The following is a 56,674-nucleotide window of genomic DNA, read 5'->3' as shown; positions in this document are numbered from 1 at the left end:
TGCTCGGCCGGCGGTTGCACAGGGGCAGCCGGGGATCAATGGCATGCAAACGTTTATTGCGCACTCCGCCTTCCGGCGTGCTGTGGCGTTGTTTGCAGGGATGCGGATGGGGAAGGTCGTACGGGATACGCGGCCAGAAGGCGTGGCTATCTGCGACGAGTTAGTGTCTTGGTATCCCGGGGCGCGATCGCGCCGTGAGGATGAGTTGGCGCGAAGTCGCCAGATTGAATCCGGCTGAATCATGCTGCGATGAAATACGGTGCGCTGCTTGCCCGCGACTCGATGATGGGTCGACTGGCTGGCGTGATCCGGTAGGCGGCCTCCTGTCTGGGGGCTGTGGCATGCCGTCGCAGTATTCCTGCATGTACTGTTGGTGCCGAACGGGGGTTCGATCGTGCTCGCATGCTTGACGTCCGACATGCAGGACGGCCCTGGCACGGCCCGCAGGGCGTGGGTGATCCCGTTCCGGTAAACTTCGGTGGGTTCGCACATGAGGCATGTTGCGAGCCCCTTTTCACGGGGACGGCGGCAGTACACCCGGAAGCAACGGCGCGAAGTCGTGTTTCGCGGGTCGCTGCCGCTACACCGACGCTGGTGGTGCGCGATGGCTCTGGCCTGCGCCATCAGATGCCACACGCAGGTAGACAAGCTCATGAACAAGCGGATCGTTTCACTGATTGGTGTGCCGACCGACATCGGCGCCGGACATCGCGGTGCCGCGATGGGGCCGGAAGCACTGCGGGTAGCCAACCTGGCGGCCAGGCTGGAACGCCGTGGGCTACAGGTGATCGACCGCGGCAACCTGCAGGGGCCGCTCAATCCATGGCAGCCGCCCACGCACGGTTACCGTCATCTGGACGAGGTGGTGGCCTGGAATACGGCCGTCTATACGGCTGTACACCAGGAGCTTCAGGCAGCTCGCCTGCCGATCATGCTGGGCGGGGATCATTGCCTGGCGATTGGTTCGATTTCGGCCGTGGCGCGCCATTGCCACGACGAAGGCAAGCAACTGCGCGTGCTGTGGCTGGATGCGCATACCGATTTCAATACCGCGCAGGCCACGCCGTCGGGCAACATCCATGGCATGCCGGTGGCCTGCCTGTGCGGCACCGGGCCGGCCGAGCTCACCGGTCTCACTGGCAATACGCCGGCAACCACGCCTGACGTTTTCCGCTATATCGGCATCCGCTCGGTCGACGAAGGCGAAAAGCAACTGGTGCGCGAGGCGCGCATGAGTGTGTTCGACATGCGCCGCATCGACGAGATTGGCATGAAGGGCGTCATGGAAGAGGCGTTGGCCGGCGTCGATGGAAATACCCATCTGCACGTGAGCTTCGACGTGGATTTCCTCGATCCCAGCATTGCACCTGGCGTCGGCACCACCGTGCGTGGTGGTCCGGATTACCGCGAGGCGCAGCTGTGCATGGAGATGATCGCCGACACCGGTTGCATGGCATCGCTGGACATCGTCGAGCTGAACCCGGCGTACGACAAGCGCAACCAGACCGCCAAGCTGGCGGTGGACCTGGTCGAATCGCTGTTTGGCAAATCCACGCTGCTGCGCTGATTGCGCTGCTCGAAGACATCACAAGCGAACCCTAATGCAGACTCGAGTCCTCACCGGCATCACCACCACCGGTACCCCGCACCTGGGCAATTACGTGGGTGCGATCCGCCCGGCCGTCGAAGCCAGCCGGCGCGCTGACGTCGATGCGTTCTACTTCATGGCCGACTATCACGCGCTGATCAAGAGTGACGATGCAGCGCGGATCGAGCGCTCGCGCCTGGAGATCGCCGCGACCTGGCTCGCCGCCGGCCTCGATCCGCAGCGGGTCACGTTCTATCGCCAGTCGGACATCCCAGAAATTCCCGAGTTGACCTGGTTCCTCACCTGCGTCGCTGCCAAAGGCATGCTGAACCGTGCGCACGCCTACAAGGCGGCGGTGGATCGGAATACGGAGACGGGCGAGGACGCCGATGCGGGCATCACCGCCGGCCTGTACATGTATCCGGTGCTGATGGCGGCCGATATCCTTGCCTTCGACGCGCACAAGGTGCCGGTGGGGCGCGACCAGATCCAGCATATCGAGATGGCACGTGACCTCGGTCAGCGTTTCAACCATATCCATGGTCGAGAGTTTTTCGTGTTGCCTGAAGCGCTGATCGAGGAGCAGGTGGCTACCCTGCCGGGCCTGGACGGCCGCAAGATGTCCAAGAGCTACGACAACACGATTCCATTGTTCGCTGGTGGCAAGAAGCAACTGCGCGAGGCGATCATGCGCATCGTCACCGATTCGCGCCTGCCTGGTGAGCCGAAGGACCCGGACAGCTCTGCGCTGTTCACCATCTTCCGTGCGTTTGCCAGTGAGGCCGAGACGGCGGCATTCCATCAGGCCCTGCTGGATGGCCTCGGCTGGGGCGATGCGAAACAGGTGCTGTACGAACGCATCGAGACCGATGTGGCGCCGATGCGTGAGCGCTACGAGGTGTTCATGGCTGATCCGGCAGCGATCGAGACGATCCTGCAGCAGGGTGCGCAGAAGGCGCGTGCGATCGCCACGCCCAAGATCGCCGCCTTGCGCGATGCGCTGGGGCTGCGTTCGGCCAGTACGTCGGCGGCCATCACGGCCTCGCCGAAGACGGTCACGAAGCAGGACAAAATGCCGCGCTTCGCCAGTTTCCGCGATGCCGATGGTAACTTCCGTTTTCGCCTGTTCTCCGCGGAAGGCGAGGAGTTGCTGTTGTCGATCTCGTTCGCCGATCCGAAGGCGGCCGGCGCGCTGCAGAAGCGCCTCAAGACGCTGGGTGCGGCCGGTACCGTGCTGCAGATCCAGCCGCAGGGCATGACCTTGGAGCTGGATGGCGAGCAGGTCGCCAGCACACCCGACTACCGCGATGAGCAGTCACGTGACGAAGCCCTGCTGAGGCTGCGCGAAGCGCTGGATCGGCTCGCTGCGCAGGATTGATGCGCGGCGGTTCAAACCGACGGAGTGATTGATCGATGCGTTACCTGGCCATCCTGTTGCTTGCGCCGTGGTTGCTGATCCTGTGCTGGGCCTACTGGGCCTATCCCAGAAATCTGCCGCGAACCTCGGGCCGGCGCATTTTTGATTTCGTGGCGTTGCTGCTGGCGCTGATCGCCGCGGTGCAGGGTACGTTGTTCGGTTTCGAAACGGCCCTGCTGCCAACGGTTGATCAGTTCGGTGGGCGTACGAGCGGATTGATCTGGCAACAAGTACTGCCCGCGCTTTACGGCTATGGTGCGTTTGCCGTCATGCTTGGGGTCGCACTGTTGACACGCCACGGTATTTTTCATCGATTTCGCCACCGTCGACTCTCTGTTGACAGACGAATCCCTTCACGAGCCATAGCTGGGAATCATCCGCCCACGGTGACGACCGACGAAGCCGATCCCGCTATCTTGCATACCCGAGCATCGACGAAGCCGCGCAGCGGCTGATCACTTTAGTTCCCCCACGAAGGCCGGCCGCATGCCGAACGAGGGAGCCAATGCGCCATCAGATTGGCGCGCTCAATGCGCGCAGGGTCGGAATCGCCAGCGCGGGCAATGCTTCGCGATCCGGTATCACGCCAAGATCACGCCGGCGACACATAAGGGACACACCAAGGACACGTCGAGGGTGACAGCATTACTCAACTGTTTTGGTTTCGGCGTCCCCGATTTCACTGGACGCGGTCCATGTCAGCGCATGTAGTTGAGATGCTTTGAGTTGCAGCCCCGATCAGTCACAAGCCAGTTCATGATCTTGATTAAGCGGTATGGGCACCGTCGACGGAGTTGGGACGTCATGGAGAGGCCTCGGATCAATGGACGTTTGGCAAGACATCAATTTGCGTTCATGCAACCTGGTTTCCCTCAGCGGGATCCTGCAAGTCTGCATGATGGATGTCGTACTGCTGGATGCCCGCAGCGCATGGGCTACTGTCGACTCCAAAGTACTGAATGGGGCGATCTTCTGCGGCGGTGAAACCAACTTTTCGTTCCGCGGGCGCTTTGTGTTGCCGGTGAACTGGTGTCTGATCGGCCACATCCACTACACGCCTGAGGCTAGTTGGTGTCATGGCACGTCTCTTCGATCTGGCATGGCGTTCACCGTTCTTCCCGAAACCGTAAGCGATTTTATGCTGTGCGCCGGCAGCCAAATCAGTATGTTGCTGGTGCCGCTTGAACGGCTGCAACGGAAGTTAGCCGAACTTGTGCCGCACCAAGCCGAGATTCCGGCGCAGCTGCTGTCGCTGTTCAACCTGTCGAGCGAGCGACCACTGGCACAGGAGTTGCGGGCGCAGTTCGAGCGGATCCGCCAATGTCTGAGCTGTGATCACTCCCATGCGCGCGCACAGATTCCGCAGGGTGACGATATCGAGGTGTTGCTGGGCAGCCACCTGCTGGCCGGTCTGTCCGTGCGTGCGGAGGATCGTCCGCAGTGTTCGCACGGGCGTCGCACTCGTTATCTCATCGTGCAGCGCGCGGAGCAATTCATGTGCGCCAACATGCGTCATGACATCTATAGCAACGAGGTTTGTACCGCGATCGGGGTGAGTGAACGCGCGCTGCGTTATGCATTCGACGATCTGCTTGGCATTTCGCCGATTCAATATCTGACGATGCTGCGACTCTGCACAGCCTGCAAGAACCTTTCCCTTTCCGACATAAGCCGACATTCGGTGAAATCGGTGGCGCTGAGTTGCGGACTGTGGGATCTGTCTCGTTTCGCTGGTCACTACCGCGACTTGTTTGGAGAGTTACCGCGGGACACCCTGATGCGAGCACCATCGTAGATTGCGTCCATGTCCGCGGCCTGAAGTTGCGACGCGTCCGCTTTGGCAAACCCGTTTTCCATCACCCCTCTTGTGGCACGTATCAACAAATGCGTGCCAGCAGGTTTGTGTGCCGTGCGGCCGTCCATAACTGGAGTACATCGGCGCAACAGTTGTTGAGAGTGATGACCTCCGCGCGAACGATTGCCGCATTTGTGCACGCGCTTGCCGCATTCGCCCTACGCATTGCCAAATACGCGTAGTGCCATGCCGATTTAGTCCATAGGCAGTATGCGCAGTGCTCTCTAATGAATACGGGGCGCCTCAGTAGATTGTGGCGCGTGTTCAATCTCACCGCGTGTTGACTAGGTTGTGCTGGTCCTATCGGGATCTGCCAACAGTCAGGGGGCAACAATGAATCACATCTATCGTCTCGTTTGGTGTACATCCCGCAACGCACTGGTCGTTGCTTCCGAATTGTCGTCATCGAAGCACGGGTCGTGCACGTCTGCTTCTGTTGGAGCCAGCGGGGTCGCGAGGCTCCTTGGCATGCTTTTGCTGAGCGCGAGTTGCTGCGTCTACGTGGCTACCGCACAGGCTCAATCCGGCAATGACACAAAGTCGGGACAGCCATTGCCGGTTGCGACGGCCGCCGCCACAGCGGCCCCTGCGGTTCAAGCTGCCGGATCCAAGGCTACTGCTGCGGCTCAGCTAAAGCTTCAGAAGGCTCTTGTCACAACAACTCTAGTTACACCCACGCTGGCATCGCCACTCGATGACGTTCCGAGCGGTGACTATCAGACACAGAATTGGTCGCCGAGCGCGATCCCCATGTCAAGCTCGATGTCCAGTCCGACGGTTTTGCCCATGTTTTCTATGCCGTCGGCTGCGGTACCCCTGGCCACCCCGCTCGATCTGCCGGTGGGTTATGTTCCGGCGCCGGTACCGGGCGCGGATCCCAGCGGTCAAATCGTCGGCAATGGCCTCATTCCGTATTCCGGTTCGACGCAAGGATTTCTAGTCACGGGCTCCGTATTGGGCATACTCAATCCCACGCCTGGCTATGTGTCCAATGGTGGTCTGCATGTGTCCACTGCCAACTTTGAACAAGGCTATTCCACGCTCAGTGCGCTTGGATTGCCTTTGCTCAACCTGACCGCGGCCGGACTGCCGCTTGTTTCAACCGGCGGCAACTTTGTCGGCCAAACTGGCATCAACTCGAATCTCACCCTGGTCGGCGCCTCGACGTCCAACAGTTATATCTACAACATCAACAATGGTGCGCCCAACGGGCTGCTCGGGCTCATACTTCCTGGTGCTGCTCCAGCTTGGGCAGCCCAATGCCTGAACGTCGCGGGCCTCGTCACAGAATCCTGCTGGGGCGTGAACGCCGCGCAGAACAATCAAGTGCTAGTGGGTGATGGCGCGACGGCGAACGGCTCGGAGGAAGTAGTGATCGGCACCAACGCCAGTCACACGTTGCCGCTCGTGAATGCCAATACGGCGTTTCCCGGCGACGGCACCCTGACCAGCCCGACCGATCCTGAGGGCGTGCCGGATGCTGACTACGCGGCGCGTCTCGGGCATTCGGTCGTGATTGGCGACAGCGCCTCGGGCACGGCCAATGCACAGACCATTCTTGGCGCAAATGCTACTTCGGATCAGATCAACAGCGTGGCACTGGGCTTTGCGTCCATTGCCGACCGCGGCCCGGTGACGGGTTACCTTGCCCCCGGTCTCGGCGGCGTGCTGCAGAACTCGGCCGGCGAGGTATCGATCGGCTCACCCGGTCTGGAGCGTCAGATCACCAACGTGGCTCCGGGTAGTGCGCTTACCGACGCGGTCAACGTGGCGCAGTTGGAAGGCGTGGGAGCGCTGGCGGCCAACTCGGTGCAGTACGACGATCCCAGCGACACGATCGTGACCCTGGCTGGTCCGACCAGCACGGATGGCGGCGTGACCGGAGGCACCACGATCACCAACCTGCACCAGGGCGCGCTCAGCGCCACCAGTACGGACGCGGTGAACGGTGCGCAGCTGTTTGCGACCGACAACAGCATCACCAATATCAATAACACTGGCACGAAGTATTTCCAGGCCAACTCGATCCTGGCTGGCGCGGATGCCAGCGGCGCCAACAGCGTAGCGGCCGGTCCATTGGCCAACGCCGGAGGTGTCAGCAGCGTGGCCATGGGCAATGGCGCCACCGCTGCCGGCGACAACGGGCTTGCGCTCGGTGCGGGAGCCGACGCCAGCATGGCCAACAGCATTGCGTTGGGCAACGGTTCGACCACGCTGGTCGGCGCACTCACCAACTACACGGCCTACGGCCTGACGGCGCTGCAGAGCTCGGCCGGTGAGGTCAATATTGGCAATCGTCAGATCACCGGTGTGGCGGCCGGTTCAGCGGCCGACGACGCGGTCAACGTGGCGCAGTTGGAGGGCGTGGGGACCCAGGTTCAAGCGGTGAACAACCTGGCAGTGAAGTACGACGCCGATGCCTTGGGTAATCCAACCAACACGGTCACGCTGACAGGTGACAATAGTGGTGCGCCGGTCGGTATTACCAACTTGGCGGTTGGCGCCGAGACTGCTACCAGCACGGACGCGGTGAACGGTTCCCAGCTGTGGCACTGGACCCAGGACCCCACCAACATCTACAGCAATTACAGCCTGTACAACGATTTCATCAATGCTGCTCCGGGCACTAACGGAGGTGTGAAGTACTTCAACGTCAACTCGACCTTGGCTAACTCGAGCGCAAGCGGTGCCAACAGCATAGCCATCGGACCGGTGGCCGCGGCAAGTGGCACCAACAGCGTTGCTGTGGGCAATGCGGCCACGGCTACGGCGAACAATTCGGTGGCGATCGGTGCGGGATCGGTGGCCGATCGCGATAACACCGTGTCGGTGGGTGCCGCCGGGAACGACCGGCAGATCACCAACGTGGCTGCTGGTACCGAGACCACCGATGCAGTGAATGTGGGGCAGCTCACGTCGTCGGTGGCTGCATCCACTGCCGGTAACGTACGTTATGACACCAACTCGGATGGTAGCGTCGATTATAGCAATGTGAGCTTGGGCAATGGCACGGGGAACACGATGATTCACAACGTGGCTCCCGGAACCGCAGATACCGACGCAGTCAACGTGAGTCAATTGAATGGGGGCGTCCAGCAGGCTGAAAACTGGGCCGCTGCGTATACCAACGGACAGGTCCAGCAGGCGAGCCATCAAGCCAATGCCGGCATCGCGGCTGCCATGGCCATGGCGGGGCTTCCGCAGGCGTACGAGCCAGGAAAGAGCATGGCGTCGGTTGCAGCCGGCACGTTCCGTGGCGAATCCAGTCTTGCGGTCGGCATTTCAACCATTTCCGAGAATGGTCGCTGGGTCTACAAGTTGACCGGATCCACCGACAGTCGCGGCGATACGGGTGTGGCGATCGGTGCTGGCACGCAGTGGTGAATGGTGAGGCTTCGCGCGCGATTTCCTTGGGCCAAGATTGAAGAAGGGGCATAAGTCATGCAATTACTTACAGGGTGTAGAGGGGCAGTGTTGCCGGCGGTATTGGCGGGACTGATGCTGACGGCAGGCTGCGGCACGATGCATGGGCAAGCGCCGTCTGCCGGTGCCGATGATGGCGGGAGTATTGCGTTTCCCGATCCGGCACATGCGAGCAGGCCTGAGGGGACGTTCGTCAATCTGGAAAACCTGCGGAATGTAGCCCCCGGCATGACCAAGGATCAGTTGTATGCGTTGCTGGGTGCGCCACATTTCAGCGAAGGTGTGTTTGGCGTGCGGAAGTGGAACTACATCTTTGACTTCCGAAAACCCGAGGGCGGTGACGGTTTCTTCCGCTGCCAATACCAGGTGGCATTCGACAAGGATCACCTTGCCAGTGGGTTCTACTGGAAACCGGAGGCATGCAAGTCCGTGCTTGAAAGGCTGGTGCCAACTGTCGTCGCGGCGCCGCTGCCGCTGCCGCAGCAAGAGTCCATGCATCTTGCCCCCATGCGCCTGGCATCCGATGCGTTGTTCGATTTCAATCGCGCAGAATTGAAAGCACAAGGGCGCGAGCAGCTTGACGATTTGCTGCAGAAAATACGTTCGGCCAGCCAGGTCGAGGACATCCTTGTCATCGGCTATACCGACCGTATCGGCAGCGACAGCTACAACCTCGCGTTGTCACAGCGTCGGGCCGATGCCGTGCGCAACTACCTTGTCGCTGGAGGTGTGCCGACCACGGCCATACGTGTGGACGGTCGCGGCAAGGCGGATCCGGTCGTGCAGTGCTCGAACGCCGTGCGCCCCGAGCTGATTGCGTGCCTGGCACCCAATCGTCGAGTCGAGCTGAATGGGGTGGCTCGACTGCAATCCTGATACGGCGAGTCTGCCGTGATCGGCACCGTGGGCGACACACTGGTAATTCGTGTCGATACGCAACGTACTCTAATCCCCCTGTAGCGCGAAGCCACCACGGTGCCGATCACGGCAGACTTGCCAAGCAGCAGTCGCAACCGTTTCAGTCGCAAGCGGCGTTCATAACTCCGGCAGCACAAGCGATTCCTCATGTGACATGAACCGATGGCCGTTGGGCGCCTCCATCAACCACCAGCGGTCGCGTACCAACCCGGCACGACGGGCGCCCAGGCCCTCCAGTCGGGCCGCCTTGGCTTGCAGATCATCGGCTTCGATGTTCAGGTGAATGCGACTGACGTGATCCACCTTCTGCAGAAGTAATGATGTGTTCATCCGCGGCGGTCTGCAGCTCGGCGTATTTTCCGTCACAACCCTGATCGGCTTGGGCGATCGATTTGCCCGGGGCGTGGCTCCAGAACTTCGTCGCTGCAACGAGATCGTCGGTGTAGCAGTCGATGACGATGGTACTGAGCCTGCCGTGATGCATGGGGCGCCTCCCGGGTGAGAGTTGGGAGCACTCGTCTGCACCTTAACGCGCAACGTGATGGAGTGCGAGAATACTCCCCATGTTTCCGCTCAAATATCTCCAAGCCTACCCCGCTGCGTTACAGGACAAGGTGCGGCAGCTGATCGCGCAGCAGCGCCTGGGCGAGCATCTGGCGAAGCAGTATCCGGATCGCCATGCGGTGCAGAGCGACAAGGCGCTCTACACCTATACGATGGATCTGAAGCAGCAATACCTTAAAAACGCACCGGTCATCGACAAGGTGCTCTACGACAGCAAGCTCGACGTGGTGCAGCGCGCGCTGGGTCTGCATACCGCGATCTCGCGCGTGCAGGGCAGCAAGCTCAAGGCGAAGAAGGAAATCCGTGTGGCCGCACTTTTCAAGGCCGCCGCACCGGAATTCCTGCAGATGATCGTGGTGCACGAACTGGCGCATCTGAAAGAACAGGATCACAACAAGGCGTTCTACCAGCTATGCACGTACATGTTGCCGGATTACCACCAGCGAGAATTCGACCTGCGCATGTACCTGACCTGGCGTGAGCTTCCAGCAACGGTCAACGCAGACAACCGGAGTGACAATGGATAGTGCAGCGCTGCAGAAATACCTGTTGCGATTGTTCGAGCGGCACGATGTCGAGCTCGAAGCAGACGAGGATGGCTGGCTGGTCACCGATGACGATTTCCCCGCGATTCGTGCCGAATGGCATGAGGGCAGTGCGGGTGAGCCGGGTCGCCTCGATGTCGACGTGGTGCTGAGCGAGGAGCGCCGCATTGAGGAGAGTTTCGCCGGTATCGGCAACGGTGATGCCGGTTGTCGCGATGCCTTGCATACGTTCGAGCAGAATGCCTTCCATCTGCTGCTGGCCGCCTGCTGGTACGTCACCGACGACCGCAAGATGCGGATCGCCGCATGGGAGATCGGCGTACGCACGTGGGACGTATTCATCGGCCCGTTCACGTTGCGTGGTGCCGACGAAAGCATCGCGGCCATTTCATCGGAGGCGCTGGAAGCCATCGAGGCTGCATTGAAGCGTGAAGTGCTGGCACCGGAGCTGCATTGGCTACGGCTGGTGCACCAGCACGGGACGGACGGCAATGCGCGTTGCGAAGCGCTGCTGGACAACGAACCCTGGACCGCGGGAACGCTTGCGCTCGATTCCGTCGCGTGGCCGCTGAGCGTGCGCGACTACAGCGCCCGTTGTTTCATGCTGCTGGACGTGCGCGACTACTGAGCTGCGACTGAAAACAAACAGGGCGCCCGAAGGCGCCCTGTTTGTTGATGCATGACAACTCGGTTCAGTTCGGCCGCGCCAGATCGTCGAGCATCGCCTTGAGGAAGCGCGCAGCTTCACCGCCGGTTGCGGCGCGGTGGTCGAAGGTCAGCGACAGCGGCATGCGGCGATGTACTTCGATGCCGCCGATCACGGCGACCACGTCGTGGCTGAGCTTGCCGGCGCCGACGATGGCGACGGTCGGCGGCACCACGACTGGGGTCGCGTACCTACCGGCGAACATGCCGAAGTTGGACAGGCTGATGGTGTAGCCGGACAGCTCCGACGCCGGGATCGAACGATCCTCGACCTGCGTACGCAGGCGCTTGATCGCGGCGCGGATGCCGGCGCCGTCGAGCACGTCGGCGTTGCGCAGCGCCGGCACGAACAGGCCGTCGTCGGTATCCACCGCGATGCCGATGTCGACATGCGGATGCAGGGTGCGAGTGAGGTTCTTGCCGTCGAACCAGGCGTTCAAGCCCGGCACTGTCTTGCAGGCAAACACGATCGCGCGGATCAGGCGGGCGGTGATGTCCTGCTTGCCGATCCAGGCGTGCAGGTCGGCGTCGTCGACCAGGGTGGTCGGCACGACCTGGGCGTGGGCGTCGGCCATCACGCGGGCCATGTTGCGACGTACACCTTTCAACTGTTCCGGTTGGCCACTGGCCTGCTGCGATGGCGGCGCAGTACGCACCGGCTTGCCAGCGAGCGAAGTGGTGGTGCGCGCCTGCTCTTGTGGAGCATGGCCAGGCTGCGGCAGCTCGGGCGCCAGATGACGGCCGGCGGAGGCGGGCACGCCACGCGCCGGAGCGGCCCCGAGCGCGGCCGAACCGTTGGCGGCGGCGTCCTTGACGTCCTTCATGGTCACCACGCCATCGGCGCCACTCGGATGCACGCGGGTCAGGTCGACCTTGAGCTTCTTCGCCAGCGCGCGTACGGCAGGCACGGCCTTCACGCCGCCGATGCTGGCGGCCTGTTCGACGTGCACATGACTGCCGCTGACCATCGCGCCGACCACGGTGCCTTCGTCCTCGCGCGCCGCGACAGTCTCTTCGACTTCGCCACCTTCATCCGAAGCGACCACCTTGTGACTGTCGTCCGCGGCCGGGCTGCCGACACTTTTCTTCGGGCCATGCTGGTGGCCTGTATCCTGCGATTCGGCGCGCTGCTTGGCATTCGCATCCGGTTCGAACTCGGCCAGCGCGGAGCCGGTCTCGATGATGTCGCCAGTGGCGCCGTGCAACTTGGTCACTTTACCGGTGTACGGCGAGGGCACGTCGACGACCGCCTTGGCGGTCTCCATCGAGCACAGCGGCGCGTCGAGCTTGATGCTGTCGCCCACCTTCACGTGCCACTCGACGATGGTGGCGTCGGGCAGGCCTTCGCCAAGGTCGGGCAGGTAGAACGTCTTGATATCAGCCATGGGATCGGGTCCGTTGAAGGTTAGCTGGCGGCCAGGGTGCGCTTGGCGGCGTCGACGACGCGCTCCACGCTCGGCATGTATTTCATTTCCAGGCGGAACAGCGGGATGTGCGTGTCGAAACCGGTGACGCGCTCGACCGGCGCGAGCAGGTCGTACATGCACTCCTCGGCCAGGCGAGCGGCGATCTCGGCGCCGAAGCCAGCCGTCTTCGGTGCTTCATGCACGATCACGCAGCGGCCTGTTTTCTGTACGGATTCAGCAATCGTGTCGAAGTCCAGCGGGGTCAACGTGGCGACGTCGATCACTTCGGCGCTGATGCCTTGCGCAGCGAGTTCATCGGCAGCTTCCAGCGCTTCCTTCACCTGCGCGCCCCAGGTCACCAGGGTCACGTCGGTGCCATCGCGCAGCACGAAGCACACGTCCAGCGGCAATGCCTCGCCATCGTCCGGCACCTCTTCCTTGTACTGGCGGTAGATGCGCTTCGGTTCGAAGAACATCACCGGATCCGGATCGCGGATCGCGGCCAGCAGTAACCCGTAGGCGCGCGCTGGCGAGGACGGCATCACCACGCGCAGGCCGGGGATATTGGTGAACAAGTGCTCGTTCGCTTCGGAGTGATGCTCCGGTGCGCGGATGCCGCCACCCCACGGCGCGCGGAACACCGCCGGCACGGTGAGGCGGCCGCGGGTACGGTTGCGCATGCGTGCAGCATGGCAGGCGATCTGCTCCATCATCGGATAGATGAAGCCTTCGAACTGCGCCTCTGCAACCGGCTTCATGCCCTGCACGGCGAGACCCACCGTCACACCGGCAATCGTGGTTTCGTCCAGCGGCGTGTCCAGCACGCGCAGCTCGCCGAATTTTTCCTGCAGGCCCTGGGTGGCGCGAAATACACCGCCGTTGAGGCCGACATCCTCGCCCAGCACCATGACGCTGTCGTCGTGGGCCATTTCATAAGCGAGCGCCTGGGTGACGGCTTCGATAAGAGTGATTTGTGCCATGAGTCAGTGGCCCTTGTTTTCAAGCGAGAGGACGTAATCGCGCTGCTTGGCGAGATCGGCGGGGACTTCGGCGAAGATGTAGTCGAACATCGCCGAGACCGGCTGGGTCTTGGTCTCGAGGTAGGCGTTCACCTCGTTGTCCATCCACTCGTCGCACTCGGCCTTCCAGGCCTCTTCCTTCGCGTCGTCCCACACGCCCTTGGCCACCAGCCAGTTGCGCAGGCGCTTCATCGGCTCCTTTTCCCAACCGTCCTTCACTTCCTGCTCGCCGCGGTAGCGGCGGGCATCGTCGGCGGTGGTGTGATCGCCGAGGCGATAGGTCACCGCCTCGATCACGCTGCCGCCCTTGCCGCTGCGCGCACGCTCCAGCGCATCTTCCATCGCCTTGCGCACCGCGATGATGTCGTTGCCGTCCACCTGGATCGAGAACAGGCCCGCAGCGATACCCTTCTGCGCCAGCGTCGGTGCGCCGGACTGGATCTTGCGCGGCACCGAAATCGCCCACTGGTTGTTGACGATCACCGCGACCAGCGGCAGGTTCTGCGCACCGGCGATGTTGATCGCGCCGTAGAAGTCGCCCTTGGACGAGCCGCCGTCGCCGATCGTGCACACCGCCACGCGCTTCTCGCCGCGGATCTTGAACGCCAGCGCGGAACCCGCCGCATGCAGGCACTGCGTGGCGATCGGCACCGACCAGGCGAAGTCGTGGCGTGCCGGTTCCTTCTGGTAATCGTTACCGCGCTCGTCGCCGCCCCAGTACATGTAGACCTCGCGCGGCTGCACGCCGCGATACAACTGCGCGCCATATTCGCGATAGCTCGGCGCGTACACGTCTTCGGGTCGCATCGCGCTGCCGATGCCGACATGCGCGGCTTCGTGGCCGAGGCAGCTGGCGTAGGTGCCGAGCTTGCCGGTGCGCTGCAGTGCGATCGACTTGGCGTCGAACACGCGGGTCGACAACATCAGCTTGTACAGCTCGACCATGTGGCCGAGGTCCTTGGCGAATTCAGGCAGATCGTCACGGACCTGCTTGCCCTCGGCATCGAGGTATTGCAGGTATTCGATTTCAAACTTGGCGGCGATGGTCACAACTCGCTCCGGGGTGAGGAAGAGAGGGGGTAAGCATGGAACACGGCATTTTACCGAGGGTCGGTGAAGGCCGTATGTCCGGATAAGACCGCGCTTGATAACAGGCTGGCATGTTGCACTGCAAGGTACAGTGCAGCATGCGCGGGCGTACGGGATGACCTGCGACAACCGCTAAAATGACCAATTTTTGCAGGATGGCGAAGCCGCATGAGCGACAACCAGCGTGATATCGAGGCAGGCATCCAGACGGACCTGAATGGGCAGATGACCTACGGTGGTTACCTGCACCTGGATACGCTGCTGTCGGCGCAGCAACCGTTGAGCCAGCCACCGCATCACGACGAGATGCTGTTCATCGTGCAGCACCAGGTGGCCGAGTTGTGGATGAAGCTGCTGATCCACGAGCTGAAGTCTGCCGTGGCGCACTTGCAGGTCGATGACATCGACGCATGCCTGAAGATCCTGGCGCGGGTGAAGCAGGTGCAGCGCCAGCTGTTCGAGCAGTGGGCCGTGCTGGAGACGTTGACCCCGTCGGAGTATCTGGAGTTCCGCGGCGTGCTGGGGCCATCATCCGGTTTCCAGTCGTTGCAGTACCGGCAGATCGAATTCCTGCTCGGCAACAAGAATGCAGCGATGCTAAAGGTGTTCGCGCACGATCCGGTCGCCCAGGCCGATCTGCGTGCGGTACTGGAAGCGCCGAGCCTGTACGACGAATTCCTGCGCTATCTGAGCCGCCGTGGCCATGCGGTACCGGCGATCCTGTTGCAACGCGATTGGACCCAGCCCTACCAGAGCAACCAAGCGCTGCTGCCGACTTTCAAGCGCATTTACGAAGGCCGCGCGGATTTCTGGCCGGAATACCACATGTGCGAGCAGCTGGTGGACGTCGAGGAGAGTTTCCAGCTGTGGCGTTTCCGTCACATGAAAACGGTGGAGCGAATCATCGGTCATCGCCGCGGCACTGGCGGATCGTCCGGTGTGAGCTTTCTGAAGAAAGCGCTCGACCTGGAATTCTTCCCTGAGCTGCTGGACGTGCGCACGGTGTTGGGTAACTGATCCGTACTGCGCTGTATTTGACGTCGCGCGCAGCCAGCGGTTACACCTTTCGAAGACTTCACGACTTCAGACCGCACGCGATATACCGGGCTGAGGCTACCTAGGGGAACCCATGAACCAGGCCATCGAGACGAGTGCCGCGCCGGACTATCCGCAGCTGCTCGGCCATCCGCGTCCGCTGTGGATGCTGTTCATGACCGAGTTCTGGGAGCGTTTCGCGTTCTACAGCGTGAGCTGGGCGCTAGCGCTGTACATCGTGGCGCAGTTCTTCCACGGCGATCCGTCCGGGCAGGCCTGGGCCAGTGGCATCTTCGGCGCCTACACCGCGCTGATCTATGGCACCGGCATCTTCGGCGGCTGGGTGGCGGACAAGCTGATCGGCTACCAGCGCACGATTCTGCTCGGCGCGGCGGTGATGGCGGCGGGTCTGTTCACGCTGATGCTGCCGCAGCGGACGATGCTGCTGCTTGGGCTGGCGCTGGTGATCGTGGGCGACGGCCTGTTCAAGCCGAACATCTCCTCGATGGTGGGACAGCTGTACGCGCGCGACGATGAACGACGCGACCGCGGTTTCACGCTGTTCTACATGGGTATCAACGCCGGCGCGTTTGTGGCGCCGTTGTTCACCGGCTGGCTGGCCAGCTATTTCACCGATACGCCGATGGAGCAGAACTACCGGGTGGTCTTCCTCGCCGCGGGCGTGGGCATGCTGCTCAGCCTGTTGTGGTTCTGGTTCGGCCGGCGCCAGCTCAAGGGCGTGGGCCGCCCGGCGCCGGGCGCGGAAAGCCGGTTGCGGGTGTTGTGGGTGCTGCTGGGCGTAATCGTGGCGGTGCCGGCGGTGTATTACCTGCTGTCCAGCGTGGGCCCCGGCGGCCTGCAGTGGTTGCTGGGCCTGCTGTTCGTGGCGGTGGCGGCGATGCTGCTGGTGGAGGCGGCGCGGCATGACCGCGTGCAGACGCATCGTGTTCTGGCGATGCTGATCATCTTCGCCTTCAACGTGCTGTTCTGGATGTTCTATTACCAGCTCGGCACCTCGTTCAATTTTCTGGCCGAGAACCTGGTCGACCGCAAGATGTTCGGCGGCTGGGTGTTCCCGGTGGGCTGGTTCCAGTCGGTCAGTCCGCTCGCGATCATCGTGCTGGCGCCACTGGTGACGCTGGTATGGGCATGGCTCAGCAAGCGCCGGTGCGAGCCGTCGATCCCGCGCAAGTTCGGCCTCGGCCTGATCTTCAACGCGCTGGGTTTCGCGGTGCTGGTGTACGCGCTGGCGCGCCTGCTCAGCTCCGCCGGATTGATTCCGTTCTGGCCGCTGGCGATGTGCTATGTGATGCAGACCGTGGGTGAGCTGTGCCTGTCGCCGATCGGCCTGTCGATGGTGACCAAGCTGGCGCCGCCACGGCTGGTCGGCGTGGCGATGGGTGGCTGGTTCATGTCGCTCGCGGTGGGCGGCAACCTGTCGGGGCTGGTGGCCAGCCGCATCAGCGGAGTGAGCGGCATGACAGCAGCTTCGGCGCTCTCCGGCTTCACCTTCAGCTTCTGGCTGCTGGCTGGGGCCGGCTTGCTGCTGTTGTTGATCTCGCCGCTGATCAACAAGTTGATGCACGGCGTGCGTTGATCGGCACGGAGGACACCGCAATGAGAGGGCGGCTCGCAGAGTGCTAGGTCTCAGCGCGTAACTGGTTGTAGCTTGTCGAGGATGCGCTCGAGCCATGCGCGCTCTTCGGCATCGAGTTTCGCCAGCACCTCGCGCTCACGGGCACGGGCCATCGGCGCCACTTCGTCGTGCATGGTCCAGCCCGCCTCGGTGAGGCTCAACACCGAGCGCCGCTTGTCATCGTCATGGATGCTGCGATGGACCCGTCCGGCTTCGACCAGCCGTGCCAGCGCGCGGCTCACCGCCACCTTGTCCATCGCGGTGCGCTCGGCCACCTCGCGGGCGGACAGGCCGTCGAAGCGGGCCAGTACCGCCATCACCCGCCACTCGGTCACCGAGATGTCATAGCGGCGCTGGTAGTCGTCGGCGATCGCCTGGCTGATCGTGTTGGACAGGATCGACAGCCGGTACGGCAGGAAATGCTCCAGCAGCAGCGGTGCGTGCTCGGCGGTGGCGGGGGCGGGGTGGCGCTTGGCAGGCATTGCGGCGATGTTCCTTGCAAATGGTTTCATATGTAACTATAACGTGGAACTTATCCCGATGGTGCCACGCTCCCGTGCCGACCATCGTGCACTGACAGACAGGAGAGCGCCATGAATGGCGTAATCGATATGAGGAGATTGCCATGAACGCCCAGCCGAACCTTGGCATGCAGGTCACCACCTTCGACAATCCGATGGGCATCGACGGTTTCGAATTCGTCGAGTTCGCCGCACCCGCGGGGCGCGCCGACGAGTTGCACGACCTGTTCAAGCGCATGGGCTTCACGGCCGTACTCAAGCACAAAACGCGGCCGATCATCGTGTACCGGCAGAATGGCGTGAACTTCCTGGTGAATGAAGATCCGGATTCGTTCGCTGCCGAGTTTGCTGGAAAGCACGGCCCCAGCGCCTGCGGTTTCGCGATCCGTTTCAAGAAGCCGTCCGATGAGGTGCTGGCCACGGTCCTTGGCAATGGCGGCGAGGCGGTAACCGACAAGGCCACCAGCAAGGCAGTGAATGCGCCGGTGGTGAAGGGCATCGGCGACTGCATGCTGTACCTGATCGATCGTTACGGCAGCGCCGGCAGCATCTATGACGCCGACTACGCGCCGATCGAAGGCGCCGATCAGAACCCGCAGGGTTTCGGACTGACCTTCATCGATCATCTGACCCACAACCTGTACTTCGGCAACATGCAGAAGTGGTCGGACTACTACGAGAAGCTGTTCAACTTCCGCGAGATCCGTTACTTCGACATCAAGGGCGTCAAGACCGGCCTCGTGTCGAAGGCGATGACCGCGCCGGATGGCGTCGTGCGGATTCCGCTCAACGAGTCGAACGACCCGAAGAGCCAGATCAACGAATACCTCGATGCCTACCATGGCGAAGGCATCCAGCACATTGCCTGCTTCACCGATGATATTTACACCACCGTGGAAAAGATGCGCGCGGCGGGTGTTGAGTTCCTCGACACACCAGATGCCTATTTCGAGGTGATCGACGTGCGCGTGCCGAATCACGGCGAAGACGTGCCGCGGCTGGCGAAGAACAAGATCCTGATCGACGCCGATCTGGAGACCAAGCAGCGCAAGCTGCTGCAGATATTCACCCAGAACGCGATCGGCCCGATCTTCTTCGAGATCATCCAGCGCAAGGGCAACGAGGGTTTTGGTGAGGGCAATTTCCAGGCGCTGTTCGAGTCGATCGAGCGCGACCAGATGAAGCGCGGCTTCCTGTAAGGATCTGTCCTCATGGCAACGATGGTCAGCAACGGTTACCAATCCGGCTTCGGCAATGAGTTCGCCAGCGAGGCGATCGCGGGTGTGTTGCCGCAGGGGCAGAACTCGCCGCAGCGGGTCGCGCATGGGCTGTATGCGGAACAACTATCCGGCACCGCATTCACCGCGCCACGGCACAGCAACCGGCGCAGCTGGCTGTACCGGATCCGTCCGGCGGCGGTGCATCAGCCGTTCGAGTCGCTGGAACATGCCACGTTCCATAATCGTTTCGACGAGGCACCGGCCACGCCGAACCAGCTGCGCTGGAATCCGGCGCCGATGCCGTCCCAGCCGACCGATTTTGTCGATGGGCTGGTCACGCTGGCAGGTAACGGTGGTCCGGGCGAGCAGGCTGGCGTGGGCATCCACGTCTATACGGCGAATCGCTCGATGCAGGGGCGGTTTTTCTACGACGCCGACGGCGAGCTGCTGATCGTGCCGCAGCAGGGCGCTTTGCGACTGGCCACCGAACTGGGCGTGCTGGACGTCGAACCGCAGGAGATCGCGGTGATCCCGCGCGGCATCCGTTTCCGGGTCGAGCTGCTGGGCGAAGGGGCGGCCGCTCCTGCGCATCCTGCGCATGCGGCACTTGCACATCCATGTGCGGCGCGGGGTTATATCTGCGAGAACTTTGGTGCACTGCTGCGCCTGCCGGATCTCGGTCCGATCGGCTCAAACTGCCTGGCCAACGCGCGCGATTTCCTGACGCCGCATGCGGCATATGAAGACGTCGAAGGCGCGTTCGAACTGATCGCGAAATTCCAGGGTGCGCTGTGGTCGGCGAAAATCGATCATTCGCCGCTGGATGTGGTGGCTTGGCACGGCAACTACGCGCCGTACAAATACGATCTGCGCCGCTTCAACACGATCGGCTCGATCAGTTTCGATCATCCCGATCCGTCGATCTTCACCGTGCTGACTTCTCCCAGCGAGCAGGAAGGCACGGCGAACGTGGATCTGGCGATCTTCCCGCCGCGCTGGTTGGTGGCGCAGCATACGTTCCGCCCACCATGGTTCCACCGCAATGTGGCCAGCGAGTTCATGGGCCTGATCACGGGTGTCTACGACGCCAAGGCCGAGGGTTTCCTGCCTGGTGGCGCGTCGTTGCACAACTGCATGAGCGGACATGGGCCGGATGCGGCCACGTTCGAGAAGGCGTCGGCTGCCGATCTGTCAAAGCCGGACGTAATCGGTGGCACCATGGCCTTCATGTTCGAGACGCGCAAGGTGATCCGGCCGACGCAACAGGCACTGGAATCACCGCAGCTGCAAGGCAACTATCACGAATGCTGGCAGGGCATCCGCAAGCATTTCAACCCGGGGCACGCATGAAGTCGTTACCGATCGCAATCGTCTGCCTGCTCACACTCGCCGGCTGCTCTGTGGAGGCGCCGCCCCCGGATGCGACCCAGGGTACGCACAAATCGACCATGACCCCCGCGCAGGTGCAGGCACTGCAGGCTCAGGAGACACTGGGCAGCTTCACCGGTTACGGCGCTACGCGCTTCGGGATGGATGAGGACGCATTTCGAACCGCGTGGCGGGCCGATCTGACCGGGTCGACCGATCCAGCGGGTGACTGCTCCTTGCTGCAGCCGACCTGGTACAAGCAACTGGCCGATTTTGACTTCATGTTCGAGCATGGCCACTTCGTGCGCTATGACGTGGGCACCCCGAAAGAGGTGGCGCCGGGTGGTGGCAGGGTCGGCATGAGTGTGGCGCAGATTCGCGCACTTTATGGTCCGGGCCTGCAGGTATCGCCGAGCAGTCACATGCAGAACGAGCAACTCCTCCGCATCGCGGATGGCAAGGGCCACGTGCTGATTTTTGAAACAGATACCGCCGGGAAAGTCAGCCAGTGGCGTGTCGGTATCCTGCCGCAGATCGATTACAAGGATGGCTGCATCATATGAGCGCAATCCCGGGAGCAAAGGCATGAAACTTGGCAGTCTCAAGGAAGGCGGCCGCGATGGCACGCTGATCGTGGTCAGTCGTGATTTGACGAAAGCTGTGAAGGCCAGTGCTATCGCGCGGACGTTGCAGGCTGCGCTGGACGACTGGTCCAACAGCGCGCCGCGACTGAATGCATTGTCTGACGAATTGAACGAAGGCAACGCCAGCGGCGCGTTTGCGCTGGACATGACGGCACTGGCCTCGCCGCTGCCGCGCGCGTATGAGTTCGTCGATGGTTCGGCCTACCTGCCACACGTCGAGCGCGTACGCCGTGCTCGCGGCGCCGAGGTGCCGAAATCGTTCTATACCGATCCGCTGATGTACCAGGCGACCAGTGCCGGTTTTCTCGGCCCGCGCGATCCGGTGGTAGTGCCGAGCGAGGAGTACGGCATCGATCTGGAAGCCGAAGTCATCGTGATCACCGACGACGTGCCGATGGCGGTGACGCCAGCGCAGGCGTCGGAACACATCCAGCTGGTCGGGTTGGTCAACGACGTGAGTCTGCGCGGGCTGATTCCGGGCGAGCTGGCCAAGGGTTTCGGCTTCCTGCAGTCCAAGCCGCGCTCGGCGCTGTCGCCCGTGCTGGTGACGCCGGACGAACTGGGTGATGCGTGGCAGGGCGACAAGCTGCATCTGCCGATGCGCACCTGGCTGAACGGCGCGTGGTTCGGCGAGGCCGAGTGCGGCGTCGACATGCAATTCAGCTTTGCCGAGCTGGTCGCGCATGTGGCGAAGACGCGGCCGCTGACCGCCGGCACCATCGTCGGCTCCGGTACGATCGCGAACGAGGACACCGGCAAGGGTGCGTCGTGCCTGGCCGAGCAGCGCACGGTGGAAACCCTGCGCGACGGCAAGCCGAGCACACCGTTCCTGAAGTTCGGTGACAGCCTGCGCATCGACATCACCGATGCGGGCGGCCACAGCATTTTCGGCGCAATCGAGCAGCGTATCGCGCCGTTGCGGTCCTGATCGGGTTCCGGGGCGCACGCACCCATGGATGCGCTGCATATTGGCGCGGTATCCTGAAGGGCCATGCATGACGGTGTAGCGACTGCCTTGCTACATCGCATGCCGTTCCCCACTCCAGCCGCAAAGGAATTCCCATGTCTCAGGTCACGCTCAAGGGCAACCCCATCAACGTTGACGGCAGCTTCCCCGCCGTCGGCGGCAAGGCGCCGGATTTCAAGCTGGTCGGCAACGATCTTGCCGATGTGCCGCTGGCCAAATTCGCCGGCAAGCGCAAGGTGCTGAACATTTTCCCGAGCGTCGATACGCCGACCTGCGCGATGTCGGTGCGCCATTTCAACGAATCGGCCAGCCAACTCGACAACACGGTGGTGCTGTGCATTTCGGCCGATCTCCCGTTCGCGCAGGCGCGCTTCTGTGGCGCCGAGGGCCTGGGCAACGTGGTGAATCTATCCACGCTGCGCGGGCACGACTTTCTGCAGCACTACGGCGTAGCGATCTCCTCCGGACCGCTGGCCGGCCTTGCTGCACGCGCCGTGGTGGTGCTGGATGAGCACGACAAGGTGATCCACGCCGAGCTGGTGGGTGAGATCGCAGATGAGCCGAACTACGACGCCGCGTTGGCAGTATTGAAGTAATTCCGCAGACGGGACGCTATGCGCTCCGTCTGGCTACGTGACGAATCTCCCGGCAACTGAAACGGACAATGCACGAGCGTTTCGGGCTACGCTGCTGGTAAAACATGACCAATAAAAAAGCCCGGGCAAGCCGGGCTTTTTCTTTCTGGAGAGGTAGCTTATTTGGCCGCGACGACCCGTACCATCTCCAGACACTTGTTCGAGTAGCCCCACTCGTTGTCGTACCAGCTCACCAGCTTGACGAAGGTGTCATCCAGCGCGATGCCGGCCTCGGCGTCGAAGATCGAGGTGCGCGCATCGCCGCGGAAATCGGTGGCGACGACCTTGTCCGTGGTGTAACCGAGGATGCCCTTCAATGCGCCTTCGCTCTGCGACTTCATCTCGGCGCAGATTTCCGCATAGGTGGCGGGCTTGTCCAGCTCGACGGTGAGATCGACCACCGAAACATCCGACGTCGGTACACGGAACGACATGCCGGTGAGTTTCTTGTTGAGCTCGGGAATCACCACGCCGACGGCCTTGGCGGCACCGGTCGACGAGGGAATGATGTTCTCGAGAATGCCGCGGCCGCCGCGCCAGTCCTTGTTGCTCGGGCCGTCCACCGTCTTCTGCGTCGCGGTAGCGGCGTGCACGGTGGTCATCAGGCCGCGCTTGATGCCCCACTTGTCGTTGAGCACCTTGGCGATCGGCGCCAGGCAATTGGTCGTGCAGCTGGCGTTGGAAACGATAGCCTCGCCGTTGTACTTCTTGTCGTTGACGCCGAACACGAACATCGGTGTGTCGTCCTTCGAAGGCGCCGACAGGATCACTTTTTTCGCGCCCGCGTCCAGATGCTTCTGCGCCGTCACCTTGTCCAGGAACAGGCCGGTGGATTCGATTACCACGTCGGCGCCCACGTCGCTCCACTTCAGCGCCGCCGGATCGCGTTCCTGGGTCAGGCGAATGGTCTTGCCGTTGACCACCAGGTTGCCGCCTTCCACTTTGACATCACCCTTGAAACGGCCATGCACCGAGTCGTAGCTGAGCATGTAGGCCAGATAGTCCGGCTCGAGCAGGTCGTTGATCGCCACGATCTCGATGTCGTTGCCGAAATTCTGCACGGCAGCGCGCAGCACGTTGCGACCGATGCGGCCGAAGCCGTTGATGCCGACCTTGATGGTCATGAGGGGGCGTCCTCCAGAAGGGAATGAAAACGTGACCGCGACTAACGGCCGGCAAAACCGTGATTTTACAGCCAAACAGGGCCGGGCGCTTGATCATGCCCGGCGAGTTGATTGCGAGGATAAAGAGGCGGGTGATACCGCGCGCGTCGCGCGGGCAAGGCTTGCCAGCTCGCGGATCGGTTGTGGCAGACTTCAGCGATTCAGTTGCAGGAAACCTCAAGCATGTCAGCTACCCGCCGCCTCACCACCGCCTTGCTCGCCTGTCTGATCATTGCGCCCGTGCAGGCCTGGGGCCCACTCGGCCACAGCGTGGTGGCCGAACTGGCGCAACGGCATCTGAGCCCGGCCGCGGAGGCCGAGGTCGAGCGGTTGCTGGCACCGGATCACACCCACTCGCTGGCGGATATCGCTAGCTGGCCCGATCAGATCCAGGACGATCCGGCGCAGGCGGCGCTGTGGAAACAGACGCGTCCGCTGCATTACATCGATTTCCGTACCGGCGATTGCAACTACACGCCGCCACGCGACTGCAAGGACGGCCAATGCGTAGTCGCGGGGTTGCAGCACTACGTGGCCGTGCTGGGTGATCGCAGCCAGTCGGATGCGGCACGTCTCGAAGCGCTGAAATTCGTGGTGCATTTTGCCGGCGACATCCATCAGCCACTGCATGCCGGCTCGCGCGATGACAAGGGCGGCAATACCTACCAGGTGCAGTTCGAGGGCAAGGGAACCAACCTGCATCGGGTATGGGACTCCGGCTTGCTGAAGACCCGCGGCCTCGACTGGCAGGCGTATGCGCAGAGGCTCGATGCGCAGGGTCCGGTGTCGATGCCGCTGCCGATCGTGCCGCTCGACAATCCGTATGCGCAGTGGGCGGAAGAGTCCTGCCGGATCACGGCTGAAACCGGCTTCTATCCGGCTGACCACAAGATCAGCCAGGCTTATGTCGACGCCGAGTTGCCGGTGGCCGAAATGCGCCTGCGCGAAGGCGGCCGCCGACTGGCCGAGGTGCTCAACCTCACGCTTGAATGACATATCGACACGGCGCTCACGCGCCAGGCGTCTTGGTTATCGCAGTGGTCGGTTGGTGTTGTTGGTCGTGCCATGCGATGGTGCTGGCAATCCCGATATCTTGCGGCGAGCGTAGCGACTAAACGTGGTTCTGTTAGGCTCTGGCGAGGACTGCCAAACTAGTGAAGCAATGACTACCGATAGCCAAATGCGCCGCACCAAGATCGTCGCCACCCTGGGTCCCGCCACCGATGTTCCCGGTATGCTCGAGAAGTTGATCGCCGAAGGCGTCAACGTGGTTCGTCTCAACCTTTCGCATGGCGTGCCTGATGATCATCGCGCGCGCGCCAATGCAGTTCGTGCAGCCTCGACTGCCGCCGGCCGCGAGGTCGGCATACTGGCCGACCTGCAGGGACCCAAGATCCGCATCGAGACGTTTGCGAACGGGCCGGTGGAGCTGGCCGACGGCGCGTTGTTCGTTCTCGATTGCCGCCCGGATGCACCGGCCGGCGATGCCACGCGGGTCGGTGTCAGTTACTACGAGTTACCGCACGACGTGCACGCCGACGACGTGCTGTTGCTGGACGACGGACTGGTCGCGCTGACCGTGCTTGAGGTGGTCGGCGCCGAGGTGCGTTGTCGCGTACTCATCGGCGGCAAGCTGTCCAATCGCAAGGGCCTCAACCGGCAGGGCGGCGGCCTTTCGGTGACGGCGCTGTCGGACAAGGACAAGGCCGATATCAAGCTGGCTGCCGAGATCGGTGCGGATTTCCTTGCCGTGTCGTTCGTGCGCTCGGCCGAGGATATGCATCAGGCGCGTCGCCTGCTGCTCGAGGCTGGCGGCAGCGCCGCGCTGGTGGCGAAGATCGAACGCGCTGACGCGATCCCGGTGCTGGGCGAGATCATCGATGCCTCCGATGTGGTGATGGTGGCGCGTGGCGATCTCGGGGTGGAGATCGGCGATGCCGAACTGCCCGGTCTGCAGAAGAAGATCATCCGCGAATCGGTGCAGCGCAATCGCGCGGTGATCACCGCCACGCAGATGCTGCAGTCGATGGTGCGCTCGCCGATCCCGACCCGGGCCGAGGTGCTGGATGTGGCGAACGCGGTGATCGACGGCACCGACGCGGTGATGCTGTCGGAGGAAACCGCCGCCGGCGCGCATCCGGACAAGGCCGTGGCGGCGATGCGCCGGATCTGTCTCGGCGCCGAGCGCCAGTTCGAGCCGAAGGAAGACCTGACCACGGCGGCGCACCGGCTGGATCGTACTGACCAGGCGATCGCGCTCGCAGCGATGCTGCTGGCCGGCGAACTCGGTGTGCGCGCCATCGTGGCGCTGACCGAGTCCGGCGCCACCGCGCAATGGTTGTCGCGCTACCGTACGGCAGTCCCGATCTATGCACTGTCGCCACTGGCCGGTGCGCGTCGCCGCATGTTGATGCTGCGCGACGTGCAACCGGTCGAGTTTGTGGCGCACGTGGGCCAGAACTCGGCCGCCACCGCGCGCGCCGCAGTGCAGCAGCTATTCGCGCAAGGTCGCCTGAACGAGGGTGACCGCGTGGTGCTTACCCACGGCGACCATATGGGCCAGGGCGGCGGTACCAATACCCTGAAGCTGCTCTCAGTCGGTGCCGACGGCATGGTGGAGAGTCTGCGGGATCTCTGAGGCTGACGCACGGCTGTCCAACCGACTGGGTACTTGCCGCCAATGATGGGTATGACGATTACACTTTGATCCTTGACGTCCATCAGGTCCTGCACAGGAGATCGCCATGAAAACGATGTTTCGCCCGCTTCGCCAGGGCTTGTTGCTGGCATTGGCGCTGGGTTTTGTGGCACCGGTGCTGGCGCAGGATCAGGCACGCCAGATCGACCAGCAGGATCTCTATCGCTATTGGATCCAGATCAACCCCAAGGTGCAGATGGATGCGCCTAACAGCGGGCTGAATCTGGACAAGCCCGGCTGCGCCGCGGTGACCTACACGGTCGGCTCCGACGGTGTGCCGATGGATGTGCAGGTGGCCAAGCTGGTACCCAAGAGCGATCTGGGTCCGGCCGCACGCAGTGCGGTCGCCAATTTCCGCTACGGTCCATCGCTGAGCAATCGCATCGGCCAGCCCGTCGCCACTTATTACACGGTGGTGTTCAATGCGCCGGCCGACCCGGCGCAGCGCCAGCAGCTGATGGATGCGTGCAAGCTGCCCGGCTACGCGCCCTGAATCGGTATTGATTCGGCGCTCGCGAGAGCCGGCGCATCCGTTCGGCCAAACTGGCCTATAATTGACGTTTTGAACCGTGCCGTTTCGCATGCGAGGCGGCTTCAACCTTTGTGCTGGCGGAAGCCGCCCTCGCACCACGGAGTCGTCATGAGTATTGAAGATCTCGAAAGCATCGCCCTGGCGATGGTCGCGCCCGGCAAGGGCATCATCGCCATCGACGAGTCGACCAACACCATCAAGAAGCGTTTCGAGGCCGTCGGCATCGAGAACACCGAAGAAAACCGTCGCGCCTACCGTGAGTTGCTGCTGACCACGCCAGGCCTGAACGAGCACATCTCCGGCGCGATCCTGTACGACGAGACGATCCGCCAGTCGACCAAGGACGGCGTGCCGTTCACCCAGCTGATGAAGAAGCTGGGCATCATCCCGGGCATCAAGGTCGACAAGGGCCCGCAGCCGCTGGCCGGTTTCCCTGGTGATGTGGTTACGGAGGGTCTGGATGGCCTGCGCGAACGCCTGCAGGAATACGCCAAGCTGGGTGCACAGTTCGCCAAGTGGCGCGCGGTGATCAACATCAGCGAAGACAACCCCAGCTCCACCGCGATCGAGGCGAACTGCCATGTGCTGGCCCGCTACGCCGCGCTCTGCCAGGAAGCGGGCATCGTGCCGATGGTCGAGCCGGAAGTGATCATGGACGGCGACCACAGCATCGAAGTCAGCTACGAGGTGCACGAAGCCGTGCTGCGCAGCCTGTTCAATGCGCTGTACGAGCAGAACGTGATGTTGGAAGGCACCATCCTGAAGGTCAGCATGGTCATCCCGGGCAAGGACTCGGACGAGCAGGTCGATGTCGAGGAAGTGGCCGAGGCCACCGTGCGTGTGCTCAAGACCACCGTGCCGGCTTCGCTGCCGGGTATCGTGTTCCTCTCCGGCGGCCAGAGCGACGAGCAGTCCACCGCGCATCTGAATGCGATGAATCAGATCGGCCCGCATCCGTGGCCGCTGTCGTTCTCCTACGGTCGCGCCATGCAGCAGGCGGCGTTGAAGCTGTGGGCGAAGGACATGAAGGCGAACTACGCCGACGCGCAGAAGACCGTGCATGCCCGCGCGCGTGACAACGGCCTGGCTGCACTGGGTCAGTGGAAGGGCTGATCGAGCCGAAGCGCATCCTGCGCACGATCCGGGATCCGGATGCATTGAGTAAAAAGAACGGGCGCCTCGCGGCGCCCGTTCTCGTTACAGAGCATGGGTCAATCGATCAGAAGCGGTATTCCGCGCTGGCCGAGACCATGTCGGTGCTCAGGTCGACGTTGTGCTTCTTCGCGTCGAAGTAGTCGTAGTTCAGGCCGACACTGAGGTTGCTGGTGATGTTGTAGCCCACACCCACGCCGCTGTACCAGCTGTTGTCGCTCAGGCTCTTGTTGACCGGGTTGACGTCATTGCTCATGCCGTGACCGGTCCAGCTATAGAGGCCGGCGCGACCGCTGAGGTACCAGTTCGGGCTGAGATCCAGATGGGCGTTGGCACCAGCGGTCCAGCCATGCAGCTGGGACTTGCCCGGGGCGATCACCGACTGGCTGTTGAAGATGTTCTTGGCGCGGATGTTGCCCAAGTCGTTGTAACCCACTTCGCCACCCAGGGAGAAGTTCGGTGCCAGCGCCCAGCGGTAACCGCCATTGAGTGCATAGCCGGTGTCGTGGCCATTGTCGTACGGACCCTGATCGATGGCGGTGCGGCCGACATTGCCGTTGACGAACCAGCCGCCGTTGTCAGCCGGTGCGTTCTGCGCGAAGGCAGCAGGAATGGCGAGTGCGCTGGTCGCAGCAAGGGCGACGGCAATAAGTGTCTTTTTCATGGAGATTCTCCTGTTATGACAAAAACGGTCGCCGGCCGGTTGGGGAAATGGGCGCGACGCCGGGTGTGGCCAAACCAGAGTTCGGCAAGCACTAAGCAGTTAGATGGAGTTGCCCCGAGAAGATTCAATACTTATTAGTATAGTATTAAGGGCTAGTTAAGTTTTGGGGCAAAACCATGATTCGTAAAAGGAAACGGGCGTCGTAACGCCCGTCTCTCGGTGCTGTACTTACGGGGAAGTCGCTGGTCAGAAGCGGTATTCCGCGCTGACGGTGTAGGCGCTGGTCTGCAGTTCGACGTCCCTGCCAGTGCCGTTGTAGTAGTTGTAGTTCAAGCCCATGCTCAGCTGCGGGGTGATGTTGTAGCCCACGCCTGCACCGGCGTAATACTGGGTGCGGTTGAACTGCTGGTACTGCGGGTTCGCGCTGTCGGTGAGACCCTGACCCTGGGCATAGAACGCGCCGCCGCGCAGTTCGCCATACCAGCTCGGGCTGATGTTGTAGCGAAGGTTCAGACCGGCGGTGGTACCGCGCAGCTTGGAATCGGCCGACGAATCACTCGACAGACCGCGTGCGGTGACCTGGCCCAGGTACTGGTAGCCCACTTCCACGCCCAGCGAGGTTGCCGGGTTGATCGCGAAGCGATAGCCGCCGGTGACGCCACCGGCGACAGCGCCGTTGTCGTACGGACCCTTGTCGATACCGGCATAGCCGGCATTGGCGGCGACGTACCAGCCCTGCTGGGAGGTGGGATTGGCGGCGTTCTGGGCGAAAGCGGCAGGAACGGCCACCAGGCCGGCGGTGGCAAGGGCAGCAGCAAGCAGAATCTTGTTCTTGTTCATCGGGGGTAATCCTCTTGTTTTGATCAGGCCGTGGCGCCTCGGGGAAAGGTGATGCCACGACTTTCGCGGCCGCCTGGTTAGGCGGTGCTTGGTGCAGTAGACCGGGGTGGTGCTGAAGGGTTCCAATACCGTTCGGTACAATATTAAGGAGGGGTTAATGTCAAGGCTGCTCAAGGGGCGGAATAGCGGCAGATGGTCGCGGGCAGCAGCGCAGACAGGCTGGCAAAAACGAGTGGGGTGATCTCCACTGGAAGTTTTCGTTTTCTTTCATGTGGTGGTGGACCTCAGGTACTTGGGGGGCATACGCAGATAGCGGCGAACGGAGACCGTGCACTGCACCATTGAACGAATAAACGAGGTGCACACGAGGTGATCAAGGCGACATCGTCGCCTCGGATCGGCGACAATCTGCGTTTTGCCAAGCCTTCCGGAGACTGATCGATGACCACCCGCCGCGAACTCGCCAACGCCGTGCGCGCCCTTGCCATGGACGCCGTGGAGGCGGCCAATTCCGGCCATCCGGGCATGCCGATGGGCATGGCGGACATCGCCGAGGTGCTGTGGAACGATTTTCTGCAGTTCAACCCGGCCAACCCCAAGTGGGCCAACCGCGACCGTTTCGTGCTTTCCAATGGCCACGGCTCGATGCTGCAGTACGCCTTGCTGCACCTGACCGGCTTCGACCTGCCGATCGGGCAGCTCAAGCGCTTCCGCCAGCTGCATTCGAAGACGGCTGGCCATCCGGAAGCCAGCGAAACCCCGGGCGTGGAAACCACCACGGGTCCGCTGGGCCAGGGTCTGGCGAATGCCGTGGGTTTCGCGCTGGCCGAGAAGGTGCTGGCGGCGCACTTCAACCGCCCAGGCCATGAGGTGGTCGATCACCACACCTATGTTTTCCTCGGCGATGGCTGCCTGATGGAAGGCATTTCGCACGAAGTGGCCTCGCTGGCCGGCACCTGGAAGCTTGGCAAGCTGGTGGCGGTCTATGACGACAACGGCATTTCGATCGACGGTGAAGTGCATGGCTGGTTCACCGACAACACGCCGGAGCGCTTCGAGGCCTACGGCTGGAACGTGATCCGTGGCGTCGACGGCCATGACGCGGCAGCGATTGCCGCGGCGTTGAAAGCGGCGACGAGCCAGAGCGAAAAGCCCACGCTTATTTGCGCCAAAACCATCATTGGTTTCGGCGCGCCGCACAAGCAGGGCAAGGAAGAGAGCCACGGTGCCGCGCTGGGCAAGGACGAGGTCGCTGCTGCCCGTGACGAGCTGGACTGGCATTCTGCGCCGTTCGAGATCCCGGCCGAGATCTACGCTGGCTGGGATCATCGCAAGGCAGGTATCGAGGCCGAGCAGGCCTGGCACGACGCGCTTGCCAAATACATCGCGGCTTTCCCGGAACTGGCGGCCGAGTTCAATCGCCGCATGAGTGGCGAGCTGCCGGCCGACTGGCCCGCCAAGTCGCAAGCCTTTGTCGACAAGCTGCAGGCCGACGGTCCCACTATCGCCTCGCGCAAGGCATCGCAGATGAGCATCGAGGCGTTCGCCCCGTTGCTGCCGGAACTGATTGGCGGCTCGGCCGACCTTGCCGGCTCCAACCTCACCAAGTGGAAGGGTAGCGTCGACGCCGGCAACGGCCATGACCCCAACGGCAACTACGTCTACTATGGCGTGCGCGAATTCGGCATGACCGCGATCGCCAATGGCGTGGCCCTGCACGGCGGCTTCATTCCGTACGACGCCACCTTCCTGGTGTTTTCCGATTACGCCCGTAACGCCGTGCGCATGAGCGCGCTGATCCCGGCGCACGCGATCCACGTGTACACGCATGACTCGATCGGCCTGGGCGAGGACGGCCCGACCCATCAGCCAGTCGAACATCTGGCCTCGTTGCGTTACATCCCGAACAATCAGGTGTGGCGTCCGTGCGATGCGGTGGAATCGGCGGTGTCGTGGAAGGTAGCGATCGAGCGCAAGGGTGCACCGGCCTGCCTGGTTTTCTCGCGGCAGAACCTCAAGCATCAGCAGCGCAGCGGGCAGCAGGTCGCCGATATATCGCGCGGTGCCTATGTGCTGTCCGATCCGCTGGATACGAAGTTCAAGGCGATTCTGATCGCCACTGGTTCGGAAGTGGAACTGGCGATGGAGGCTGCTCGCGCGCTGGCCCAGCAGGGCATAGCCGCCCGCGTGGTATCGATGCCGTGCACCGAGGTATTCGATGCGCAGCCGCTGGAATACCGCGAAGGCGTGCTGCCGGGTTGGTGCCGTGCCCGCGTCGCGGTGGAAGCGGCGACCGCCGACTTCTGGTGCAAGTACGTGGGCCTGGATGGCGAGGTGGTCGGCATGACTACGTTCGGTGCCTCGGCACCGGCACCGCAGCTGTTCGAGCACTTCGGCTTCACGGTGGCGCACGTGGTGGATGCAGTGAAACGCGTCATTCGCTGAGCCAGGTTTTGACCGATACCAAAAGCCGCGGCATGCCGCGGCTTTTTGTTAGGCGCGGGAAACAGTCAAGTTGTCAGCAAACCGGCCAATTCGTCTGGCGTGGTCGCAACCGCACTGGCGCCGGCTTGCTCCAGTTCCGCGCGGCTGCCGAAACCCCACAGCACGCCGATGCCGCGCACATGGTTGGCCAGTGCACCTTCGATATCGAAACGGCGATCACCGATCATCACGGTGTCTTCGGGTCTGGCGCCGAAGTCAGCCAGTGCGGCGGCGATCATCGAGGCCTTCTCGCTGTGTGCGCTATTCGGGTCAGGCCCGTACAGACGCAAGAATGCATCGCAGAACGGCAGGTGCGCGATGATCGGCGCGGCATGTCGCTGTGGCTTGCTGGTGACAACGGCAAGTTGGTGACCCACAACAAGCAGGCGCTCGATCAGTGACTCGATGCCGGGATAGATGTCGTGTTCACGCCAGCCATCGGTGTGGAAGCGCTCGTGGTAATGATCCACCGCGGCCTCGATCCGTACCGGGTCGTGATCGAGCAGCGGCGCGAAGCTGTGCCGCAGCGGTGGACCGATCCACCCGCGCAGCTCCTCCTGCGGTGGCGCCGGGACGTCCAGCTTCGCCAGCGCATGTTTCACGCAGGCGATGATGCCGTGCTCGGAATCGATCAGCGTGCCGTCGAGGTCGAACAGGCAGAGCATTAGTGGGCCGCGCGTGCCTTCAGCGCGGTGACTGCCGGCAGTTCCTTGCCCTCGAGGAATTCGAGGAAGGCGCCACCGCCGGTGGAGATGTAGGAGACATCGTCGGCGATGCCGTACTTGTCCACCGCGGCCAGCGTATCGCCGCCACCGGCGATCGAGAATGCCGGCGAGGCGGCGATGGCGCGTGCCAGCGTCTCGGTACCGTGGCCGAAGGCGTCGAATTCGAATACGCCGACCGGGCCATTCCACACCACCGTCCCGGCGTTGGCGATCAGCTCGGCGTAGCGCCTGGCGGTCTCCGGCCCGATGTCGAGGATCATTTCGTGGTCGTTGACCTGGTCAACCGGCTTCACCGTGGCCGGTGCTTGCGCGGAAAACGCTGGTGCCACCACCACGTCGACCGGCATCGGCACCAGGGCGCCGCGGCGCTTCGCGTCGGCGAGCACCTTCTTCGCCGCGTCGATCAGGTCGGGCTCATAGAGGGAATTGCCAATCGAGTGACCCATCGCAGCGATGAACGTGTTGGCGATGCCGCCACCGACGATCAACTGGTCGACCTTGCCGATCAGGTTATCCAGTAGGGTCAGCTTGGTCGAGACCTTGGAGCCGGCGACGATTGCCAGCAGCGGATGCGCCGGATGCTCCAGCGCCTTGCCAAGCGCGTCCAGCTCGGCCGACAGCAGCGGGCCGGCGGCGGCTATCGGGGCGAATTTGATCACACCGTGAGTGGAGGCCTGCGCGCGGTGCGCGGTGCCGAAGGCATCCATCACGAAGATGTCGCACAGCGCGGCATATTTCTTCGCCAGCGCTTCGTCGTCCTTGCCTTCGCCGACATTCATGCGGCAGTTTTCCAGCAGCACCACCTCGCCGGCGGCCACCTCGACACCGTCCAGATAATCGGCCACCAGCCGCACCGGCGTGCCGAGCTGCTCACGCAGCCACGCTGCAACCGGTGCCAGCGAGGATTCGGCGTCGAAGCGGCCTTCCTTCGGACGACCCAGATGGGACAGCACCAGTACTTTCGCGCCGGCATCGCGGGCAGCCCGGATCGTGGGTAGGGCTGCATCGAGGCGCTGGGTCGAGGTGATCTGGCCGTGGTCGTCGATCGGTACATTCAAATCCTCGCGGATCAGGACGCGCTGGTCGCGCAAATCGAGGTCACTCATGCGGATGACTGACACGGCAAAACTCCAGTAGGAACGGGTTGTAGCCGCCATGACCGGCGGTAACCGCCTATTGTCCGGCGACCTGTGCATCGATGCAAATGGCGGTCGGGTTGAATAGGGGCGTTGCCGACAGCCATGTGCCGAGGTCACACTGTGGCTAGACTGCCACTTTCGTCCAGGGGGAACGGCTCATGGCTACCGGCTTGGTGCTCTACGGTTACTGGCGTTCCAGCGCCGCATACCGCGTTCGCATCGCCTTGAACCTGAAGGGTTTGAGCTACGAATCGCGGCCGGTACACCTGCTGCGTGATGGCGGCGAGCAGCATGCGGCGGCCTATCGCACGGTCAATCCGCAGGAACTGATCCCGTGCCTGCTCGATGGCGACCGCGTGATTACCCAGTCACTGGCGATCATGGAATACCTCGACGACATTTATCCGGAGCTTGAAACGGCACTGCTTCCGGTCGATGCACGAGGACGCGCACGGGTTCGCTCGATGGCCATGGTCGTCGCCTGCGACACCCATCCGCTGGGTAATCTGCGTGTGCTTAACCAACTCGAATCGCAGTTCGGTGCCGACGAGGCGCAGCGTGCCGAGTGGTCGCGGCACTGGATTGCTACCGGCCTCAAGTCGCTGGAGGCGATGCTGGCCGACAATGCGGCGACCGGTCGTTACTGCCACGGCGAAACGCCGGGTCTGGCCGATGCCTGCTTGATACCGCAGTTCTACAACGCGTTGCGCTGGAAATTGCCGCTGGACAATTACCCGACCTTGCGTCGGATCTATCAGGCGTGCAATGAATTGGAGGCGTTCCAGCATGCCGCACCGGAAGTGCAGCCGGATGCGGCCGTAGCTGCCTGATGCAAATCCGCAGCCGTGTCCTGAAGGAACGCGCCTGCGAGTCTCAGAAGCCCATGCCGTAGGGATCGTTGCCGACCAGTTCCTGGTCGCTGGTGCCGCCTTCGGCGAGCCGGATCTTCAGCGCCAGGCCATCGCGCGAGTCGGACTTGCTGAGTGCTTCCTCCAGCTCCACGCGACCTTCCTTGTAGAGACGGTATAGCGACTGGTCGAAGGTCTGCATGCCTTCCTGCAGGCTGCGGTCCATCGCTTCCTTGATCTCGTGGATCTGCCCGCGGCGGATCATGTCGCGGATCAGCGGCGTGTTGAGCAGCACTTCTGCAGCTGGAATGCGCCGGCCGTCCTTGCCCACCACCAGGCGCTGGCTGATCACCGCGCGCAGGTTCAAGGCCAGGTTCATCAGCACGTTCTTGTGTGCCGATTCGGGGAAGAAATTGAGGATGCGCTCCAGCGTCTGGTCGGAGTTGTTCGAGTGCAGGGTGGCCAGGCACAGGTGACCGGTTTCGGAGAACGCGATCGCCGCTTCCATCGTATCGGTGTCGCGGATCTCGCCGATCATGATCACATCCGGCGCTTCGCGCATCGCGTTCTTCAGCGCCTCGTGATAGCTGTGGGTGTCGAGGCCCACCTCACGCTGGTTGACGATCGATTTCTTGTGCCGGTGCAGGTACTCGATCGGATCCTCGATGGTGAGGATATGGCCGGGAGTATGCGAATTGCGCTGATCGATCATCGCCGCCAGCGTGGTCGACTTGCCCGAGCCGGTGGCACCGACCACCAGGATCAGGCCGCGCGGCTCCATGATCAGGTCGCGGAAGATGCTGGGCAGCTGCAACTGGTCGATGCTGGGGATCTCGCTCTTGATCGCGCGGATCACCATGCCCACTTCGCCACGCTGCTTGAACACGTTGATACGGAAGCGGCCGGCTTCCTTCACCGCCAGCGCCATGTTCAGCTCGAGATTGCGCTCGAACTGCGGCACCTGGCCTTCGTCCATCAGCGAGTAGGCGATCTTCTTGACCATGCCGCCAGGCAGGCCGGTATTGCCCAGTGGATACAGCTTGCCCTCGACTTTGATGTTCACTGGGGCGCCGGTGGTCAGGAACATGTCCGACGCGCCCTTGTCTACCATGAGCTTGAGGAAGTAACCGATATCCACGAAAAATCCCCTGTTTCTGAAATGCGCGTTGCAATGATGGATTATGCCTGCCCACAATACGCTGCGACACACTACGAGGAATGTGACGGTGCACATCTTTTCCCTGCCAGCCGGGCTCTCCGGCCGCATCCGCGCCACCACAGCCACCCTGGCGCTGACTCTGGCGCTGGCCGGTTGCGCCACGGTGCCGCCGCCCGATGATTCGATGAATATGGCGCAGACGCAGCTGCAGGCGGCGCGCGATGCGGGCGCTGCCGACTATGCGCCTGTCGACCTGGGCTTTGCCCAGGACAAGTTCCAGCAGGCGCAGGCGGCGATGGCCGAGCGCAAGTACGCCGACGCGGCCAATCTGGCCGAGGAGTCGCGTGCCGATGCCGAGCTGGCCCGGGCCAAGGCCCGACTGGGCGCGACGCGGGCCCAGATCCAGAGCAAGATTCAGGAAAATTCGAGCCTGCGCGCGCAGGGCGAGCAGGCCGAGGCGGCGGCCCAGCAGCAGGAGCAGCAGGCTGCTTCGGCGTCGTCCTCCAGCCCGCCACCTCCTACCGAGGACATGCCGGCACCCACTTCATCGGTACTGTCGGCGCCGGCACCCGGTGCCGGTTTCCAGACGCTGCCTGACAACAGTCAGCAGCCCGCCTCAAGCTCCAGCACCCAGGGAGGCCAGCCATGAAGCGGCTCACCATTACCCTTGCTGCCATTGCACTGGCGCTGACAGCCGCCAGCTCGGTATATGCCCGGCAGGACGATATCGACATCAATCGCCTGAACAGCAGTCTCGACCAGCTTGCCAACGATCCCACTCTGGGAAGTTATGCCCAGGCTGAGCAGGCGCGCGCACGCGATGCGATCAACCGGCTGGCGCAGGCGAACAAGCATGATCGTGCGCGTGATTTGTACCTCGCCGAAAGGCGCGTGGATCTGGCCAAGAGTGCCGCGCAGCTGCAGGATGCCCAGGTCCAGCTGACCCAGCTTGATCGCGAGCACGACCAGATCCTGCTCGAGAACAGCCGGCGCGACACGGAAATCGCGCGGCGCGAGCTGGAACGCCAGCGTTTGCAGTCGCAGTTGGCCCAGGAAGAGGCTGCGCGAGCGCAGGAAGAGGGGCAGGCGTACTCACAGGCGGCCGACCAGGCGCGTGCCGAGGCTGATCAGGCGAAGAAGCTGGCGGCGGCACAGGCCAAGGTGGCCAAGGCCGCCCGCCATGAAGCTTCCCTGGCGGCCGAGGCGGCCAAGGCGATGCGTTCACAGATGCAGGACAACGCGCCGGCTACGCAGTCCAACAGCGGGCACTGAGATCGCGCTGCAATGAGTCCAGTGGCGCTGCGGGTGGGCTAACTTGTGGCTCGCCGTGGCCACAGGTCGCTGGTTGCGGCGGCCGTTGTTGCAAGTTCGATTGCGAAATGTAAATGACTGTTTTGACAGGTTTTTAACTGACAACTGCCAGTTCTTTGCAGTACGCCCGACAGGCTTGCACCACCCGGATCGGGGGAGTAGGGTCGAAGTCCCATGGGGCATTCCTGCCGCATGGGTCACTGACCTGAACCATGCGCGCATTCCACGTTTACTTCCCCTCCTGCGTTACCGGCATCCGGTCGCAGGGTGTGGTTGTGCGCACGCGTTCAATCGTCTGCGGATGCCTCTTTGAGGTACCGCACGCCCACTCGTGAGGAGGTTGAATCATGTTTGAAAACCAGCAGCGTGAGGATGTCGAGGCCTTGATGAAAGCCGATGCGGAATTTCGCCGGCTTTACCAGCATCACCGACAGCTCGACAGCAAGGTGCACGACGCCGATATCGGCGTACTTCCCATCGACGATATGACCCTGGCCAGCATGAAGAAGGAGAAGTTGCTCGCCAAGGCACGACTCGAACGCATGTGGGCTGATCGGGTACACCTTATCCACTGAACCTGCGGTTTGACGTGACGCGCGGCCCCGGCCTTTTTCCTGTTCATGGGAAAGGGGTGCGGGGCCGCGGTGCTTTCGGCCGATACCAGGTGGCTCGGTTATCATGAGTGTCTAGCCGATCGCGCGGCGTGCGTGACTGGCATCCCTTGCTACGGAGCCCCCATGACGGTCCACCAGAGTGTCCTTGAACTGATCGGACGTACCCCGATGGTGCGCGCCCAGCGCCTGGATACCGGGCCGTGCGAGCTGTTCCTCAAGCTCGAGAGCGCCAATCCCGGTGGTTCGATCAAGGACCGCATCGGCCTGTCGATGATCGAGGGCGCCGAGAAGGCTGGCCGGATCAAGCCGGGCGACACTTTGGTTGAAGGTACCGCCGGCAATACCGGCCTGGGTCTGGCGCTGGTCGCACAGCAGAAAGGCTATCGCCTGGTCCTGGTGGTGCCGGACAAGATGAGCCGCGAGAAGATCTTCAATCTCAAGGCGATGGGTGCCGAAGTCGTGCTGACCCGCTCGGACGTGGCCAAGGGCCACCCCGAGTACTACCAGGACATGGCCGAGCGCATCGCGCGCGAAACGCCCGGTGCGTATTTCATCAACCAGTTCGGCAATCCGGACAATCCGCTCGCGCACATCCAGACCACCGGCCCGGAAATCCTCGAGCAGATGGACGGCAAGGTCGATGCGATCGTGGTTGGCTGTGGCTCGTCTGGCACGATGACCGGGCTATCGCAGTATTTCGCCAAGCATTCGCCAGACACCGAAATCGTCCTGGCCGATCCGGTCGGCTCAATCCTCACGCAATACATCAACGAGGGCACGCTCTCGACCAAGTCCGCCAGTTGGATGGTCGAAGGCATCGGCGAAGATTTCCTGCCCAGCATCAGTGATTTTTCGCGGGTGAAAAAGGCCTACGCGATCTCCGACAAGGAGAGCTTCCTGACCGCGCGCGAACTGCTGGCGAAGGAAGGCATGCTGGGTGGTTCATCGACCGGCACCTTGGTAGCGGCGGCATTGAAATACTGCCGTGAACAAACCAGCGCCAAGCGGGTGGTGACCCTGGTCTGCGACACCGGCAACAAGTACCTGTCGAAGATGTACAACGACTACTGGATGCTCGACAACGGCTTCCTCGAACGCGAACCGCACGGTGACCTGCGCGACCTGCTGCTGCGTCCGTTCGCCCAGCGCGACACCGTGGTGATCGGTCCGAACGAACTGCTGATCACCGCCTACACGCGCATGAAGCTGTACGACGTGTCGCAGCTACCGGTGATGGATGGCCACAAACTGGTCGGCATCGTCGATGAGTCGGATGTGTTGATGCATGTGCACGCCGACGAGACGCGCTTCCGCGACCCGGTGTCCACCGCCATGATGACCAACCTGCAGATGCTCGCCGTGAGTGAGCCGATCGAGGCGTTGCTGCCGGTGTTCGAGCGCGGGCATGTGGCGATCGTGGTGGATGGCGAGCAGTTCCTCGGCCTGATCACCCGCATCGATCTGTTGAACTATTTGCGCCGCAAGGTGAACTAAACAGGTTGAGCCATTGGCACCTGCCGACACGGCTGGCACGTGCCACGAAAGCTGGCGGTAATGCAGCCTCGACAGAATGGTGGCCTTGTGCCGGGGCTGGAGGCTCCGCATTCATCACCGGATTAGGAAGCTTTGCGCATGTGTGGAATTGTTGCTGCCGCCGCCCAGCGCGATGTCGCGCCGTTGCTGATTGCCGGCCTGAAGGCACTGGAATACCGCGGCTATGATTCGTCGGGCGTGGCCGTACTTGGCCAGGGCGAGATCCGGCGTGTGCGCGCCAAGGGCAAGGTGCGCGAGATGGAGGCGCTGTATCGCGCCGATCCGATCCCCGGTGGCACCGGCATCGCGCATACGCGCTGGGCCACGCATGGCGTACCGAGCGAGGCCAACGCGCATCCGCACGTGGCAGGGCGCGTCGCGATCGTGCACAACGGCATCATCGAGAACTACGCCAGCCTGCGTGCCGAGCTACAGGCGGGTGGCCATGTGTTTACCTCCGAGACCGACACCGAGGTGATGGCGGCGTTGATCGATCAGCGCATCGATCAGGGCATGAACTTGCGTGAAGCGGTACTGGGCACGGTACGCGAACTCGAAGGTGCCTACGCAATCGCCGTGGTCAGCCGTGACGAACCTGGTCATGTGGTCGGCGCACGCCGTGGTGCGCCGCTGCTGGTCGGCATCGGCATTGGCGAGAATTTCCTCGGCTCGGATGCGCAGGCGTTGATCCAGGTCACCAACAAGATGGTTTATCTCGACGAAGACGATGTGGTCGAGATCACCCGCGACAGCGTGCAGGTCTACGGCCTCGACGGGCAGCCGGTCGAGCGCGCGATGCACGAGAGCGAACTGTCTTCCGACGCCGTCGAGCGCGGTGAATATCGCCACTACATGCAGAAGGAAATCTTCGAGCAGCCACGCGCCGTGGCCGACACGCTGGAAGCGCGCATCGGTCCGCATGGCGTGCTGCCGAACATCTTCGGCATCGACAGCGATGCGCTGCTGCAGCGCACGCGCGGTTTGCACATCATCGCCTGCGGCACCAGCTACCACGCCGGCCTGGTCGCCAAGTACTGGATCGAGGAGTACGCGCGACTGCCGGTCAGCGTGGAAGTGGCCAGCGAGTACCGTTACCGCGAAGCGGTGGTGCCGGCTGACACCTTGTTCGTGGCGATCTCGCAGTCCGGTGAAACCGCCGACACGCTAGCCGCCTTGCGCGAGTCGCGCCGCCGTGGCTACCTCGGCACGCTGGTGATCTGCAACGTGCCCGAATCCTCGCTTGTGCGCGAAGCGGATCTGAAACTGATGACACGTGCCGGTCCGGAGATCGGCGTGGCCTCGACCAAGGCGTTTACCACACAGCTTGCCGGCCTCGCCTTGCTGGCGCTGGAGCTGGCGCACCGCAACGGACTGGATCCGCAGCGTTATGCCTCGCTGTGCGCCGAGCTGCAGCATCTGCCGCGGGCGATCGAGAACGCACTGAAGCTGGAGCCGGCGATCATCGAACTGTCGACTGAATTCATCCATCACCAGCATGCGTTGTTCCTTGGTCGTGGCGCGCAGTATCCGGTCGCGCTGGAGGGGTCGCTCAAGCTCAAGGAAATCTCCTATATCCACGCCGAGGCGTACCCTGCCGGCGAGCTCAAGCATGGCCCACTGGCGCTGGTCGATGAGGACATGCCGGTAGTGGCGGTGGCGCCGAGCGGCCCGCTGCTGGACAAGCTCAAGTCCAACCTGCAGGAAGTGCGTGCCCGCGGTGGCCGCCTGATCGTGTTCGCCGATGGCGCCGCCGGCATGGATGACATGGCCGGTCACGGCGTCATGCTGCGGGTGGAGTCCGGTGGCAGTTTCATCGCACCTGCGGTGTTCACCGTGCCGCTGCAGTTGCTGGCTTATCACGTCGCGGTGCTGCGAGGCACCGACGTCGACCAGCCACGCAACCTGGCCAAGTCGGTCACGGTGGAATAGCTCAAGCCATAGGGGTCACAAAAAAACCGCGCACTCGGCGCGGCTTTTTTGTGGTACTTCCTGCGCGTCAGGCGCGGCCGTAAACATCGTCGAAGCGCACGATGTCGTCCTCGCCAAGATAGCTGCCCGACTGCACTTCGATCAGTTCCAGTGCCACCTTGCCGGGGTTGCGCAGGCGGTGCTTGCTGCCGAGCGGGATGTAGGTGCTCTGGTTTTCGCCGAGCAGGAACACCTTGTCGTCGCAGGTGACCTCGGCCGTGCCGGACACCACGATCCAGTGCTCGGCGCGATGATGATGCTTCTGCAGGCTCAGGGAAGCGCCCGGCTTGACCTGGATACGCTTGACCTGGAAGCGCTCGCCTGCCTCCAGCGAGTCGTAGCTGCCCCACGGTCGATGCACCACCCGATGCAATGAGTGTTCGCTGCGGCCGGCAGCCTTGAGTTGTTCGACGATTTTCTTCACATCCTGCGCGGCATCGCGATGTGCCACCAGGGTGGCATCCGGGGTGGTGACCACGATCAGGTCGTCGACACCAACCGTCGCAAGCAGGTGGCGGTCGTGCGAGCGCAGCAGCGAATTGCGCGTGTCGATGCTGAGTATGTCGCCTTCGCGCAGGTTGCCCTCTGCGTCTTTGTCACCGGTCAGCCACAGCGCTGACCACGAGCCGATGTCGCTCCATGCGCAGCTGACCGGGATCACCGCTGCCTGGCGCGTCTTTTCCATCACCGCGTAGTCGATCGAGTTATCCGGCACCAGGGCGAACGCATCGCGATCGATCCGCACGAAGTCGAGATCGGCCGATGCCTTCGCATGCGCGTTGCGCACAGCCGCCAGCATCGCTGGTGCGTGCATGGCGAGTTCTTCCAGATAGCGCGAGGCCTTGAACAGGAACATGCCCGAGTTCCAGTCGTAGTCGCCATCGGCGAGATAGGACTCGGCGGTGGCCTGGTCGGGCTTCTCGACGAACTGTTCCACGCGATAGCCATGGCCATCGACTGCCTCGGCGCGGCGGATGTAGCCGAAACCGGTTTCCGGACGATCAGGGCGGATGCCGAACGTCACCAGCCAGTCCTGCGTGGCCAGCGGCATGGCCTGTTTCACCGCCTCCACAAACGCGCCGGTGTCGCCGATCAGGTGATCGGCCGGCAGCACCAGCAGCAAGGCATCGGCATCGCGCTGCAAGGCCTGCAACGCGCCTAGTGCGATTGCCGGTGCGGTATTGCGCGCCAGTGGTTCCAGCACGATGGTGGCGCCTTTGATACCGGCCTCCAGCAGCTGGTCGGCGGCGAGGAAACGGTGATCTTCGCTGGCCACCACGATCGGGGCCGCTACGTCAGGCAGCTCCCGGGTCCGTGCAATGGTCTGCTGGAACAGCGTGCCGTTGCCGGCCAATGCGAGGAACTGCTTGGGCAGATTCTTGCGCGAGACCGGCCACAGACGGGTACCACTGCCGCCGCTGAGGATGAGAGGAATCAACATGGGCGCCATGTCCTTGCTCAGTGAATGGGTACGGCGAGCTGATGCATGACCTCGTGCAAACCTTGTTGCCAGTCAGGCAGCGGATAGTCGAAGTGTCGCTGGAAGCCGGTATTGTCCAGCAACGACCACGCCGGGCGCACGGCAGGTGTGGGGAACTCGGCACTGCCGATCGGGATGACCTGTGGTTGACGCGCGAGCACGCCCATGGTGGCGGCCTGGTCGAAGATCGCGCTGGCAAAGCCACGCCAGGTCGTGGCGCCGCTGGCGACCAGGTGATGGGTGCCGCTCAGTAGCCGACGTTGCGCGGTGTCGGCGTGTTGCCAGCGATTGAGCGCGGCGACGCTGGCATTGACGATCAGCTTGGTATCGGTCGGTGCACCGTGCTGGTCGTCCACCACGCGCAGTTCATCGCGCTCGGCCCCCAGGCGCAGCATGGTGCGCAGGAAGTTCTGGCCGTGTGCGGCGTAGACCCAGGCCGTGCGAAATGTCAGGTGATCGGCGCCGCTGGCGCGCAATGCCTGTTCGCCGGCCAGCTTGCTGCGGCCGTAGGCACCCAACGGGCCGGTCGTCGCATCGACGGGATACGCTTGCGACTGGCGGCCGTCGAAGACGTAGTCGGTCGAATAATGGATAACCAGGGCGCCATGCGCTGCGGCCCAGCTACCGATCACCCCAACAGCTTCGCCGTTGACGCGGGTGGCCAGCGCTTCTTCCTGCTCAGCGCGATCGACCGCCGTATAGGCGGCAGTATTGACGATCACATCGGGCTGGACGCGATCGAGCAGCGCACCCAGAGACTCCGGCATGGACAGGTCGGCGATCTCGCCGTGTCCGCCCTGCGCCAGTACACCGTCGCGACTGGCGGCGATCAGCTCGCCGCGCGTGACCAGGCCACCGTGATCGAGAAACGTACGGCCAAGCTGGCCGTTGGCACCAAACAGCAGGGTTTTCACGACGCGAAAACCGGCAGCCGTTCCGGCGCGACGTCTTTCAGCAGCGGCGTCTTGCCGTCCTTGTCGGACAGCAGTGGTGTACTCAAGGGCCAGTCGATGCCGAGATCGGCATCGTTCCAGCGGATGCCGGCGTCGGCCTGGGCGTCGTAAAGCGCGGTGCACTGATAGGTGAAGGTGGCGAACTCGGACAGCACGCAAAAACCATGCGCAAAGCCTTCCGGGACCCAGAAGTGCCGATGATTTTCGGCGGTCAGCATTACGCCGAACGACTGTCCGAACGTGGGCGAGCCGCGGCGGATATCCACCGCTACGTCGTACACCTCGCCTTCGAGCACACTGACCAGCTTGCCTTGCGGATTTGGCCACTGGTAATGCAGCCCGCGCAGCACGCCTTTGGCCGAGCGCGAAACATTGGTCTGGATGAAGTCGGCCATGATGCCGGCTTCCTGCCACTTGCCCTTGTTGTAGCTTTCGTAGAAGAAGCCACGGGCATCGCCGAACACTTGTGGTTCGAGAATCAGTGCGCCGGGTAACGCGGTTTCAATCACTTTCATCGAACATGACCTTGACGAGTCAGCTGCTGCAGGTATTGGCCGTAGCCGGTCTTGGCCAGTGGAGCGGCCAGTGCCAGTAGTTGTTCGGCGTTGATCCAGTCATTGAGGTAGGCAATCTCCTCCGGGCAGCAAACTTTGAGGCCTTGGCGGTTCTCGATGGTCTCGATGTAGTTGCCCGCCTCCATCAGCGAATCGTGGGTGCCGGTGTCGAGCCACGCAAAACCACGCCCGAGCTGCTCCAGGTGCAGCGAGTCGTCGTCGAGGTAGAAGCGGTTGAGGTCGGTGATTTCCAGTTCGCCGCGCGATGATGGCTTCAGTGCCGCGGCGTAATCGCAAACGCGACCGTCGTAGAAGTACAGGCCAGTCACCGCGTAATGGGATTTGGGGTGGGCCGGCTTTTCCTCCAGTCCGATCACCCGGCCGGCAGCGTCGAATTCGGCCACGCCATAGCGCTCGGGATCTTTGACCCAGTAACCGAACACGGTGGCGCCATGTTCGCGCGAGGCCGCGCGCTTGAGTCGCTCGGTCAGGCCGACGCCGTAGAAGATGTTGTCGCCCAGCACCAGACAGCTAGGCTTGCCATCCACGAAATCACGACCGATGGTGAACGCCTGCGCGAGGCCATCGGGTGAGGGCTGCACGGCGTACTGGATGTCGATGCCCCACTGCGAGCCATCGCCGAGCAGGCGCTGGAACATCTCCTGCTCATGCGGCGTGTTGATCATCAACACCTGGCGGATGCCGGCCAGCATCAGCGTGGCCAGCGGGTAATAGATCATCGGCTTGTCGTACACCGGCAGCAGCTGCTTGCTGACCGCGCGGGTGATCGGATAAAGCCGGGTGCCGGAACCGCCGGCGAGGATGATGCCTTTCTGCGTCGTGCTCATGATCGAATCCTAGATGATCTCAGCTTTCACGAGCCGAGGCGCTCCATGCGATAGCTGCCGTCGAGCACGCGCTGGCTCCACGGCTGGTTGGCAAGATACCAGTCCACCGTCTGCGCGATGCCGGTTTCGAAGGTTTGCGATGGCCGCCAGCCCAGTTCGTCCTGCAGCTTGCTGGAGTCGATCGCATAGCGGCGATCGTGCCCAGGGCGGTCCTTGACGTAGGTGATCAGCGATTCGCGTACGCGACCATCGTCCAGCGGCCGGCGCTGATCGAGCAACGCGCAGATGCTCTTCACCACAGCGATGTTCTCGCGTTCGGCATTGCCGCCGACGTTGTAGGTCTCGCCGACGCGGCCCGCTTCCAGCACGCGGCGGATCGCGCTGCAGTGGTCGCCCACGAACAGCCAGTCGCGGATGTTCAGGCCGTCGCCGTAAACCGGCAGCGGTTCGCCGGCCAGCGCTTTCTGGATGATCAGCGGGATGAGTTTTTCCGGGAACTGGAAGGGACCGTAGTTGTTCGAGCAGTTGGTGGTCAGCGTGGGCAGGCCGTAGGTGTGCTGGAACGCACGGACCAAGTGATCGGAGGCCGCCTTCGAGGCGGAATACGGCGAGTTCGGCGCGTACGGTGTCTGCTCGGTGAACTTGCCCTCGGCACCGAGCGAGCCGTAGACCTCGTCGGTCGATACGTGCAGGAAGCGGAACGCCTCGCGCGCGCTGCCCTCGAGGCCGCGCCAGTAGTCGCGGGCGCATTCGAGCAGGCCCAGCGTGCCGACCACGTTGGTCTGCACGAATTCGGCGGGGCCGTCGATCGAGCGGTCGACGTGCGACTCGGCAGCAAAATTGACAATGGCATCGGGGCGATGTTCGGCCAGCAGCTTCGCCACCAGCGCCCGGTCACCGATATCGCCTTGCACGAACACATGCCGGTCGTGGCCTTGCAGTGAGGACAGCGTATCCGGGTTGCCAGCGTAAGTGAGCTTGTCCAGATTGACGACCCGCAGGCCGTCAGCAATGGCCTGTAGCACGAAGTTGGCGCCGATAAAACCTGCTCCGCCAGTGACGAGCAGCAATGGGATGTGATCGGATGGACTGTTCATCGAGCCTTCTTTGGTGTCATATGGGCGAACATTCGGCTGCGAATGGTCTATCAGTGGCTGATATGGTGTGCCAAGGGGCTGATAGTGCATGCGCATGTTGGATCAATGCATAGTTTGCCATTGATTGGCGACGAGGATTGGGGCGCACGTTGATGGCAGGTGGCAGGTGGTTGGCGGCGCTTCAGCGTCGGGTGGTATCCAGGCAAAGCACGGAGTGAGGATGGAAATAGCAAAAATGTCCCTGTCAAGACGTGTCTGGGCTAGACGAGACGTATTCTGGGAGCTCACCAAACGCGATATTGCAGGGCGTTACAGCGGATCCTTCCTGGGGTTGTTGTGGTCGTTCTTCAATCCGCTGTTGATGTTGGCTGTCTATACGCTGGCTTTTCGCGTATTTCTCGGCATGCGCTGGCCGAACATGGAGTCGGGGGCCGATTTTTCGTTGATGATCTTCTGCGGCATGATCGTCCATTCGTTGCTGGCCGAATGCATCACGCGTGCGCCGGGGGTTATCGTCTCGCAGAGCAACCTGGTGAAGCGGGTGGTGTTTCCACTGGCGATCCTGCCTTGCGTCATGGTGACCTCGACGCTGTTCAATGCGCTCCTCAGCGTGCTGGTGCTGCTGATCTTCGTCTTGATCTCGCAGCACACACTGCATGCGACGCTGCTGTATCTGCCGCTTCTGTATGCACCTTATGTGCTGCTGCTGTGCGGGGTGAGCTGGCTGATGGCATCGCTGGGCGTATTTGTCCGCGACGTGACGCAGGTTGCCGGCGTGATTTCGTCGATGCTGATGTTCCTTAGCCCGGTGTTCTATCCCGCGTCGAACCTGCGTGAGCCCTATCGTGACTGGATCACCCTCAACCCGCTGACCTTGATGATCGAGCAGACGCGACAGCTGGTACTGTTCGGAAAATCACCCGACTGGCCTGCACTAGGGATCTATACCCTGGTTTCCGTGGCTGTGCTGCTGTTCGGATACGTCTGGTTTCAGCGTACGCGGGATGGGTTCGCTGATGTCCTCTGAGCCCGCCCTGTCGCAACAGCCATCCGATGAGGTGGTGATCGAGGTTCGGGCGCTCGGGAAGTGCTACCAGCTCTACGACAAGCCGGTGCACCGGATGCTGCAGAGCCTGATCGGCGGCAGGCAGCGGTTCTATCGCGAGTTCTGGGCTTTGCGTGGGGTCGACTTCGAGGTTCGGCGCGGTGAGACGCTCGGCATCATAGGGCGCAATGGCGCGGGGAAATCGACCCTGCTGCAGCTGATCGCCAGCACGCTCAAGCCAACGGAGGGCAGTGCCGCCATCCACGGTCGCGTAGCGGCGTTGCTGGAGCTGGGCAGCGGCTTCAATCCCGACTTCACTGGACGTCAGAATGTTTATCTGAATGCATCTATCCTCGGGTTGAGTCGCAGTGAAGTCGATGCGCGGATCGATGACATCCTGGCCTATGCCGAGATCGGCGAATTCGTCGACCAACCAGTGCGCAACTATTCCACCGGCATGGTGATGCGATTGGCGTTCGCCGTGGTGACGCATGTGGATGCGGACATCCTGATCATCGATGAGGCGTTGGCCGTGGGGGATGCCTTCTTCATGCAGAAGTGCATGCGCTACCTGCGTGAGTTCCGCAAGCGCGGCACGATGTTGTTCGTCAGCCATGATGGCGGCGCGGTGACCAGCCTGTGCGATCGCGCAATCTGGCTGGAGCATGGGCGCGTACAACGCATCGGGGATGCCCGCAAGGTCATGGAGGCCTACCTCGAGGCCTCCATCGTCGAGCGCCAGGGCGGAGCGGGTGGGCGCAGTTCCAGACCACCTGGCCACGCATACGTTGCGCCGGTGGAGCAGGTCGATTTCCGACAGGAGCTGATGGATCGATCGACCCTGCGCAATGACCTGAAAATCTTCCCCTTCAAACCGGATGCCGAGGGTTTCGGGGAATGCAAGGCTCATATTGCCCATGTCGCATTCCGCAACGAGGCTGATGAGGTACTGGCCATGGTGGTGGCTGGCGAAACCGTGACGCTGGAGGTCAGGCTGCTGGCAGAGAATGCGATCGACAACGTGATCGTGGGTTTCTATGTAAAGGATCGACTGGGTCAGCTGCTGTTCGGTGACAACACCGTGCTCAGCCATGAAGGCGATTTCGCGGTGAGTGGCGGCCAGGCCTTCAATGCAAGCTTCCGTTTCGTGATGCCACGGCTGGTGCCGGGGGAATACTTCATCACCGTGGGCTTGGCCGAGGGAACCCAGGAGCAATATGTGATCCAGCACTGGCTGCACGAGGCGTTGCGCTTCATGGCTACCGGCGGCACGCTGTCGTCCGGGCTGATCGGCATACCGATGCTCGACGTACGATTGGAACGAATAACCCATGAGCCCTGATTTTCGCCTCGAAGAGCATCCGCTGGTTCTGATGAAACCACGCATCGTGCCGCCTTACGGTTGGGTCGGACACATTCCGTTCGCCTATCTCGCCGTGGATCTCTTGCGGCCGCGTACCCTGGTCGAGCTGGGCACCCATTCGGGCAACTCCTATCTGGCGTTCTGCCAGGCGGTGCATGCCCTGGATCTGTCCTGTCGCTGTACCGCTGTGGACACCTGGCAGGGTGATATGCATGCGTTGCGTTACGGGGACGAGGTGTACCAGTCACTTCGTGCCAGGCATGACCCGCTATACGAGAATTTCTCGCAACTGCTGCGTGCGCGTTTCGATGACGCAGCAGGCCAATTTGAAGACGGCAGCATTGACCTCCTGCACATCGATGGATTGCATACCTACGAAGCGGTACGCCACGATTTCGAAACCTGGCTGCCCAAGCTCAGCCGCCGCGCCGTGGTGCTCTTGCACGACACCGCGGTGCGTGAACGAGGGTTTGGCGTCGGGCAATTCCTCGATGAACTGGCGGCACAATATGCATGCTTCAGTTTTCGGCATAGCCATGGCCTGGGTGTAGTAGCTGTGGGTTCGGAAGTGCCTGCAGCATTCGTTGCCTTCATGCGACAGGCCGAGGCTTCACCCGATAGCGTATGCGGTTTCTTCGAAGCTTTGGCAGGCACTCTGGTCGACGCCGATGAGCAACCGATGGCGGCAGCCATGGTCGAGCCGCAGCGTGTGGTCTGTCATCTCTTCTATCGCCATCGTGACGAGGCTTTCGACGAAAGCCGCATGATTTCACAGCCAGTCGATGCGACAAACGGCGTGCTGGATCTGCAATTCCGGCTGCCGGCCGGCATTCGCCCGGACTACTTGCGACTTGATCCGGCCGACTTGCCGGGCGTATACGGATTGAGTGGAGTGGTAGTGCGGCAGCAAGCGGGTGGAGTAGTCCGGAATCTGGATCGGTTGCCTGACCGATTGGGTCATATCAACGGTGAGTTGTTGCCGGCCTTCGGCACGCAATCGGTGCGCTTGATCAGCTTCGATGGCGATCCCAACGTCGAATTCGAGATCGGCAGCAGCCTTGTCGAAGGACATCGTGATAGCTGGCTCGAGGTAACCGTCCGGGTTGAGTACGAGCTGGTGATTCAAGATTCCTCGTTGCACCATTTGCTGCAACAGCAGGGGACATCACTAACCGACATGCGCCGGCTCGCAGGTGAGCGAGCGGATGTGCAGGGCTTGGCACGCGCATTCCAACAACAGCGAGCGGATGTTCAGGGCTTGGCACATGCATTCCAACAACAGCGAGCGGATGTTCAGGGCTTGGCACATGCATTCCAACAGCAGCGAGGGGAGATGCAAAATCTGCAAGCGAGCCTGCAACGATTGGAGCAGGGTATCGATCAGCTGGCAAAGCGCAGCTTGTGGTCGGTGGTCCGGCGAATCATCAAGCGAGGCTAGTGAGCAAGGTCACTGAAACATGCATTTTCCTTATCGATCACTGTGGCACCATCTGCGCAAAGGCGCGCAGTATCTGCACTTGCGTTTCGGTGGCAGCAAACTGACGCTGCAACCGCTCGATCAGCTGGAGCCGGTGGTCAGTGAACCGGGGCTCTGGTCTTCCCTTGGAAACGACCCCAAGTTTGACTGCGTGGGCAGCGGCTTTCCGCTGAAAGCGGGTTGGTACCAACTATCCATAGAGCTGCAGGATTTCGATGGCGATCGACTGGAGCCAGTGCTGTACTTCGACTACGGACACGGCATGCATGAGTCGTGGTCGCGGCATCTGAATTTCATTCGGCCCGGCATTAGACGTCATTCCGGGGTAGTGCTGCTCCTGCATGATGTGCAGAGGTTGCGGTTTGATCCGACTTGCATGGCTTGTACGTTCCACGCGCAGCACCTCACGATCAGGCGACTGGGCCGAATTGGCGCTAGTTGGCGCATGTGGCGTGAGGTGGCGAGAGATGCGAATGCGGCTGGCGTTGATACCCATGCTCTGAAGCTAGATGCATGGCACAAGCTGCAAGAACCTGGTGGAAGGCACGCTTTTGCGTCATGGCTGCATGGGCTGTATGTTCGGCGAGGTATCAAGGCGCCGACCTATGATCGCTGGCTCAGACTCTACGATCAGCCTTCATCGCCAGCGCAAATCCGTGGTGATGGGCTGGTATCGATTCTGTTGCCTACCTACAACACGCCGGAGATCTGGCTGCGACGTTGTCTGGACAGCGTGCTGGCGCAGACCTACCCGCATTGGGAATTGTGCGTGGCTGATGATGCCTCCACCGAGCCGCAAGTGCGCGCCGTGCTGGAGGAGTACGCAGGTCGTGATCCTCGCATAAGGATTTTCTGGCGCGAGCACAACGGTCATATCTCGGCCGCATCCAATAGTGCGCTGGCCCTGGCGCATGGTGATCATGTGGCATTGCTGGATCACGATGACGAGCTGCATCCTGAGGCGCTGGCCACGGTCATTGAGGCATTGCAGCGAAACCCGCAGTGGCAATTCGTCTATTCGGACGAAGACAAGATCGACGCTGATGGCCAGCGCTACGATCCTTATTTCAAGCCTGACTGGAATCCGGATCTGCTGTGCGGGCAGAACTGCGTCAGCCATCTGGGCATCTATTCACGCGATCTGATGAATGCGGTGGGTGGTTTTCGCCAAGGGCTTGAAGGTAGCCAGGACTGGGATCTGGCATTGCGTTGCAGCGAACGGTTGACGCCGGAGCAGATTGGTCACATACCGATGGTGCTTTACCACTGGCGGGCGATCGCCGGATCGACTGCGCAAGGCGTGGAGCAGAAGAGCTATGCACACGACGCCGGCCGACGCGCCTTGCGCGAACATCTTGCGCGGCGAGGCGAGGTCGCTGAAGTGATGGAGATCGATGGGTTGATGGGTGCATTCCGGATACGTCGCCCGTTATCCGATCAGTTGCCACTCATCAGTATCATTATTCCTACCCGTGACCGGATTGATCTGCTGCGGCAATGCATAAGCACGATTCTCGATCGGACGACGTACGCGAACTACGAGATCGTGGTGATGGACAACCAGTCGGCGGAGCCGGAATCGCTGGCCTATCTGGCGGGTTTTTCCGGTCATGCCAGGGTGCGTGTGCAGCGGCATGACCAACCGTTCAATTATTCGGTCATCAACAACGAAGCCGTGCGAGCCTGTCGCGGTGAACTGGTTTGCCTGCTCAACAACGATATCGAGGTCATCACGCCGGATTGGTTGGAGGAGCTGGCCAGCCATGCGTTGCGTCCGCACGTGGGTGCGGTGGGGGCGATGCTTTACTACCCAGACGACACTATCCAGCATGCAGGAGTGATGACTGGGGTGCACGGGGTGGCGGCGCATCCCTATTGCGGCATGCCGCGGGGGCATGGCGGGCAGATGGCGCGTGCACGGTTGACACAGGCGATGAGTGCGGTCACGGCAGCCTGCCTGATGGTGCGGCGCGAGGTCTACCAGCAGGTCGGCGGGCTGGATGCTTCATTGAGGGTGGCTTTCAATGATGTCGACTTCTGCCTGCGGCTGCGTCAACACGGCTATACCAACGTGTGGACGCCGTTTGCGGAGCTCTACCACCACGAATCCGCCTCGCGGGGACACGAGAACACGGTAGAGAAGCGGACGCGCTTCATCCGCGAAGTGGAATTCATGAAGAGCCGGTGGGGCAGCCAGTTGGAGTACGACCCCGCTTACAACCCCAATCTCACGCTCTCCGGCGAACCATTCTCGCTGGCCTTCCCGCCACGGGAGTGGCGGCAAATGACGGCAAGGTCGGTCATGCCGGATGTCGAGAGGCCGGATGGTTTGCGACAAATGCGGACCTTGGCAGGCTGATGTCCTGGCTGACGAACCGGCGCGCAGCCATGCCCGATCCCCTGTGGTGCATTGGGCACAGCCACGTAACCTGCGTGGCGCGAGCCGCTGAAATCACGGGTACGCCGTTGCAGGCATTGAATTTCTGGGGGATGCCCGGCGCGATCGAGCAAGACGATGGCGTGTCGCGGTTGTCGTCGGCGCTTGAGCAACAGTTGAGGCAACATGAGGGGCCGGTATTTTCAATGATCGGCGGCGCGGCGCATGGTGTGCTTGGCATGCTGGTGCATCCGCGGCGTTTTGATTTTGTGTTGCCTGCACAACCGGCATTGCCGCTGGACCCCGCTGCCGAGGTGCTGCCGGCACTCGCAGTACGGCGCGTGCTGGAGTCGCTGATGATGGATTATCTTGCCTTGATGTCGCAGGTTCAGCGGCTTTGCAACGGTCGGCTGTTTCATCTCGAATCACCGCCGCCATTTGCCGATGCCCAGCGCATGCAGGCGGATATTCCATGGGACATGTATCCAGGCATGCGTCACGAGATTTCACCGGCATATTTCCGCTACAAACTGTGGCGCCTGCATTCGCAGATCGTGAGCGACTGGTGCGCCGGGGCCGGGGCAACGTTGGTGCCTTGCCCGCCGCAGTCGGTTGACGAAAGCGGCTTCATGCGCGAGTCGTATTATGGCGACGGTGCTCATGCCAATGCGGCCTATGGCGAGCTGGTGCTGGAGCAGATGAGGCGGCTGGCATGAGCCATCCCTACCTGGATATTCCCGATGCGCAGCGGTGGAGCCGGGCCATGGCTGGGCGCACCAACGAGGCTATCGATCCCGTTTCTTCGCCACCATTCAGGATTGGGGTCGGCAGTCGGGTAGTTACTGCGGGTAGCTGCTTCGCACAGCACGTAGCGCGCCATCTGCGCGAGCAGGGGCATGCCTGTTTCGAAACCGAACCAGCCCATCCGTTGCTCACTCCAGCGTTGGCGGAAGCCTTCAATTACGGCATCTATTCGGCGCGTTACGGCAACATCTACACCACGCGCCAACTGCTTCAGTTATGGCGGCGTGCGACGGGGATATTCGTGCCGGTGGACGACATCTGGGAAGGGGCGGACGGCTGGTACGATCCTTTCCGTCCGGGCATCCAGCCCGGCGGGTTCAGCTCGGCACGCGAATATCAGGAGGATCGTCGCCAGCATTTCGCCGCGGTGCGTCGGGCCTTTGGCGAGATGGACGTGTTCGTGTTCACACTTGGGCTCACCGAGTGCTGGGCCTCACGTGAGGACGGTGCCGTCTATCCGTTGTGTCCCGGTGTGGCCGCTGGCGATTACGACGCTGGCCGGCACGTCCTGCTCAATTTTTCGGTCGACGAAGTGGTGGCCGATCTGCGTGCCTTCATTGACGAGGTGCGCCAGGTGAATCCGCATATGCGAATGATCCTGACCGTGTCGCCGGTGCCGCTTGCGGCCACGGCCGAGCCACGGCACGTGCTGGCCGCCACCACGTATTCCAAGGCGGTGTTGCGGGTGGCTGCGGAGCAACTGTGCCGGTTGCCGGACGTGTATTACTTTCCGGCCTACGAAATCGTCAGTGCGGCAGGTCCGGGGTACTTCGCCGAGGATCGCCGCACGGTACTCGAGCATGGCGTACGCCATGTGATGTCGCTGTTTTCCCGGCATGTGCTGGAGGTATCTTCGTCGACACCGGTCGTGGCATCGTACGAAGATTTCGTGCAGCGGGGGAAGGCCATCGTCGATACGCTGTGCGATGAACAACGACTGGACCCGCCGCAAGGTGATCCGGGATGGCGGGAGAGTAGCGATGATCGAGCATGACCGGCTGGAGGACGGATTCACGCGCGCGCAGGAACTGATGCGGCGGCGGCAGTTCGTCGAGGCAGTCGCATGGTTGAGTGCCTGCCATCGGCAGCAACCGGATGCGCGTTACGAAAGGCTGCTGGCAGAGTGCCGCTACAAGGCGTATCTGATTCGGCCACCGCAATCCACCGTGAAGGGGCCGTGGCCGTTGCCGGTGGCCGATCCTTTTGCCGATATTCATGGCGTGCCGGAGATTGAAGCCAGTCAGCTCAATGCCATCACACTCACAGCCGGCATTCGCTGCCATGGTGCGTTGCTGGTGCGTGGTTTGTTGCAGGAGCCGAAGGCATTGCAACTGGCAACCGGTGTGCAGCAGGCGCTGGAGACCTGCACAGCATGGCATCGCAATGGCATGGGTCCATCCGACTCGCCGTGGTATTCACGGCTGGCATTACCCGATGACTGCGAGATCGAGCCGGCCCGCATCTGGGTAGAAGAGGCGAATGGCGTGTGGACGGTCGATTCGCCGCGCATGTTGTTCGAACTTACCGAACTGTTCGCTTCGAGCGGAGCGGCCGCGGCTATCGCCGGTTACTTCGGCGAGCGGCCGATGCTGTCGGTGGGCAAATCGACCCTGCGCCGCGTGCCCAGCACGATCCGCACGGCTGATTGGCATCAGGACGGGGCATTCATGGGCAGCGACATCCGCAGCGTGAACGTCTGGCTCAGCCTTTCGCATTGCGGTGAGGACGCCTCGGGACTGGAGATCCTGCCACGGCGACTGTCACGGGTGCTGCCGACCGGTAGCCATGGCGCATATTTCGACTGGTCAGTCGGGCCGGGCATGGTCGAAGAGGCTGCCGAAGGCATCGCAACGGTCAGCCCGATATTCGCGCCGGGCGATGCATTGTTGTTCGACCACTTCTTTCTGCACCGTACTGGTATACCGGCGGCGATCGCAAAGGACCGTTACGCCATCGAATCATGGTTCTTTGCACCTTCGGCGTATCCGGCCCAGCAGGTTCCGTTGTGGCTCTGAGTGACAGGCTGTGGTGGCGCGTCATGCTGTCGCTGCGTGGTTCCGGTTCAACAGTTCCAGCTCTTCCAGTCGTTGCCGTTGCGCCTCGATCACCTCACGGGCGCGCTGCAGCGCATCGGTACGCCGGCTGAGGCAAGTCTCGGTCTGGGTGAGGATGGCGCGCAGGTGCATGCCATCGGCCTCCAATGCCAGACAAGCCTCGAGCATGCTGCTGGCGCTGAAGAAGCTGTCGATCAAGGCCTGCAGTGCAGGGGTCATCCGCGCTGCTGGCACGAGGATGCCGAGTCCGTTGAAGAACGGCAGCTTGCGGAAGGTGAATTCGGTGTCTGCGCTGGCGATGTAATCCTCGATCGCGGTGAGCACGCCATTGCGTGGGCCACCTTCCTGCAGCGCATTGGCCAGCACCCCATTCATGCCATGTTCGACCAGTTCGGGCACGCCAGGCAGCATGCCGCGATATGCGTAAGGATGTTTCTGCGAGGCTTCCAGATCGTCCGGGTTGTAGTACATGTCGCGCCTGGCATAAGGCCATGCGACATCATGCGAGATCACGATCGGTGGCGCGTGGCCGGTCTGCTCGGCACGCGCATGCAGTTGATTCAGTTCGCTGTAGACAGTGGCCCAGTTGTGATCGCCATCGATCAGCGCGACATCCGGTGTTTCCAGTTGCGGGATCGCCGCCACACTCTTCAGCGGGAGGTAGCGGTATTCGGCGGGCCCGAACTGAGCCAGTACCTCATGCAGGCTGGCCCGCGGTGCCGGATCGATGATGTCGGCATGTGCGCCGGTGGCACGGCAGTAGGCGAGGATGTTGCTGGTGTTCCAGCCACGATCCGCGCCGATTTCCATGATTCTTCGCGGTTGCGCGGTTTCAATCAGCGGATGGATGTAGCGTTGCCAGAAGCGGTTCATTGCTGGTTCTCCATGAGCGACGGCTGGTCCGGCGCGATCGTGTCCAGTGAAGCATCGTAGTTGGCGGCGGTGCAAAGGCCACCGACCTTGCGCAGGAAGCCGGACGGGCAGGTACTGATCAATTGTCGATTCCAGCTGCGGTCGATTACGAACGGCGAATGGGTGCCGGTGAATTCGCGAATGGTGTGCAGATACTGGTGGCTCGAATAGCCGAGCCATGGCTGCCCGAACAGGGTGCCCAGGCAGATCAGGTAGGAACGGTATGAGACGAGCGCGCCGTAATCCTGCAGCGTCGACAGCGAAAAGGTCTCGGTCGCGCCTGTGGCTTGCAGCGCCAGTACGGCTTCGGCACTGCCGACCCATT

Annotated in this window: 52 protein-coding genes (1 of these 52 only partly in view); 33 read left to right on the top strand and 19 right to left on the bottom strand. The window is 62.3% G+C overall.

Translation table 11 applies throughout. The features are described 5' to 3' along the window. Positions 1-652 precede the first annotated feature (652 nt). The 6 genes from rocF to GSQ75_RS00960 all read left to right on the top strand — a co-directional run bounded on the left by rocF (position 653) and on the right by GSQ75_RS00960 (position 9,159). Positions 653-1,567: an arginase gene (gene rocF / locus GSQ75_RS00985; protein WP_158752683.1), complete on the top strand. Its 915-nt coding sequence runs from the start codon at positions 653-655 to the stop codon at positions 1,565-1,567. A gap of 34 nt (positions 1,568-1,601) precedes the next feature. Continuing rightward, complete coding sequence (locus tag GSQ75_RS00980; protein WP_158752682.1) at positions 1,602-2,966, top strand: tryptophan--tRNA ligase; 1,365 nt, start codon at positions 1,602-1,604, stop codon at positions 2,964-2,966. Positions 2,967-3,001: 35 nt separating this feature from the next. After that, entirely contained in the window at positions 3,002-3,460 is a 459-nt protein-coding gene (locus GSQ75_RS00975) for a hypothetical protein (protein WP_343160906.1), read from the top strand. Between the two features lie 440 nt (positions 3,461-3,900). Continuing rightward, positions 3,901-4,800, top strand: a complete 900-nt coding sequence (locus tag GSQ75_RS00970) for a helix-turn-helix domain-containing protein (protein ID WP_254058394.1) — start codon at positions 3,901-3,903, stop codon at positions 4,798-4,800. An 846-nt stretch (positions 4,801-5,646) separates the two neighbouring features. Next, positions 5,647-8,244 (top strand): YadA-like family protein, encoded by a 2,598-nt coding sequence (locus GSQ75_RS00965; RefSeq protein WP_254058393.1) that lies wholly within the window; start codon positions 5,647-5,649, stop codon positions 8,242-8,244. Positions 8,245-8,301: 57 nt separating this feature from the next. Next, on the top strand, positions 8,302-9,159 hold the full coding sequence (locus GSQ75_RS00960) for an OmpA family protein (protein WP_158752679.1): 858 nt from the start codon (positions 8,302-8,304) through the stop codon (positions 9,157-9,159). Between the two features lie 159 nt (positions 9,160-9,318). Here GSQ75_RS00960 and GSQ75_RS19320 read toward each other — a convergent pair whose 3' ends face one another. Both GSQ75_RS19320 and GSQ75_RS19315 read right to left on the bottom strand, forming a co-directional pair. Next, positions 9,319-9,531 (bottom strand): VOC family protein, encoded by a 213-nt coding sequence (locus tag GSQ75_RS19320; protein WP_343160905.1) that lies wholly within the window; start codon positions 9,529-9,531, stop codon positions 9,319-9,321. After that, complete coding sequence (locus GSQ75_RS19315; RefSeq protein WP_343160916.1) at positions 9,461-9,685, bottom strand: hypothetical protein; 225 nt, start codon at positions 9,683-9,685, stop codon at positions 9,461-9,463. The genes GSQ75_RS19320 and GSQ75_RS19315 overlap by 71 nt, the downstream gene beginning before the upstream one ends. Before the next feature lie 79 nt (positions 9,686-9,764). On the opposite strand from GSQ75_RS19315, the gene GSQ75_RS00950 reads away from it, so the two are divergent. Together GSQ75_RS00950 and GSQ75_RS00945 are read left to right on the top strand one after the other, a co-directional pair. Continuing rightward, positions 9,765-10,292, top strand: coding sequence for a M48 family metallopeptidase (locus GSQ75_RS00950; RefSeq protein WP_158752678.1), 528 nt, complete (start codon positions 9,765-9,767; stop codon positions 10,290-10,292). After that, the gene (locus GSQ75_RS00945) at positions 10,285-10,938 is read left to right on the top strand and encodes a DUF6348 family protein (protein WP_158752677.1); all 654 of its coding nucleotides are present in this window, start codon (positions 10,285-10,287) and stop codon (positions 10,936-10,938) included. The genes GSQ75_RS00950 and GSQ75_RS00945 overlap by 8 nt, the downstream gene beginning before the upstream one ends. Positions 10,939-11,002: 64 nt before the next feature. Here the strand turns inward: GSQ75_RS00945 and GSQ75_RS00940 are convergent, their stop codons facing one another. Genes GSQ75_RS00940 through pdhA form a run of 3 tightly spaced genes read right to left on the bottom strand, consistent with a single transcriptional unit; the run spans position 11,003 to position 14,490 of the window. Continuing rightward, positions 11,003-12,400: a dihydrolipoamide acetyltransferase family protein gene (locus GSQ75_RS00940; RefSeq protein ID WP_158752676.1), complete on the bottom strand. Its 1,398-nt coding sequence runs from the start codon at positions 12,398-12,400 to the stop codon at positions 11,003-11,005. Between the two features lie 20 nt (positions 12,401-12,420). Further along, positions 12,421-13,401: an alpha-ketoacid dehydrogenase subunit beta gene (locus GSQ75_RS00935; protein WP_077446003.1), complete on the bottom strand. Its 981-nt coding sequence runs from the start codon at positions 13,399-13,401 to the stop codon at positions 12,421-12,423. 3 nt (positions 13,402-13,404) lie between these two features. Beyond that, the gene (gene pdhA / locus GSQ75_RS00930; RefSeq protein ID WP_158752675.1) at positions 13,405-14,490 is read right to left on the bottom strand and encodes a pyruvate dehydrogenase (acetyl-transferring) E1 component subunit alpha; all 1,086 of its coding nucleotides are present in this window, start codon (positions 14,488-14,490) and stop codon (positions 13,405-13,407) included. 207 nt (positions 14,491-14,697) lie between these two features. On the opposite strand from pdhA, the gene GSQ75_RS00925 reads away from it, so the two are divergent. Both GSQ75_RS00925 and GSQ75_RS00920 read left to right on the top strand, forming a co-directional pair. After that, positions 14,698-15,546, top strand: a complete 849-nt coding sequence (locus tag GSQ75_RS00925) for a tryptophan 2,3-dioxygenase family protein (RefSeq protein ID WP_158752674.1) — start codon at positions 14,698-14,700, stop codon at positions 15,544-15,546. 112 nt (positions 15,547-15,658) lie between these two features. Further along, positions 15,659-17,161 carry an oligopeptide:H+ symporter gene (locus GSQ75_RS00920; RefSeq protein ID WP_158752673.1) on the top strand — a complete coding sequence of 501 codons (1,503 nt, stop codon included), beginning with the start codon at positions 15,659-15,661 and terminating at the stop codon, positions 17,159-17,161. A gap of 50 nt (positions 17,162-17,211) precedes the next feature. On the opposite strand, the gene GSQ75_RS00915 is transcribed toward GSQ75_RS00920, so the two are convergent. After that, positions 17,212-17,682, bottom strand: coding sequence for a MarR family winged helix-turn-helix transcriptional regulator (locus tag GSQ75_RS00915; RefSeq protein WP_158752672.1), 471 nt, complete (start codon positions 17,680-17,682; stop codon positions 17,212-17,214). A gap of 143 nt (positions 17,683-17,825) precedes the next feature. Between GSQ75_RS00915 and hppD the strand changes: the two genes are divergently transcribed. The 5 genes from hppD to tpx all read left to right on the top strand — a co-directional run bounded on the left by hppD (position 17,826) and on the right by tpx (position 22,516). Then, on the top strand, positions 17,826-18,920 hold the full coding sequence (gene hppD / locus GSQ75_RS00910; protein ID WP_158752671.1) for a 4-hydroxyphenylpyruvate dioxygenase: 1,095 nt from the start codon (positions 17,826-17,828) through the stop codon (positions 18,918-18,920). A gap of 12 nt (positions 18,921-18,932) precedes the next feature. Next, positions 18,933-20,291, top strand: coding sequence for a homogentisate 1,2-dioxygenase (gene hmgA / locus GSQ75_RS00905; RefSeq protein ID WP_158752670.1), 1,359 nt, complete (start codon positions 18,933-18,935; stop codon positions 20,289-20,291). Next, positions 20,288-20,872, top strand: a complete 585-nt coding sequence (locus GSQ75_RS00900) for a lectin (protein WP_158752669.1) — start codon at positions 20,288-20,290, stop codon at positions 20,870-20,872. The genes hmgA and GSQ75_RS00900 overlap by 4 nt, the downstream gene beginning before the upstream one ends. Positions 20,873-20,894: 22 nt before the next feature. After that, positions 20,895-21,881, top strand: a complete 987-nt coding sequence (locus GSQ75_RS00895) for a fumarylacetoacetate hydrolase family protein (RefSeq protein WP_158752668.1) — start codon at positions 20,895-20,897, stop codon at positions 21,879-21,881. 134 nt (positions 21,882-22,015) lie between these two features. Next, positions 22,016-22,516, top strand: a complete 501-nt coding sequence (gene tpx, locus GSQ75_RS00890) for a thiol peroxidase (RefSeq protein WP_158752667.1) — start codon at positions 22,016-22,018, stop codon at positions 22,514-22,516. Between the two features lie 158 nt (positions 22,517-22,674). On the opposite strand, the gene gap is transcribed toward tpx, so the two are convergent. Next, entirely contained in the window at positions 22,675-23,679 is a 1,005-nt protein-coding gene (gene gap / locus GSQ75_RS00885; RefSeq protein WP_158752666.1) for a type I glyceraldehyde-3-phosphate dehydrogenase, read from the bottom strand. A gap of 222 nt (positions 23,680-23,901) precedes the next feature. On the opposite strand from gap, the gene GSQ75_RS00880 reads away from it, so the two are divergent. The 4 genes from GSQ75_RS00880 (at position 23,902) to GSQ75_RS00865 (ending at position 28,061) form a co-directional block, all read left to right on the top strand. Then, positions 23,902-24,711 (top strand): S1/P1 nuclease, encoded by an 810-nt coding sequence (locus tag GSQ75_RS00880; protein WP_158752665.1) that lies wholly within the window; start codon positions 23,902-23,904, stop codon positions 24,709-24,711. Between the two features lie 169 nt (positions 24,712-24,880). Beyond that, positions 24,881-26,356: a pyruvate kinase gene (gene pyk, locus GSQ75_RS00875; RefSeq protein WP_158752664.1), complete on the top strand. Its 1,476-nt coding sequence runs from the start codon at positions 24,881-24,883 to the stop codon at positions 26,354-26,356. Between the two features lie 106 nt (positions 26,357-26,462). Further along, entirely contained in the window at positions 26,463-26,909 is a 447-nt protein-coding gene (locus tag GSQ75_RS00870; protein WP_158752663.1) for an energy transducer TonB, read from the top strand. A 147-nt stretch (positions 26,910-27,056) separates the two neighbouring features. Beyond that, positions 27,057-28,061, top strand: a complete 1,005-nt coding sequence (locus GSQ75_RS00865) for a class I fructose-bisphosphate aldolase (RefSeq protein ID WP_158752662.1) — start codon at positions 27,057-27,059, stop codon at positions 28,059-28,061. A 106-nt stretch (positions 28,062-28,167) separates the two neighbouring features. Here the strand turns inward: GSQ75_RS00865 and GSQ75_RS00860 are convergent, their stop codons facing one another. Both GSQ75_RS00860 and GSQ75_RS00855 read right to left on the bottom strand, forming a co-directional pair. Next, entirely contained in the window at positions 28,168-28,764 is a 597-nt protein-coding gene (locus GSQ75_RS00860) for a porin family protein (protein WP_174236680.1), read from the bottom strand. A 246-nt stretch (positions 28,765-29,010) separates the two neighbouring features. Further along, positions 29,011-29,604 carry a porin family protein gene (locus GSQ75_RS00855; RefSeq protein WP_158752661.1) on the bottom strand — a complete coding sequence of 198 codons (594 nt, stop codon included), beginning with the start codon at positions 29,602-29,604 and terminating at the stop codon, positions 29,011-29,013. Positions 29,605-30,045: 441 nt separating this feature from the next. Between GSQ75_RS00855 and tkt the strand changes: the two genes are divergently transcribed. Continuing rightward, positions 30,046-32,049: a transketolase gene (tkt, locus tag GSQ75_RS00850; RefSeq protein WP_158752660.1), complete on the top strand. Its 2,004-nt coding sequence runs from the start codon at positions 30,046-30,048 to the stop codon at positions 32,047-32,049. A 65-nt stretch (positions 32,050-32,114) separates the two neighbouring features. Here the strand turns inward: tkt and GSQ75_RS00845 are convergent, their stop codons facing one another. Together GSQ75_RS00845 and GSQ75_RS00840 are read right to left on the bottom strand one after the other, a co-directional pair. After that, positions 32,115-32,753, bottom strand: coding sequence for an HAD hydrolase-like protein (locus GSQ75_RS00845; RefSeq protein WP_158752659.1), 639 nt, complete (start codon positions 32,751-32,753; stop codon positions 32,115-32,117). After that, a complete protein-coding gene (locus tag GSQ75_RS00840) occupies positions 32,753-33,934 on the bottom strand; it encodes a phosphoglycerate kinase (RefSeq protein WP_158752658.1) in 1,182 nt (393 codons plus the stop codon). The genes GSQ75_RS00845 and GSQ75_RS00840 overlap by 1 nt, the downstream gene beginning before the upstream one ends. Positions 33,935-34,110: 176 nt before the next feature. Here GSQ75_RS00840 and maiA point away from each other — a divergent pair, with 176 nt between their 5' ends. After that, entirely contained in the window at positions 34,111-34,782 is a 672-nt protein-coding gene (gene maiA / locus GSQ75_RS00835) for a maleylacetoacetate isomerase (RefSeq protein WP_158752657.1), read from the top strand. 43 nt (positions 34,783-34,825) lie between these two features. Here maiA and GSQ75_RS00830 read toward each other — a convergent pair whose 3' ends face one another. Next, a complete protein-coding gene (locus tag GSQ75_RS00830) occupies positions 34,826-35,938 on the bottom strand; it encodes a PilT/PilU family type 4a pilus ATPase (protein WP_305791082.1) in 1,113 nt (370 codons plus the stop codon). 88 nt (positions 35,939-36,026) lie between these two features. Here GSQ75_RS00830 and GSQ75_RS00825 point away from each other — a divergent pair, with 88 nt between their 5' ends. The 5 genes from GSQ75_RS00825 to glmS all read left to right on the top strand — a co-directional run bounded on the left by GSQ75_RS00825 (position 36,027) and on the right by glmS (position 41,346). After that, a complete protein-coding gene (locus tag GSQ75_RS00825; RefSeq protein WP_158752656.1) occupies positions 36,027-36,608 on the top strand; it encodes a DUF4398 domain-containing protein in 582 nt (193 codons plus the stop codon). Beyond that, positions 36,605-37,231, top strand: coding sequence for a hypothetical protein (locus GSQ75_RS00820; protein WP_158752655.1), 627 nt, complete (start codon positions 36,605-36,607; stop codon positions 37,229-37,231). Before GSQ75_RS00825 ends, GSQ75_RS00820 begins: the two co-directional genes overlap by 4 nt. 386 nt (positions 37,232-37,617) lie before the next feature. Continuing rightward, positions 37,618-37,845, top strand: a complete 228-nt coding sequence (locus GSQ75_RS00815; RefSeq protein ID WP_158752654.1) for a YdcH family protein — start codon at positions 37,618-37,620, stop codon at positions 37,843-37,845. A gap of 162 nt (positions 37,846-38,007) precedes the next feature. Then, positions 38,008-39,378, top strand: coding sequence for a pyridoxal-phosphate dependent enzyme (locus GSQ75_RS00810; protein WP_158752653.1), 1,371 nt, complete (start codon positions 38,008-38,010; stop codon positions 39,376-39,378). A gap of 138 nt (positions 39,379-39,516) precedes the next feature. Next, complete coding sequence (glmS, locus tag GSQ75_RS00805) at positions 39,517-41,346, top strand: glutamine--fructose-6-phosphate transaminase (isomerizing) (RefSeq protein WP_158752652.1); 1,830 nt, start codon at positions 39,517-39,519, stop codon at positions 41,344-41,346. A gap of 67 nt (positions 41,347-41,413) precedes the next feature. On the opposite strand, the gene GSQ75_RS00800 is transcribed toward glmS, so the two are convergent. From GSQ75_RS00800 to rfbB, 5 genes are read right to left on the bottom strand one after another with little or no spacing between them, the layout of a single operon-like run. Further along, positions 41,414-42,835 (bottom strand): mannose-1-phosphate guanylyltransferase/mannose-6-phosphate isomerase, encoded by a 1,422-nt coding sequence (locus tag GSQ75_RS00800; RefSeq protein WP_216840586.1) that lies wholly within the window; start codon positions 42,833-42,835, stop codon positions 41,414-41,416. Positions 42,836-42,843: 8 nt separating this feature from the next. After that, the gene (rfbD, locus tag GSQ75_RS00795) at positions 42,844-43,779 is read right to left on the bottom strand and encodes a dTDP-4-dehydrorhamnose reductase (protein ID WP_158752650.1); all 936 of its coding nucleotides are present in this window, start codon (positions 43,777-43,779) and stop codon (positions 42,844-42,846) included. Then, complete coding sequence (rfbC, locus tag GSQ75_RS00790; protein ID WP_158752649.1) at positions 43,776-44,333, bottom strand: dTDP-4-dehydrorhamnose 3,5-epimerase; 558 nt, start codon at positions 44,331-44,333, stop codon at positions 43,776-43,778. The genes rfbD and rfbC overlap by 4 nt, the downstream gene beginning before the upstream one ends. Then, positions 44,330-45,220, bottom strand: a complete 891-nt coding sequence (gene rfbA / locus GSQ75_RS00785; protein ID WP_158752648.1) for a glucose-1-phosphate thymidylyltransferase RfbA — start codon at positions 45,218-45,220, stop codon at positions 44,330-44,332. The genes rfbC and rfbA overlap by 4 nt, the downstream gene beginning before the upstream one ends. Before the next feature lie 26 nt (positions 45,221-45,246). Continuing rightward, entirely contained in the window at positions 45,247-46,317 is a 1,071-nt protein-coding gene (gene rfbB / locus GSQ75_RS00780; RefSeq protein ID WP_158752647.1) for a dTDP-glucose 4,6-dehydratase, read from the bottom strand. Positions 46,318-46,552: 235 nt separating this feature from the next. Between rfbB and GSQ75_RS00775 the strand changes: the two genes are divergently transcribed. The 7 genes from GSQ75_RS00775 to GSQ75_RS00745 are packed head-to-tail and all read left to right on the top strand — an operon-like array spanning position 46,553 to position 55,398. After that, a complete protein-coding gene (locus GSQ75_RS00775) occupies positions 46,553-47,344 on the top strand; it encodes an ABC transporter permease (RefSeq protein WP_254058391.1) in 792 nt (263 codons plus the stop codon). Beyond that, positions 47,334-48,704: an ABC transporter ATP-binding protein gene (locus GSQ75_RS00770; RefSeq protein WP_158752645.1), complete on the top strand. Its 1,371-nt coding sequence runs from the start codon at positions 47,334-47,336 to the stop codon at positions 48,702-48,704. Before GSQ75_RS00775 ends, GSQ75_RS00770 begins: the two co-directional genes overlap by 11 nt. Then, positions 48,694-50,163, top strand: a complete 1,470-nt coding sequence (locus GSQ75_RS00765; protein ID WP_158752644.1) for a class I SAM-dependent methyltransferase — start codon at positions 48,694-48,696, stop codon at positions 50,161-50,163. Before GSQ75_RS00770 ends, GSQ75_RS00765 begins: the two co-directional genes overlap by 11 nt. A 19-nt stretch (positions 50,164-50,182) precedes the next feature. Beyond that, positions 50,183-52,561 carry a glycosyltransferase family 2 protein gene (locus tag GSQ75_RS00760; RefSeq protein WP_158752643.1) on the top strand — a complete coding sequence of 793 codons (2,379 nt, stop codon included), beginning with the start codon at positions 50,183-50,185 and terminating at the stop codon, positions 52,559-52,561. Between the two features lie 29 nt (positions 52,562-52,590). After that, positions 52,591-53,295, top strand: coding sequence for a hypothetical protein (locus GSQ75_RS00755; protein ID WP_158752642.1), 705 nt, complete (start codon positions 52,591-52,593; stop codon positions 53,293-53,295). Then, positions 53,292-54,377 carry a GSCFA domain-containing protein gene (locus GSQ75_RS00750; protein WP_158752641.1) on the top strand — a complete coding sequence of 362 codons (1,086 nt, stop codon included), beginning with the start codon at positions 53,292-53,294 and terminating at the stop codon, positions 54,375-54,377. Before GSQ75_RS00755 ends, GSQ75_RS00750 begins: the two co-directional genes overlap by 4 nt. Continuing rightward, on the top strand, positions 54,364-55,398 hold the full coding sequence (locus tag GSQ75_RS00745) for a hypothetical protein (protein ID WP_158752640.1): 1,035 nt from the start codon (positions 54,364-54,366) through the stop codon (positions 55,396-55,398). The genes GSQ75_RS00750 and GSQ75_RS00745 overlap by 14 nt, the downstream gene beginning before the upstream one ends. A gap of 21 nt (positions 55,399-55,419) precedes the next feature. Here GSQ75_RS00745 and GSQ75_RS00740 read toward each other — a convergent pair whose 3' ends face one another. Beyond that, positions 55,420-56,310 carry a class I SAM-dependent methyltransferase gene (locus GSQ75_RS00740; protein WP_158752639.1) on the bottom strand — a complete coding sequence of 297 codons (891 nt, stop codon included), beginning with the start codon at positions 56,308-56,310 and terminating at the stop codon, positions 55,420-55,422. After that, positions 56,307-56,674, bottom strand: the 3' portion of a protein-coding gene (locus GSQ75_RS00735) for a CmcI family methyltransferase (RefSeq protein ID WP_158752638.1). Its footprint extends 2,038 nt past the window's final position; 368 of the gene's 2,406 nt are visible here — the last part of the coding sequence; its start codon lies beyond the right edge, outside the window — the gene reads right to left on this strand; it ends in the stop codon at positions 56,307-56,309. The genes GSQ75_RS00740 and GSQ75_RS00735 overlap by 4 nt, the downstream gene beginning before the upstream one ends.

The organism is Dyella sp. S184 (assembly GCF_009766065.1).
GTDB lineage: Bacteria > Pseudomonadota > Gammaproteobacteria > Xanthomonadales > Rhodanobacteraceae > Rhodanobacter.
Note: the sequence above shows the minus strand (reverse complement) of the source record. Positions and strands in the feature narration are given on the sequence as shown.

Coding starts and splice junctions, on each gene's coding strand:
- GSQ75_RS00895 (WP_158752668.1), top strand. CDS start 20,895: ATGAAACTTGGCAGTCTCAAGGAAGGCGGCCGCGATGGCACGCTGATC.
- GSQ75_RS00920 (WP_158752673.1), top strand. CDS start 15,659: ATGAACCAGGCCATCGAGACGAGTGCCGCGCCGGACTATCCGCAGCTG.
- GSQ75_RS00740 (WP_158752639.1), bottom strand. CDS start 56,310: ATGAACCGCTTCTGGCAACGCTACATCCATCCGCTGATTGAAACCGCG.
- GSQ75_RS00915 (WP_158752672.1), bottom strand. CDS start 17,682: ATGCCTGCCAAGCGCCACCCCGCCCCCGCCACCGCCGAGCACGCACCG.
- GSQ75_RS00820 (WP_158752655.1), top strand. CDS start 36,605: ATGAAGCGGCTCACCATTACCCTTGCTGCCATTGCACTGGCGCTGACA.
- GSQ75_RS00980 (WP_158752682.1), top strand. CDS start 1,602: ATGCAGACTCGAGTCCTCACCGGCATCACCACCACCGGTACCCCGCAC.
- GSQ75_RS00800 (WP_216840586.1), bottom strand. CDS start 42,835: ATGGCGCCCATGTTGATTCCTCTCATCCTCAGCGGCGGCAGTGGTACC.
- GSQ75_RS00765 (WP_158752644.1), top strand. CDS start 48,694: ATGAGCCCTGATTTTCGCCTCGAAGAGCATCCGCTGGTTCTGATGAAA.
- hmgA (WP_158752670.1), top strand. CDS start 18,933: ATGGCAACGATGGTCAGCAACGGTTACCAATCCGGCTTCGGCAATGAG.
- GSQ75_RS00860 (WP_174236680.1), bottom strand. CDS start 28,764: ATGAAAAAGACACTTATTGCCGTCGCCCTTGCTGCGACCAGCGCACTC.
- GSQ75_RS00745 (WP_158752640.1), top strand. CDS start 54,364: ATGATCGAGCATGACCGGCTGGAGGACGGATTCACGCGCGCGCAGGAA.
- GSQ75_RS00755 (WP_158752642.1), top strand. CDS start 52,591: ATGCCCGATCCCCTGTGGTGCATTGGGCACAGCCACGTAACCTGCGTG.
- pyk (WP_158752664.1), top strand. CDS start 24,881: ATGACTACCGATAGCCAAATGCGCCGCACCAAGATCGTCGCCACCCTG.
- rfbC (WP_158752649.1), bottom strand. CDS start 44,333: ATGAAAGTGATTGAAACCGCGTTACCCGGCGCACTGATTCTCGAACCA.
- GSQ75_RS00880 (WP_158752665.1), top strand. CDS start 23,902: ATGTCAGCTACCCGCCGCCTCACCACCGCCTTGCTCGCCTGTCTGATC.
- GSQ75_RS00775 (WP_254058391.1), top strand. CDS start 46,553: ATGTCCCTGTCAAGACGTGTCTGGGCTAGACGAGACGTATTCTGGGAG.
- rocF (WP_158752683.1), top strand. CDS start 653: ATGAACAAGCGGATCGTTTCACTGATTGGTGTGCCGACCGACATCGGC.
- GSQ75_RS00815 (WP_158752654.1), top strand. CDS start 37,618: ATGTTTGAAAACCAGCAGCGTGAGGATGTCGAGGCCTTGATGAAAGCC.
- gap (WP_158752666.1), bottom strand. CDS start 23,679: ATGACCATCAAGGTCGGCATCAACGGCTTCGGCCGCATCGGTCGCAAC.
- GSQ75_RS00970 (WP_254058394.1), top strand. CDS start 3,901: ATGATGGATGTCGTACTGCTGGATGCCCGCAGCGCATGGGCTACTGTC.
- rfbA (WP_158752648.1), bottom strand. CDS start 45,220: ATGAGCACGACGCAGAAAGGCATCATCCTCGCCGGCGGTTCCGGCACC.
- GSQ75_RS00750 (WP_158752641.1), top strand. CDS start 53,292: ATGAGCCATCCCTACCTGGATATTCCCGATGCGCAGCGGTGGAGCCGG.
- GSQ75_RS00975 (WP_343160906.1), top strand. CDS start 3,002: ATGCGTTACCTGGCCATCCTGTTGCTTGCGCCGTGGTTGCTGATCCTG.
- glmS (WP_158752652.1), top strand. CDS start 39,517: ATGTGTGGAATTGTTGCTGCCGCCGCCCAGCGCGATGTCGCGCCGTTG.
- GSQ75_RS00855 (WP_158752661.1), bottom strand. CDS start 29,604: ATGAACAAGAACAAGATTCTGCTTGCTGCTGCCCTTGCCACCGCCGGC.
- GSQ75_RS00865 (WP_158752662.1), top strand. CDS start 27,057: ATGAGTATTGAAGATCTCGAAAGCATCGCCCTGGCGATGGTCGCGCCC.
- GSQ75_RS00925 (WP_158752674.1), top strand. CDS start 14,698: ATGAGCGACAACCAGCGTGATATCGAGGCAGGCATCCAGACGGACCTG.
- GSQ75_RS00950 (WP_158752678.1), top strand. CDS start 9,765: ATGTTTCCGCTCAAATATCTCCAAGCCTACCCCGCTGCGTTACAGGAC.
- rfbB (WP_158752647.1), bottom strand. CDS start 46,317: ATGAACAGTCCATCCGATCACATCCCATTGCTGCTCGTCACTGGCGGA.
- GSQ75_RS00770 (WP_158752645.1), top strand. CDS start 47,334: ATGTCCTCTGAGCCCGCCCTGTCGCAACAGCCATCCGATGAGGTGGTG.
- GSQ75_RS00760 (WP_158752643.1), top strand. CDS start 50,183: ATGCATTTTCCTTATCGATCACTGTGGCACCATCTGCGCAAAGGCGCG.
- GSQ75_RS00870 (WP_158752663.1), top strand. CDS start 26,463: ATGAAAACGATGTTTCGCCCGCTTCGCCAGGGCTTGTTGCTGGCATTG.
- GSQ75_RS00945 (WP_158752677.1), top strand. CDS start 10,285: ATGGATAGTGCAGCGCTGCAGAAATACCTGTTGCGATTGTTCGAGCGG.
- GSQ75_RS00940 (WP_158752676.1), bottom strand. CDS start 12,400: ATGGCTGATATCAAGACGTTCTACCTGCCCGACCTTGGCGAAGGCCTG.
- GSQ75_RS00810 (WP_158752653.1), top strand. CDS start 38,008: ATGACGGTCCACCAGAGTGTCCTTGAACTGATCGGACGTACCCCGATG.
- GSQ75_RS00965 (WP_254058393.1), top strand. CDS start 5,647: ATGTTTTCTATGCCGTCGGCTGCGGTACCCCTGGCCACCCCGCTCGAT.
- GSQ75_RS00935 (WP_077446003.1), bottom strand. CDS start 13,401: ATGGCACAAATCACTCTTATCGAAGCCGTCACCCAGGCGCTCGCTTAT.
- tpx (WP_158752667.1), top strand. CDS start 22,016: ATGTCTCAGGTCACGCTCAAGGGCAACCCCATCAACGTTGACGGCAGC.
- hppD (WP_158752671.1), top strand. CDS start 17,826: ATGAACGCCCAGCCGAACCTTGGCATGCAGGTCACCACCTTCGACAAT.
- GSQ75_RS19320 (WP_343160905.1), bottom strand. CDS start 9,531: ATGAACACATCATTACTTCTGCAGAAGGTGGATCACGTCAGTCGCATT.
- GSQ75_RS00900 (WP_158752669.1), top strand. CDS start 20,288: ATGAAGTCGTTACCGATCGCAATCGTCTGCCTGCTCACACTCGCCGGC.
- maiA (WP_158752657.1), top strand. CDS start 34,111: ATGGCTACCGGCTTGGTGCTCTACGGTTACTGGCGTTCCAGCGCCGCA.
- GSQ75_RS00845 (WP_158752659.1), bottom strand. CDS start 32,753: ATGCTCTGCCTGTTCGACCTCGACGGCACGCTGATCGATTCCGAGCAC.
- GSQ75_RS19315 (WP_343160916.1), bottom strand. CDS start 9,685: ATGCATCACGGCAGGCTCAGTACCATCGTCATCGACTGCTACACCGAC.
- GSQ75_RS00960 (WP_158752679.1), top strand. CDS start 8,302: ATGCAATTACTTACAGGGTGTAGAGGGGCAGTGTTGCCGGCGGTATTG.
- tkt (WP_158752660.1), top strand. CDS start 30,046: ATGACCACCCGCCGCGAACTCGCCAACGCCGTGCGCGCCCTTGCCATG.